Here is a 55404-nt window from a genome sequence, read left to right on the forward strand (position 1 = left end):
GAGACTGTCTTTGATATGACAAACTGGTGGAATGGCGGCAGCGCAGGAATCGAAGCGTATGTCGTTGACGAGAACGCCGGCATCCAGAGCCCGGCCACCATACATTACTAGGGCCTGCCCCCTCCTCGCCCGCCAGCGATTGCGCACGCTGGAGCAGCAGCGGGCCGACGCCTAGGCTTGGACCTCCGGACTTGGTTCGCCATCCCTGGTAGCAATCAATGCCTTTGGCGTCAGCGGGATCAAAAGCAGGATCAGTGCGTACACCACGGTAGTCGCGATCACGCAATATGTGAAACCGTGCGTTGGGCTGCTGTTATAGATCCATGAGCCCAGGAGATCGCCGGCACGCGCCGAGAGCGCGAGAACGCCATCCACCAGCATCATCAAGGTTCCTTGCAGGCCCGGCGGACAGGACCGCATCGCGAGATCGAAGTATGCTGCCGTGGCGACACCGCCCATCAGCCCTATCGGTGCCGCCAATACCAGGGCAAGATTGGCTGAGTGGATGAATGCCAGCGGAACCATCTGCGGCACTGCGACGATCGTTCCCCACCACAGCAGCTTGTTCAGCGATACCTTCTTGCACAGAAAGCCATACAGCAGAAATGTCGGGACGAACGCGGCGGCAAAGATCCCGTTGTAGTACGAGTAAACGGAATCCGATGCATGCAGCTCATTGCTCAGGTAGAACTGCAGCGGCGTGGCCGCTCCTGGCGCAAAGTTCCACAGAAAGCAGATGAGAACCGCTGGATAAACAGCCTTATGTCTCACCAGCCGCCTGACATTGCCAACGAGATCCGTGCCCCTGGCTTGCGGCTTCTCGTAGATATGGCCGAAGACCGAAACGGGCTTCCAGAGCGCCAGCACCGCAATCAAAAAGGCGAACATCGCCATCAGCAGGAAGGCTTCTTTTGCGGCGAGATGATCGGAGATGTACCCGGAGGCGAACGCTCCCGCAACGACCGGGACGGAGCCGACCACGTTCAACAGGGCACTCAGGCGCCCGGACATGAGCTTCTCCTGGCCCACCAGGGCGATCAACCCCTGATAGGCCGCGGCGATGAACCGGGACGACAGCATTGCCAGCAGCATCCCGATGACCAGCCCCGCGTATGAGAAACCTGAATACGCCATCCAGATGAATGCCACCGCGGTCGCCGGGGCGAAAATCAGGAAGAAGCCACGATCGCGCAATCCCAGCGGATTCCATTGGTCGCGCGCGAGGCCAAAAACGAACGCAAGGTAGACTGGTATGCCCGTCACCAGCCGGAATGTCGAGATCTCCGTCGCCGTCGCATGCAGCTGGTTCTTGAGCAGGTACGACGTCTGTATATCGACCAGGTAACCGGCCGGCGTTGCCAGAGCGATGAACAGGGTCAGCCAACCGAAATACAGCAGGGTCCGGTCGCTGCCCTCGGAACCATCATGACCAGAAGCGGCCGGCATTTTCGTCGCTCAGCGTTGCACGTATCGGGGCCAGGCGAATCCGCTCGGCGATGCATTCGGTATCAGGGCCGTATGTGACGCCGGAGAGGCGTCGGACGCGTTCGACTGCGGTTTCCCGCAGTGCGGGCTGGCCCATGAAAGGCAGATGGCTGTTGGCGTTACGCATCGAGCCAGCCTTGTCGGTCATCCTGTCAACCCCGATGCCGGGAATGCTCTGCAAGCGAGTGACTGCCATGATCTCATCCCTTCTCCCTGTCAACTCCATTGAAATGGGAAAGCGAGCCAGGGGCAAGTGACATTGCGCATGGGAGGAACGTTTGCTGACGCACATTGGCCGTGGCAATCCTCATTCCTGGCGATGACTTCCGATCGTGGGCCGCCTAAAATTCCCACACATCAAATAAGCGGGCAGCCCATGCCCCGCCCGTCCGGCATCGTGGCCGGCTCGCTTTGGAGCTGCCGCATGCCTCACACCCGGATAGCATCGCCACGTCGGCGCTCTCACTGACGGAGCAGAAAATCATGAAACCAGAACCATTTGCGGTGACTCCGGAAGCGTATGGACGCGCGCTCAACGTGGTGGGAGAAAGGATCACGGTGCTGGCATCCAAGACCGCCACGCAAGGCTATGAGGTGTTTCTGCAGCAGGGCGAAGAAGGCAGTGGCCCACCGCCGCATAGCCATGACTGGGACGAATCGTTCTTCATTACCAAGGGGACGGTCGAGATCGGCTATGGCGATCAAGCGATCACTGCTGCCGCTGGCACCTTTGTCCATGTGCCAGCGGGCACGGTGCATTACTTCCGTTTCGGCTTCGGCGGCGGCGAAATGATTTCAGTCACCAGCCACGGCGGAAACGCATCGCACCTGTTCACGCGGCTCGATGAGGAAATTCCGCCAGGCGCGCCGGACATGGAAAAGCTCCTGGCGGTGGCGCAAGAGTGTGGCATCACGATTTCAGGGTGAGTGCTGGCCCGGACACACGCCTTCGCTTCGGCCACTGCTTCGGCTGAGTTTCTTCCTTCTGCGTGTTTCGTCGCAACAGGCTACGCCGCCACGGCCTTGCGCTCCCTGCCTGATTTCGCTCCCGGCTGGGCATTCGGCCCTGCCGCGCCCTGCAGCAGCCAGCAACTCAACTGCACCGAGCGCGCCATCAGCCTGCGCCGTCCGGCGGCATCGGCTTCGATGTAGTCGACGCATTGATGGAAAAGGTAGGAAACGACGTACGCGCAGACGTCGTCAATGACCGGGCGTGAGAGCTTGGGACACAGCCCCAGCCGCTCGATGTCTTCCGCCATCTCGGCGGCGATGTCATCCAGCACCGTGCGAATGGCAACGCGAAGCGCGGGCTGCGGGCCCGTGATCCCGCACACACCAACGATGAATGCATCCGGGTGATGCTGCGCGTACAGGAACAGCGCTTCGCACGCACGCGTGGCCACTTCACCCGGGTTGTCGCGGGCAGCGGCCCATCGGACCGCGCGCAGCATCGGCCGCAGTTCGGCGCTTACCTCGGCCATGGCGGTGATGGCCAGGTCTTCCATGTCGCTGAAATGCCGGTAGAACGTGTTGGGGTTCAGGCCGGCCTCGCGCGCGATCTCGCGCAGCTTGAGTGCCGCAAAGCTGCGCTTGGCTGCGGCCAGCCGCAACGCGGCGTCGATCAGGCGGCGTTTGCCGTCGGCAATGGCTTCCATGAATGCGGTTTAGTAGCAGGACTCGGTTTTTGCCCGACATGCTTCGTTGACAGCATGTCTACGGTTGTCTACGCTTGCGCCGGTAGACAGATGTCTACGTTAAATGAAACGGCCGCACGTGGCAAATCGCGTGTCAGCGCCAGTTCAGGAGACACCGCCCCGCCATGCCGCCGCCCATTGAGCTATCCAGCCCCGACCAGGCCTCCGACGCGCCGCATCAAACCCCTGCCCGCTCCATCCATGCAACCATCCCCGAACCCATCCCGCGCGACCCGGGTTGGCCGCTGGTGGGCAACCTGCTGCAGATCACACCCGGTGCGCTGGGCCAGCACCTGCTGGCGCGCAGCCGGCACCATGATGGCATCTTCGAGCTGAATTTCGCCGGCCGGCGCGTGCCGTTCGTGACGTCGGTGGCACTGGCCTCCGAGTTGTGCGATGCCGCGCAGTTCCGCAAGTACATCGGCCCGCCGCTGTCCTACCTGCGCGGCATGGCCGGCGACGGGCTGTTCACCGCACGCTCCGACGAGGCCAACTGGGGCAAGGCGCACCGCATCCTGATGCCGGCGTTCAGCCAGCGCGCGATGAAGGGCTACTTCGACGTCATGCTGCGCGTGGCCAACCGGCTGGTGGACAAATGGGACCAGCAAGGCCCGGATGCCGATATCGCGGTCGCTGACGACATGACGCGGCTGACGCTCGATACCATCGCGCTGTCCGGCTTCGGCTATGACTTTGATTCGTTCGCCAGCGCGGAACTGCACCCCTTCATCGAGGCCATGGTGGGCGCGCTGGAAGAGGCGATGTCCAAGCTGACGCGCTTTGCCCTGCAAGACCGCTTCATGCATGCGGCGCACCAGAAGTTCGACCAGGACACCCGCTTCATGCGCGACCTTGTGGACGACGTGATCCGGCGGCGGCGCGCGGGCGACGCGGCGGAACGCCCGGGCGGCACGGCCAACGACCTGCTCGGCCTGATGCTGGAAGCGCGGGATCCGGACACCGACCAGCGGCTGGACGACGAGAACATCCGCAACCAGGTGATCACGTTCCTGATTGCGGGCCACGAGACCACCAGCGGCCTGCTCACCTTCGCGCTGTATGAACTGCTGCGCAACCCGGGCGTGATGGCACAGGCCTACGCGGAGGTGGACGCCGTGCTGCCCGGCGACGCGGCGCCGGTCTACGCCGACCTGGCGCGGCTGCCGGTACTGGACCGCGTGCTGAAGGAAACGTTGCGCCTGTGGCCCACCGCGCCTGCCTTCGCCGTGGCGCCGTTTGAAGACACGCTGCTGGGCGGCCGCTACCTGATCCGCAAGGACAGGCGCCTGTCGGTGGTGCTGACCGCGCTGCACCGCGACCCCAAGGTGTGGGCCGACCCGGAACGCTTTGACATCGATCGCTTCCTGCCTGAGCAGGAGGCAAAGCTGCCGCGCCACGCCTACATGCCTTTCGGCAACGGGGAACGTGCCTGCATCGGCCGCCAGTTTGCGCTGACCGAGGCCAAGCTGGCACTGGCGCTGATGCTGCGCAATTTCCAGTTCACCGACGCGCACGACTACCAGTTCCGCATCAAGGAAACACTGACGATCAAGCCCGACGGATTCACGGTGCGTGCGCGCCGGCGCCGGCCGCATGAGCGCATCGCTGCGGCGCCGCTCGCCGGGACCGCGCAAGCGCCGCGGGCGGGCCCCGATGTGCAGGGCGGCGGCAGGACACTTGCCGTGCTGTGCGGGTCCAGCCTTGGCACCGCGCGCGAACTGGCTGAGCAGGTGCATGCCGGCGCGCTGGCGGCGGGCTTTGATGCGACGCTGCGCGACCTGGACGACGTGGCCGACGCGCTCCCGACCACCGGCCTGGCCGTCATCATCGCCGCCACCTATAACGGCCGCGCGCCGGACTCGGCAAGGCGGCTCGAAGCGCTGCTCGACAGCGGCGCCGCCAGCGGCTACCGGGCAGAAGCGCTGAGCGTGGCCGTGCTGGGCTGCGGCAACTCGCAATGGCCGACGTACCAGGCCTTCCCGCGCCGCGTCTATGAATTCTTCACCAATGCCGGCGCCAGTCCGCTGCTGCCGCGTGGCGAAGCCGACGGCAACGGCGACTTCGACCAGGCCGCGGAACGGTGGCTGGCCTTGCTGTGGCAAGCCTTGCAGGCCGGTGACGGCGTGGGCGGGCCGGCCCACGGGACGCCGCCGGTCCGGGTGCAGGTGAAAGACGTCGCCGAGATCCGCGCGTCCACGCTGCCGGCAAACACCGAGGCCTTCACGGTCCTGGCCAACGCCGAGCTGGTGAACGATCCGTCCGGCATGTGGGATTTCTCGCGCGAGGCGCCGCGGACTTCCACGCGCGATATCCGCCTCAGGCTGCCCGACGGCGTGCGCTACGCCACAGGCGATCACCTCGCCGTCTATCCGCAGAACCAGCCCGGGATGGTCGCGGCCCTGTGCGAGCGGATCGGCATCGACCCGGACGCCATCGTCACGTTGTCCGCCTCCGGCGGGGCCGCGCGCGGCCTGCCGCTGGGCGAGGCCCTGTCCGTGCGCCAGTTGCTGACCCATTTTGTGGAGCTGCAGGACGTGGTGTCGCGCCATACCCTGCGCCTGCTGTCGCAGTCTTCGCGCTGCCCGGTCACGCGCCAGGCCCTGCGGCAGCTGGCCTCGGACGACGCCGGGAGCGGGTACGCCGCCCAGGTGGCGCCGCGCCGGCTCGGGCTGGCCGACGTGCTGGACCGCTTTCCCGCCATCGAGGTGGATCTGGCCGGCCTGCTGGCTTGCACCGTGCCAATGCGGCCGAGGTTCTATTCGATCGCCTCATCGCCGCTGGTCTCGCCCGACGTGGCGACCATCACCGTCGGCACGGTCTGGTCACCGGCGCTGTCGGGCCGCGGACTCTTCCGCGGCGTGGCTTCCACCTGGCTGCAGGGCCTGGCGCCAGGCGCCATGGTGGCGGGTGCCATCCGCACCCCCAATCCCACCTTCGCGCCCGCGGCGGACCCGGCCACGCCCATGATCCTGATCGGCCCCGGCACGGGCATTGCGCCGTTCCGCGGCTTTCTTGAGGAGCGGGCCGCGCAACAAGCAGCCGGGCAGCCGATGGCCCCGGTGCAGCTGTACTACGGCTGCCGCCACCCCGCGCACGACTGGCTCTACCGCAACGACGTGGAGCGCTGGCAGGCACAGGGCGTGGTGCAGGTCCACCTGGCCTGTTCAGTCGTGGGTGGCGAGCCGCGCTACGTGCAGGACCTGCTGTGGCAGCGCCGTGCCGATGTCTGGGCCCGGCTGAACCAGGGCGCGATCATCTACGTGTGCGGCGACGGCCGCCACATGGCGCCCGCGGTCAGGCAGGTGCTGATTCAGATCGGCGCAGAGCAAGGGGGGATGACGCCAGAGGCGGCTTCGGACTGGCTGGCGGACCTGGTCAGCGCGGGACGCTATCGGCAGGACGTGTTCAACTGAAGGCAGGCACCGGCTCGCCGGCGCCCGCTTACACCTTCCTGACGAACTCCGATTTCAGGCTCATGGCACCAAAGCCGTCGATCTTGCAGTCGATATCGTGGTCACCGTCGACCAGGCGGATGTTCTTCACCTTGGTACCCATCTTGACCACGCCGGCCGACCCCTTCAGCTTCAGGTCCTTGATGACGGTGACGGTGTCCCCGTCCTGCAGGACATTGCCTGCCGCATCGCGATAAACCCTGGCCTCCGGTTCGGCCGGCGCCGCTGCCTGCGCCGACCATTCATGCGCGCATTCCGGGCAGATGTAGAGGCCTCCGTCTTCATAGGTGAATTCGGAATGACATTTTGGGCAGGGAGGCAAAGCGCTCATGGGGACTCTCAGGTGTCTGGCCAGGGCCATAAAGGACCGGAAGTATACCGCCCCCGCCTATGGCAACGCATCGGGCGGCAGCACGCTCCATCCCGAAACGCTGCCGGACGTCGTCAGGCGCTGGCTCCTGAGGACGCCGTTCTCGTCGAACTCGAAGAAAACCGTCGACGACCGGATCGCGCCGCCGGCGAACAGCGGGCCAATGAACGGGATAAAGCTCTCAGGGTGCGGCCTGGAGGCCGCAAACGAATAGATCAGGATGGTCGACCCGTTGACCAGGGTGGTCTGCGACGAGGGCTTCCCCAGCTGGGCGGTAACGTCGTCGAGGGTGGAGAAACCGAGCAGGAAGTTCGCCATCTGCTCCTGTTTCACCTCGACGCCCGTCGATACGCAGGCGGCCAGCATGACGCAAGTCACAATCAATGCGTGAGCAGGCTTCATATCGTCACCGCCATACTATTTGCGCCGTGGCCGGGACGCGCTGAAGGCGCCCGGCGCGCCATGCAGAAAGCATACAACTTTGCTGAATGATTCGCCGAGGCCCGCGCAAGGCGGGCCGCCCCCTACTCCGGCACGAAATGTATCGACCGCAGCAACTCCGCCTGCCGCTCATGGGCGGCGCGCGCATCCCTGGACAGGGCCTCGCTGCTGAGCGGCTGCCCGGCGTCCATGCCCATGGCCTCCACGCGCTCGCGGTAGCCGGGCTGCTGCACGATGGCCAGCGTGGCGTTGCGGATCTTTTCCTGCACCGCCGCCGGCACGTCCGGCGGCAGCCACACCCCCATCCAGCCGGGCTCCGTCATCGCCGGGAAGCCGACTTCGGCGAAGGTCGGCACATCCGGCAGCGCGGGGATGCGCTTGGGATACGCCACGGCATAGGCCTTGAGCTTGCCGGACTTGATCAGCGGCAGCGACGTGGCCAGGCCGTCGAACATCAGCGGCACATGGCCGCCCATCACGTCCTGCAGCGCGGGCGGCGATCCCTTGTAGCCGACATGCTTCATATCCACGCCGGCCAGGCGGTTGAACTGGACGCCGATGGTCTGGCCGCGCATGCCGGCGGCATAAGAGGCATAGTCGATCTGCCCGGGCTTGCTCTTGATGTAGGCAAGCAGTTCGCTGAAGTTCTTCGCCGGCAGCTTGGGGTTGCCCACCAGCACCAGCCCCGTACGGGCCACCTGGGCAACAGGTTTCAGGTCCTTGAAAGGATCGAACGAGACCTTCAGCGCCAGCGGCGTTTCGGAAACGATGCCGCCCTGGATCAGCAGCAGCGTATGTCCGTCATGCGGTGCGGAAAGCAGTGTGTTGACCGCGATCGCGCCGGCGCCGCCCGGCTTCTGCTCGACGATCACCGGCTTGCCCAGCGACTGCGTCAGCCCCTCGGCCAGCAGGCGCCCGAGGATATCGGCGGTGCCGCCGGCGGGGCCGCCGACCACGATCCTGACCACCTTGGTCGGCCACGCCTGAGCCTGGGCGGTCGATGGGAGCGCAGCCGGCAGCGCCACCGACAGCGCCAGGCCGAGCATGCATGACAGCGACGCCCTGCGGCGCGCCGACGGTTGTGCTTGATTCATGGTTGTCTCCGAATGTTCGAGGGTTGTTCAGGGCAGCAGCCGGCTTCATCGTGAGCCGGTGATCTGCCACCCCTGCCCTTCTGCTGGCGCATCGCCAGTGCCGACCGACCCGGGTCAGGCGGCCTTGCGCAGGAAGCCCTGATTGCCGCCATTGCGGTTCGGCGCGAAGCCGTTGGCCTCCAGCGTCTCTTCGACCGTGTCGTAGAACACGCCGATCTTCTGGATGTCGCGCGCTTCCTGGGCCGTTGCCACCTTGCGGCCGAATTCGCCCGCGATGCGCACCAGCTGCTCGATCTGCTTCACCGTGCTCATCTTGGCCGTGCGCGACTGGTTCCAGAGGCAGTCCTCGGTTCCGCACCGCACATGCAGGCCCAGGGCAATCCCCATCATGTTCACAGGCAGCACGTTGCGCACGGAGCTTTCGACGGTCAGCACCGCGCCATCCGGCACGGCGCGGACGATGTTGGCGAGGTTGAAGACGCTCGGCGCATCCATGCCGCCGCTGATCGCCACCCAGTTCATGACCAGCGGGCCCTTGTACACGCCGCGCCGGATCAGCCGCTCAACGGATTCGAAGCTATTGATGTTGTAGCACTGGAATGCGCTCTGGATGCCGGCAGCGGACAGGCGGCGGATGTGCTCTTCGACCCAGCCAGGCTGGGCGGGAACCGTCATCTCCTTGTACGCGTTGAAGATCGCGGGGTTCTCGCGCGAGGTGCCCTTGAAATCCGCGAGCTCCGCGTGCTCCGTCACGTTCATCTGCGACGTGTTCACCGTGACGGTCACCTGGTCCGGAACGGGGTCGAGTTCGGCAAGCATGTGGCGCGTGTCGTCGGAAAGCCACTTGGCGGCATCCCCTTCGTTTTCCGGCGCGAAGCTGATCGAACCGCCCACCTGGATGACCATCTCCGGCACCGCCTTGCGCACCCCGGCGATCAGCTCGTTGAACTTGGACAGACGCTTCGAGCCCTTGCCGTCGAGTTCGCGCACATGCAGGTGCAGCACAGTCGCGCCGGCGTTGTAGCAATCCACGGCCTTCTGGATCTGGTCTTCCATCGTCACGGGGATGTCTTCCGGGAAATCGGAGGGCAGCCAGCCCGGTGCATACGGTGCCGCGGTGATGATCAGCGGCTGCTGGTTTTCAGGGAACAGGGATCCATCGAGGTAGTGCACGGCATGTCTCCATTGATAAAGGCACGTGGCCTGGCGGCGGCTGGTGCGCCTCAGAACGGCTTGTCGCCGATGATGGCGGCGCGCTCCATCTTGCGCGGCGCCGGCCAGTAGTCCTGCACCGCGTAGTGCTGGGTGCAGCGGTTGTCCCAGATGGCCACACTGTTGGGCTGCCAGCGGAAACGCACCTGGTATTCGGGAATCGCCGCCTGGCTGATCAGGTAGTTCAGCAGATGGCTGGCGCCCGGGGTCTTGTCCTGTCCGTAGCGCACGTTCTCGGGCGTATGGAAGTTGGCGAAATGCGTGGAGAAGCCGCAGACGTAGAGCGCCTTCTCGCCGGTTTCCGGATGCGTGCGCACCACCGGGTGCTCGACCATGGGGTACTGCGCGGCAAGGCTGGCGCGCTTTTCCGGGCTCATCGCCGCGCCGAACGAATGCTCGATGCTGTGCTTGGCGCGCAGGCCGGCGATGCGCTGCTTGATTTCCTCGGGCAGGTGCTCGTAGGCCGCCGCCATGTTGACCCAGATGGTGTCGCCGCCGACCGGCGGGCATTCGATGCAGCGCAGCACGCAGCCCATGGGCGGGGTTTCGCGCCAGCTGCCATCGGTGTGGTAGCTGTTCTCGTAGTTCTCGCGCTTGTCGCTGCGATAGATCTGGACCAGCCCTGGATGATCGGGATCGCTGCCGGCGACGGGATGGTCTTCCAGTTCGCCGAAGCGGCGCGCGAACGCCACGTGGTCCGCGCGGGAGATTTCCTGGTCGCGCAGGAACAGCACCTTGTGCGTGAGCAGCAGGGACTTGATCTCGGCAAACAGCGCGTCGTCGCGCGCGGCATCGGCCAGGCTGACGCCGCTGACTTCGGCGCCGATATTGCAGGTAAGCGGTTGGGCTCGCATGGGGACGCTCCTTTACAGCACAAAGATCGAAGACCCGGTGGTCTTGCGTGATTCCAGGTCGCGGTGGGCCTGCACGGCATCCTGCAGCGCATAGCGCTGGTTGATTTCGATGCGGATACGGCCAGCGGCAACGTGGCCGAACACCTCGGCAGCCAGTTCGGCCTTTTCGGCGGGGTCCGCAATGTAGTCGGCCAGCGCCGGACGGGTCAGGTAGACCGAACCCTTCCTCGCCAGCAGCTGCGGATCAAACGGCGGGATGGTGCCGGAGGCCGTGCCGACGCAGACCATCAACCCGCGCCGCTTCAGCGAGTCCAGCGAGGCCATGAAGGTGCTCTTGCCCACGCTGTCGAAGACCACGGACACGCCCGCGCCATCGGTCAGCTCCCGCACCCGCTTTGCCACGTCCTCATGGCTGTAGTTGATGATGTGGTCGCAGCCATGGGCGCGCGCCACCTCTGCCTTGGCCTCGGTCGAGACGGTGCCGATCACGGTCAGGCCGAGCAGCCTGGCCCATTGCGAGACGATCAGTCCCACGCCGCCGGCAGCCGCGTGCAGCAGGATGGCTTCGCCACCCTGGAACGGGTAGATGCGGCGCATCAGGTAGGCGGAGGTCAGGCCGCGCATGGTCATCGCCGCCGCGGTCTCGAAGCTGATCGCTTCCGGCAGGCGGATCAGCGGTGCGGCGGGCACCAGGCGCTCGGTGCTGTACGCACCCAGGGTGTTGATAAAGCCGGTGTATGTGACGCGATCGCCCTCCGCGACATGGGTCACGCCCGGCCCCACCGCCTGCACCACGCCGGCTGCCTCCACGCCCATGCCGCCGGGCAGCGGCACCGGGTAGGTGCCGTTGCGGAAGTAGGTGTCGGCATAGTTCAGCCCGACGGCGGCGTGGCGGATCCGTACCTCGCCCGGGCCCGGGTCGCCTACCTCGGCGTCCTCATAGCGGAGGACTTCGGGCCCTCCGGTCTCGTACATGCGAATGGCTTTTGCCAAGGCTGTCTCCTGATTGTCGTGTCCTGCCCGCGCCGCTATCATTGGCGCGACGGTAACGATTGTCAGACAGCCATGGCGCGGCACCCTTGACCGATCGCGCCAGGATTTGACATTTGATGACGGACACGACCGACGCCCCCACCCACTCTCGCGGCAGCCTTATGACCGTCCTTGTTCGCAGCGCTTCCCTGACCAAATACCTGGAGATTGCCCGGGGCGCGGGCCTGGATCCGGTGCGCATGGTGGCCCAGGCCGGCCTGGACCAGGCCTGCCTGTACACCCCGGACCTGCGCATCCCGGAAGCGCGCCTGGCCGAAGTGCTGGAGGCCTCGGCCCGGGTCACCGCCTGCCATTCGCTTGGCCTGATGGTGGGGGAATCGTGGCGCCTGTCAGACTTCGGCCCGGTCAGCCTGCTGCTGCAGCACCAGCCCACGCTGCGCCACGCGCTGGCGGAGATCGAGCGCTACCGCCACTGGCTCAGCGACTCCATCTCCATCCTGGTCACGGAGTACCCCGAGATCACGGTGCTGCATGTGACGTTGCAGACCGGCCGGCACCAGCCCGGCAGGCAGGCCGTGGAGCTGACCGTTGCCGCCCTGTACAGCCTGATCCGCGCCATCCTGGGCGCGTCCTGGAAGCCGCACAGCGTGCACTTCGCCCATGCGGCGCCGGCCGACCTGCAAATCCACAGGCGCCTGTTCGGGCAACACATTGAGTTCGGTTCGGAGTTCGACGGGCTGGTGCTCGCCAGCGGCGACCTGGATCGCATCAACCCGCTGGCCGATGCCAGCCTGGCCGGGTATGCCAGGGGCTTCCTCGACCTGCAGCCGGGGGCCGGCAAGCCTTCGATCGCTGCCGAGGTCCGGCGCACCCTGCAACAGCTGTTGCCGCGCGGGCGCGGCGCGGTGGAACAGGTCGCGCAAAGCCTTGGCATCAGTCCGCGCACGCTGCAGCGCCAGCTGGAGCAGGATGGAGACACCTTCTCCGCACTGGTCAATGAGGTGCGCCGCGAGCTTGCGCAACGCTACCTGCAGGATCCGCAGCGGCCGCTGGCCCGGGTCGCCACGCTGCTGGGGTTCTCGGAACCCAGCGCATTCTCGCGCTGGTTCGCGGCACAGTTCGGCAAGTCGCCGACACGCTGGCGCCAGGACGGCGCCTGAGACGGGCTGCCTACTTCAGGTACTTCATCGTGGCGACGCCGGTTGCCACCAGCAGCTCCCCATCCAGCCACACCTCTGCGCGCGAGAAGAAGATCGAGCGCCCGCGCCGGTCGACCATGCCCTTTGCGGTCAGCAGCTTGCCCGTGCCGTTGCTCAGGAAGTTCGAGGTCAGCGACAGCGTGACCGCATGGCGCGCGGCCTCGCCCGGCGCCGAGTAAAGGCCCGAATAGCCAGTGGCGGCGTCGAGCAGGGTGCAGATGGTGCCGCCATGCACCACCCGGCTGCGGTTGAGCATATTGGGCGCGAGCGGGAGCTCAAGTTCCACATAGTCGTCGCGCCACCGGGTGATCCTGACACCGATGCTCTCCAGTGCCGGATTGTCCAGGCAGAACTCATCATCGCCCTCACCTTGAGGTTTCACCGCATCCATTGCTTGGGTTTCCATTTCGCTGATCGTTTCGCTGATACCGGTGTGGCGCGCGTTGCGCGCGCTGGCCCGGAACCCCGTTTCTGCTTGATTTATGGCTTTTCGTAAATCTCTATTTCACGAAGCGAATCTTTTGCCAGCATGAATAAGCCCCCCCTGGGGGTTATTCACTTGCCGCGCCTGCGCCGCCTTTGACTCGGTATTGAGAACGACCTAGGCTAAGTAGGCTTACCCTGCACCTTGGCCACGCGCCAAGGGCAAGTGATGTACCGGCGACGTTGCGACGTCCTGCAAAACCAGGAGGGCTCCCCATGAACATGCGGCCAGATCCGACATTTCACGCCTCGCCGGAACTCGCGATCAGCGCACCAGCGGAATCATTTGCTTATACGGTGCTGCTAAGCCCCGACGCCTCGCAGCCAGACGCGCTCGCGGTGATCGACGCCAAACCCGGCTCGCCCACCTACAGCCAGGTGGTGCATACCGTGCCGATGACCAACAAGGGCGACGAGTTGCACCATTTCGGCTGGAATGCGTGCTCGTCGTCGTTGTCGCCGCTGACCGGCCACGCGTTTCTCGAACGGCGCTACCTGATCATTCCGGGCATGCGCTCTTCGCGCCTGTATATCATCGACACCAAGCCGCACCCGACCCAGGCACGGATCCACAAGATCGTTGAGCCGGACGAGATCTTCCGCAAGACCGGCTACTCCAGGCCCCATACCGTGCACTGCGGGCCGGAGGGCATCTACGTCAGCACGCTCGGGGGCGGTGGCCCGGATGGCACGGACGGCGCGCCCGGCATCTTCATCATGGACTGCGAGACCTTCGACGTGCTCGGCCGCTGGGAAATCGACCGCGGCGAACAGGAGAAGCACTACGACTTCTGGTGGAACCTGCCGCGCGACTACATGGTGTCGAGCGAATGGGCCCTGCCGCCGCAGTTCGAGAACGGTCTGGTGCCCGAGGACCTGCTGGGCAACCGCTACGGGCACAAGCTGCATTTCTGGGACCTGCGGGCGCGCCGCAACGTGCAGACCATCGACCTGGGCGCCAACCACCAGATGGCGCTGGAAGTCAGGCCTGCGCATGATCCGATCCGGGAATACGGCTTTGTTGGCGTGGTGGTCGATACCACCAACCTGGAGGGCTCGATCTGGACCTGGTGGCGCGAAGGCGGCAAGTTCCACGCCGAGAAGACCGCAACCATCCCCCCCGAAGCCGCCGATGCAAGCCTGCTGCCGCCGCTGCTGCAGGGCTTCGGTGCCGTGCCGCCGCTGGTGACCGATATCGATCTGTCCCTCGACGACAAGTTCCTCTACGTGTCCTGCTGGGGCACCGGCGAAATGCGGCAGTACGACGTGACCGATCCGCGCAAGCCCAGGCTTTCTGGGTCGGTCCATATCGGCGGCATCGTCCGGCGCACGCCGCATCCCAACGGCAAGCCATTCGCCGGCGGCCCGCAGATGGTCGAGATCAGCCGCGACGGCAAGCGCGTCTACTGGACCAACTCGCTCTACTCCACCTGGGACAACCAGTTCTACCCAGACGGCATCCCCGGCACGCAAGTCATGGCGCATGCCGGCCCGGACGGCGGGCTGACGCTGGCCGATGACTACTGGGTCGAGTTTCCGGAAGGCTACCGCGCGCACCAGATCCGGCTGGAAGGCGGCGACTGCTCGACCGACTCGTTTTGCTATCCCTCGGTCAAGGCTTGACCGGTCACGCCTGGGAACAGATCGGTCTCTGGTCGGCAGTGCTGGCCAGCGGCCTCTATCACGGCATCAACCCGGCCATGGGCTGGCCGCTGGCGGTATCGAACGGCTTGCTGGCGCATAGCAGCCGCGCCCTCCTTGCCGCGCTCGGGTACCTGGCTTTCGGGCATGCGCTTGCGGTATTGGCGGTGACGCTGCCTTTCGGCATGCTGGCGGCCCTGGTCGCCTGGCAAGCGCAGATCCGCATCGGCGCCAGCGTGCTGCTGATCGGCTGCGGCATCGTGCTGCTGCTCAGGCGAGGCCACCCGCGCGCACTGGTGCGCATCGCGCCATCGCGGCTGGCGCTATGGTCGTTCGCGGTGGCGATCGCGCATGGCGCCGGCCTGATGCTGGTGCCGATCTATCTTGGCCTCTGCCGTGCCGAGACGGACCTGGGGCACCAGGCCGCCGCCACGCTCGCCAGCGCCAACCTGGGCATGGCGCTGCTGGTTTCCGTCATCCACACCCTGGCCATGTTCGCCGTGGGCGGCGCCATGGCGTGGCTGGTCTACCGCTACCTGGGACTGAAGTTCGTATCGCGGAGCTGGTTCAACCTGGAGGCGGTCTGGGCCGCCAGCCTCATCCTGGTGGGGATGCTGGCGCTGGCGCTTGAGGCCTTTGGATAGGCGCTGGACTCAACCGGCCAGCCGCGCCGCCAGCCGCCCTCGCGTGATCGCGGCGATCTGTGCCAGCGCTTCGTCAAGCTCCTGCTGCGTGCTGCGGCCGAGCCGGCGTTCGAACGCGGCGAAGATGCCTTCGCGGGTGTAGTGGCGCACGCAGATGATGAACGGGAAGCCATGGCGCGCCTGGTAGTCCGCGTTAAGCTGGTCCAGCGCGGCCTCTTGCTGCGCCGACATCGCGTCCAGGCCGGCGCTCTTCTGCTCGGCGTTGGAATCGGCGGTCATCGTGCCCGCGCGGATATTGCGTGCCGACAGCTGCGGGTGCAGGTTCAGGAAATCGCGCTGGCGCGGTTCGTCAAGCTTGCGCACCACGTCCATCATGGCGCCATGCAGCGCCGTTGCCGATGCGAACGGCCGCTGCGCCCAGGCGCCCTCGGCAGCCTGCGGAAAGTGTTCGAACACGCTGCCGAAGGCATCGGCAAAGGCCGCTTCGTCCAGGGCGTTGACCGACGCCAGGTCGAGTGGTTGAGACATGGATGCTTCTCCCGTAGGGATCCCGCGCATGGGGAATCATTGGATACGGGGCCGAGTATAGGAACGGCCCGCCGCAGCGGCGAGAGCCCGCGCCCTATAGATCCCATAACAGAAACCGATACCGCTAGCGGCGCATATCGCGCAGGTCGCGCAGCTCCTGCGAGGCGGCGGTCAGCATGCCGCGCAGCCAGACGTGCGCGGCCGAGCGGTGGCGCGACGGGTGCCACAGCTGGTAGAAGCGCATGAACGGGAACTCGATCGGCGGCTCCAGCACCGCAAGCGGCACATGCTGCGCATGGTAGTTGGCGAAATGGCGCGCGGTGGTCAGGATCAGGTCGGTGCCCGGGATCAGGCTGGGCGCCAGGTTGAAGTAGGGACAGCTGACGCGGTTGTCCCGGTGCACGCGCATGGTGCTCAGGCCGGCATCGACCAGGCCGCGCTGGTCGCGCGAATATGGCGTGGGCACGATATGCGAGGCGCCCAGGTAGGCCTGGGCCGTAAACTTGCCGGGCTGCGCATGCACGCTGTCCTGCGCCACCACGCACACCACCTCGTCTTCCAGCAGCACCGACAGATGCAGGTGCTCAGGCGGGTTGGGCCAGTTGCCGATCACGATGTCGACCGTACCCGCCGACAGCGCCTGCTCGTAATCGAAGGTGGCCCCCAGCGGCAGCGCCGACAGCCGCGCGTGCGGCGCCGCACGCCGCACCGCGCGCACCACGTGCGCGAAGAACGGCGGCGCCAGGTAATCAGGCATGGCCACCACGAAGCTCTGCTCGGTGGTGGCGGGATCGAAGCGCTCGTCCGAGACCAGCAGGTTGTCCAGCGCGCTGAGCGCGGCCTGGGCATTGCGCGCCAGCTGCAGCGCGCGCTCGGTCGGCACCATCACGTTCTTCTCGCGCGTGAGCAGCGGGTCGTTGAAGATCGCGCGCAGGCGCTTGAGCGCGGCGCTGATGGCCGGCTGCGACTGGTTCAGGCGGATCGCGGTGCGCGACACGCTCTGCTCGGCGATCAGGATGCACAGCACGCGCAGCAGGTAGGTATCGAACGGGTCGTCGGCGCGAATCATGTTGGGTCCGTGGCAGCAAAAGTGGAGGCCTGGCGGGTGCGGCCGCCGCCGCTCCGGGCGGCAACGCCATGCCAGGCAATGGCGACTTTGTAGCGTGTCGCGCACCGCACGGCAACCGGTACAACCCGCACGAGCCTGCCCGATGCGCGTGCGCGCACCCCGGAAAACGGCCCGCCTAGGGTAATCCATAGGTCCGCCCGGCCCCGGCCGGAGCACCCGCAAACCCGCGCCACACAAGGGATTGCAGCCCATATCGGTGCTGCTATGGGGCCTATACCAGCCCCCTCGTTTCGCATTGGCGGGCCATTCATATACTTGCTCCCAACCCGGCGGACGGCATGCACCGCCGCCAAGCAAGACCTGGCAGAACACGACAAGACAGGAGACATCATGTCGATCACGAAACAAGGCATCCCGGTATTCGCCGGCACCGCCGACGACGCCGAGGACAGCGTCTACCGCAAGGTAACCTGGCGCCTGCTGCCCTTCCTTGGGGTGCTGTGGGTACTGGCCTGGCTGGACCGGGTCAACATCGGCTTCGCCAAGCTGCAGATGCTGGACGCGCTGCAGTTCAGCGAGGCCGTGTACGGGCTGGGCGCGGGCATCTTCTTCCTTGGCTACTTCTTCTTCGAGGTGCCGTCGAACATGCTGCTGCAGAAGATCGGCGCCAAGAAGACGATCATGCGCATCACCATCTGCTGGGGCGTGATCTGCATGCTGCAGAGCTTTGTCACCACGCCCACGCAGTTCTACATCCTGCGCTTCCTGCTGGGCGCGTTCGAAGCCGGCTTCTACCCGGGCGTGATCCTGTACCTGACCTACTGGTATCCGTCGCAGCGCCGCGCGCGCGCCTTCGGCACCTTCATGTCCGCGTCGGCCATCGCCGGCGTGCTGGGCGGGCCGCTGGCCGGCTGGATCATGACCGGCATGGCTGGCGTGAGCGGCATGCACGGCTGGCAGTGGCTGTTCATCCTGGAAGGCATCCCGTCAGTGCTGGCCGGCATCTTTGCCTGGTTCTACATGACCGACAAGCCGGAGCAGGCGCGCTGGCTCTCCGACGACGAGAAGCGCGTGCTGCAGGACGCCCTCAAGCGCGACAACGCCGCCCTGGGCGAGCGCGGCCACGACTGGCGCACGCTCTTCACCAACCCCAAGGTGTGGCTGCTGATCGCGATCTACTTCTGCCTGCTGTGCGCCAACTCGACGCTGACCTTCTGGATCCCGACCGTCATCAAGGACGTGGGCTTCACCACGCCAATGGCGGTGGGCTGGATCGCGGCCGTGGCCTACCTGTGCGGCGCCGCCGGCATGATCCTCAACGGCGCGCATTCCGACCGCCGCAATGAAGTGCGCTGGCACTTCAGCGGCTCGGCGCTGGTCGGTGGCGGTGCCATGGCGGTGCTGGCCGTGCTGCTGGGCGCGCAGGTGCTGTCGCCGGTGATCGCACTGCTCGCCATGACTGCCGCGCTGGTCGGCACCATGAGCGCCATCCCCGTGTTCTGGCAGCTGCCTAACCGCTACCTGGCAGGCAGCGCCGCCGCGGTGGGCGTGGCCCTGATCAACTCGGTGGCCAACCTGGCCGGCTTTGGCGCGCCTTATGTGATGGGGCTGATCAAGAACACCACCGGCAAGCTCACCTCCGGCCTGTACCTGGTGGCGGTGATCGAGGTGCTGGCCGCGGTGCTGGTGCTGGCCGGCATCCGCAAGCTGGGCAAGCACGGCAAGCAAGGGGCCTGACATGGACAACCATAGCTTCGATCCCACCCGCCGGCGCTTCGCGCTGCAATCGATGACGCTGGGCGGCGGCGCGCTGCTGGCTGGCGCCAGCTGGGGCGCAACGCCCGATGCGGCGGCCCCCAACCAGACCGCTGCACCGGTGCAGCAAGGCGGCCTGAGCCCGCGCCTGACGCTGCACGCGCTGGACACCTATAACGGCACGCCCGCGGCCGGCATGCGCGTGGAGATGTTCCGCATCGACAATGGCCAGCGCACGCCGCTGCAGACCGTCACGCTGGCCGCCAACGGCCGCAGCGAACCGCCGCTGCTGATCGGCGACAGCTACCGCACCGGCACCTATGAGCTGATCCTGCACGCGGACGAGTACTTTGCCGCGCGCAAGGCCAGCCTGCCGCAACCGTCGTTCCTGTCGAAGATCCCGCTGCGCCTGCGCGTCACCGACGCCAGCCAGCGCATCCACCTGCCCGTGCTGTTCGGGCCGTGGAGCTACAACTACTACCGCGGCAGCTGACGCCGCGGCCCAACCCGGAGACCAACGCATCATGGCAGGCATCAGCACACATGTGCTCGACGTATCCCTGGGCCGCCCCGTGGCCGGCATGCAGGTGGAACTGTTCGACGTTGCCACCCAGCCCCCGCGGCTGATCGCGCGCACCCGCACCAACCACGACGGCCGCACCGACACGCCGATGCTGCCGCCGGCGCAGGCGCGCACCGGCGAGTTCGAATTGCGCTTCTGGGTAGCGGACTACTTCCGCACCCCCGACGTGTTCGCCGATATTGTTCCCGTGCGCTTTACCATCGCGGACGCCGCGCAGCACTACCATGTGCCGTTGCTGTGTTCGCCGTGGAGCTTCGGGACTTATCGGGGCAGCTGAAGGCAGCAGCAGGTCGCCCGCGCTGCAAAGCGCGGCGACTGTTGACGACCTCGCCGCCGCCCCCTCCTAGCGCGGCTTGCGCACTTCCGTTTCCCCGGGCAACAGCACATCACCGTCGCTGGTCCGGGGTATCATCAGCGGCACCGGCTTCCCGGTCCGCTTCTCCACCATCAGCGAGCGCCGCTCGCCGCGCGCAAACAGATGTTGTTCGCCCCATTGGCGCAAGGCCAATACGATGGGGAACAGGCTCTCTCCCTTCTTCGTCAGCACATACTCGTGATACGCGCTGCCATCGGAAGCCGGCTGCGTCGTCAGGATGCCGGCTTCCACCAGCCGGCGCAGGCGGTCGGACAGGATGTTGCGCGCGACCGCCAGGCTGCGCTGGAAGTCGCTGAAGCGGCGCATGCCGTCGAAGGCATCGCGCACGATCATCAGCGACCAGCGCTCGCCGACCAGTTCCAGGGTACGAGCAACGGGGCAGGTTTCATCGCTCGGGACTTTGCGGGTGGCCATGTCTTGGTTGCCTTGGGGCTGTGCAGCCCGTCAATGTAGTTGCATTTTAAAACCAGTACGCTTACGCTTCAACTGGTTTTGTTTTGCAACCACATGGACTGGTATGAAAACCTCCCCCGCTACGCCGGTGACGGCACCGCCTCCGACTTGCCCTGCGACACCGTGTGCGAACCTGCCGCGCGGCGCGGTGCTGCTGTTCGCCTGCGCCAGCGGCCTGAGCGTCGCCAATGTCTATTACGCCCAGCCGCTGCTGGATGCGCTGATGGCGGATTTCTCCATCAGCGCCGGGGCCATCGGCGGAGTGGTCACCGCCACCCAGCTTGGCTGTGCCCTGGCGCTGCTGTTGCTGGTGCCGCTGGGCGACCTGGTGCAACGCCGCCGCCTGCTGCTGGCACAGGTGCTTGCCCTGGCCGGCGCGCTGGCTGCCGTGGCGCTGGCGCCGTCCGTTACGGTGCTGCTGGCGGGGATGCTCCTGACCGGCTTGCTCGGCACCGCCATGACCCAGGGATTGATCGCCTATGCGGCCGCGGCGGCAGGACCGCATGAGCGCGGGCACGTGGTCGGCACCGCGCAGAGCGGTGTCTTTATCGGACTGCTGCTGGCGCGTGTCGTGGCCGGCGGCGTCAGCGACGTGGCCGGGTGGCGCAACGTCTATGTCTGCGCCGCAGCGGCGATGCTGGTGCTTGCATGGCTGCTATGGCGCACGCTGCCAGTGGTGGCCAGCGCCGGCCAGCGCATGCGATACGCCAGCCTGGTCGCATCGATGTTCCTGCTGCTGCGCCGCGACCGGGTCTTGCAGATCCGGGGCACGATCGCGCTGCTGATGTTCGCGGCGTTCAACATCTTGTGGAGCGCGCTGGTATTGCCGCTGAGCGCTCCGCCCTATGGGCTCTCGCATACGGCCATCGGCGCCTTCGGGCTGGTTGGCGCGGTGGGCGCCCTGGCGGCTGCGCGTGCGGGGCGCTGGGCGGACCAGGGCTTCGGGCAGCGCACCACGCTCGCGGCACTGGTGCTGCTGGTGGCGGCCTGGCTGCCGCTGTCATGGCTGGAGACCTCGCTGTGGCCGCTGGCCATCGGCATCGTGCTGCTCGACCTGGGCGGCCAGGCCATCCACGTCACCAACCAGAGCATGATCTTCCGCACCGATGCCGCGGCGCACAGCCGGCTGGTCGGCGCGTACATGCTGTTCTACGCGGCGGGCAGCGGGCTGGGCGCGATTGCCACCACGGCGGTCTATGATGCTGCCGGCTGGCGGGGCGTGTGCGCGCTGGGCGCCGTGGTCAGCTTGCTGGCACTGGTGTTCTGGGCCGCTACCCGGCGCTTCATGCCGGCGCAAGCACCTGAGGTGTAGGGGCAGGCCTGCAGGAGGCGTTCTGCGCATCAACGCCCCCCCTCTACGTCACTCGGGCTCGATTCCCGCTGCCTTGATCACCTTGGCCCATTTCAGGGTCTCGCTGCGGACAAAGGCGGCCAGTTCCTCGGACGTCGATGGCGCAGGCTGACCTCCGGTGCGGGCAAAGTAGTCGGTGGCAGCCGGCCCGGTCAGGCCGTTCCGCATCAGTTCGCTCATGCGGTCCACCACGGGCTTCGGCGTCCCGGCCGGGAAGAAGGCCGCCGACCATGCCACCATCTCATAGCCGGGCAGGCCGCTCTCAGCCATCGTGGGGACATCCTTGAGTACCGGATTGCGCTGCGCAGTGGTCACCGCGACCGCGCGCAGCTTGCCGCCCTGGATCAGCGTCATGGCCGGAGAAATATCGGAGATCATGAAATCGATCTGGTGCCCCATCAGGTCGGTCAGGGCCAGCGGCACCCCTTTGTAGGGCACATGCAGCGCCTGCACGCCGGCCAGCATCTTGTAGAGTTCGCTGGCGATGCGGGTCGACGAACTGCCGCTGGCAAACGTCAGCGTCCCATTTCTTGCCTTGGCCAGCGCCGTCAGGTCTGCCAGCGTGCGTACCGGACTGTCGGGCGGCACCACCAATACCAGCCCGCTCTTGGCGATCAGCGATGCCGGGGCGAAATCCTTGATCGGGTCATAAGGAAGCTTCTTGAACAAGGACGCATTGGCAGCATGCGTGGTGTTGGTCGTCACCAGCATGGTGTAGCCGTCGCCGGTTGCGCCGGCCACGGCCTTGGCGGCAATGAAGCCGTTGGCGCCCGGACGGTTGTCCACCACCACGGGCTTGCCTGTCTGCGCGGTGATCCGCTCGGCGACAAAGCGCGCACTGCTGTCGGTGCCGCTGCCCGCGGGAAACGGCACGATGACGCGGACTGGCTTGTCCGGATATTGGCTGGCGTCCACGGCCTGCGCCGTCGCGGCTGTGGCCGCGGCCAGCGGCAACAGCAGCCCGATGGCCACTTTACGCATGCATGGATGAATCATGGTCTGTCTCCTCGTGCCTTTGGCATCTGTTCATTGTCTGGGCCCTGCGCGGGTCGGATTCAGGGCACCGCGTCGTGCGCCCGCACCAGGATGGCCTCGCACAGGCCACCTTGCGCCGCAAAGCTGAAAGTGCCGCCCTCCGGCACAAAGACCCAGTCCCCCGACGTCGCGGTGAACTGCTGGTCGTTGATCTCGCCGCTGACCGAACCCGACTGCAGGAACAGCACCTGCTCAGTCGCCGCCACCGAGTGCGCTTCGGCACCGCCCGTGGCTTCGAGCTCCAGTGCGCGAATATCCAGATGCCGAGCGCCGACCGTGTCGCGCGTAATCACGGGCCTGGCACGGACGCGATGGTAGTGAGGCAGGCTTTGGGCCGCCTCATGCATCGGCACCTCGCGCAAGCTGTCCGCCTGCGCGCTGCAGCGGGGATCATCCGCTGCGCTGGCCACCACGGCCGCGTTCGGGTTTTCGCTGTACGGTGGGGCGTACACCACCATGACCTGCACCGGCTCGTCGCTGACGACCTCGAAGCGGTGGAATACGCCCATCGGATTGAAACCCCAGTCGCCCGCACGCAGGGTGCGCGCCCTGCCGGCGACCTCGCCGATGCCCTCGCCCGCCAGCAGGTAGGACGCCTGCTCCAGGTTCGGATGCGCATGGGGCAAGGCGCCATGGCCGCGAGAAATCGTGCCCAACAGCACTTCGATGCGCCGCGCGCCGACCGTCTCCCTGCCGATCACGCGCTGGTTGGCGGTTCCGGTATGGTTGGCCGGGGAATAGGCGGGCACATCGGCGGCGCGTCGTACGAATTGCGATGTCATGCGTTGTCTCCTGGTTAGTCGTCTTGCCGGGCAGCAGCTTTCGGCACGGCCAGTTCGGGGTAGCGCTCGGTAAGCTGCGCGGGCATCTCCACGTCGAGGATGAAGCGGTCGCCGCGGTACCAGAAGCGGCCCGCCGTGAGCACGTTGCCGTCGATATCCAGCGTGGTACGGACAATGCGCGCGACCGGTGCCGCGAAGGCATAGTCCAGGTCGCGCGCCAGCATGGCGTCGGCCGGCTCAACGGTCATGGTCTGGCGCATCGTGCCAAGCCGGTCGCCCAGCTGCTCCCGCAGCAAGTGGGCAATCTTGTGATGCTTCTCAGCGCCGCGCGGGAACCTGGCGAACACCGCGTCGGCCACATACAGCTCGATCAGGCAGAACGGCATCCCGTCATGCACGTGCAGCTTGCGCAGCATCACGTAGCGGTCCATCGGCGCGCCGCAGGTGGCAAGGCCGGGCGGCAGGGTCATGTTCTTGCGCTTTTCCAGGATGCGGATCTCGAGGCCGCTGGCGCCAACCGAGACATCGTTGATGGCCGAGCGCATGCCTTCGCCCGGGCCGGCCGGCACCATGATGACGTGCGTGCCGCGCCCGCGCTGGCTGCTGATCAGCCCTTCCTCGGTCAGCAAGGCAAAGGCCTGCCGCACGGTGACCTTGGCAAGGCCGTACGCCTGCGCCAGGTGCTCGACCGTGGGCAGCTGGAACCCGATCGGATACTCGCCGGCGACGATCTTGTGGCGCAGCACGCTTGCCAGTTGCCGGTAGCGGGTCACGCCGCCGGCGTTATCGTCGGCCAGCGCGATGCCGTCATTGGCTGCGACCTTGGCGCTGGCGCGTGTCATGACAGCAGGCTCCGCGGCACGCGCACCGGCATCGTCAGCAGGATCTGCGCCATCCCCTTGCCTAGCGGGTCATTGCGCAGCGATGCCATGCCGCCGCCATCGAGCGCCGCCTCGCAGACAAAGTTCATCGCGTCGAAACCCGGCAGGTCATAGCGCGAGACCGGCCCCAGCACCAGGTGGCCCAGCCAGTCGGCCACGCGCGCCGCCGTGACCTCGGCGCGCAGCAGCGGGAGGTATTCCGGCCGGCGCGCAATCAGGCCGATATTGGAGATATCGCCCTTGTCGCCGCTGCGCCCGTAGGCAAGCCGGACCAGGGGGACTTCAATGCTGTCGCCACCGGCAGGGATGGCGGCAGCCTGCGCCGCGGCGGGGGCGGCGGCGTCCGTCGCTGCGTGCCCGGCCGGGATGGAGACGGCAGTCCACACGCCATCCATGACCACCGTCGGCGACAGCGCACCCTTGTCCAGCAGGAAGGCGTATTGCCGGATCGATGGCGACGGGCTGGCGCGTCCGCCGCCCGATCCCGTGGTGCCGGGCGACCAGCTCGTGCCGGCCGCCGCGATTTCGCGGGCGAATAGTTCAAGCGCCGCCTTCTCGGGATGCGTGACCGCAAGCCGCATGATGGCCTCGCGGGTATGGCGCGCCGCAGCGTGCGGCCCGAAGCAGGATTCGGCTCCCAGCACTTCGACCCGGGTGCGGGTGTAGTCGCCCCAGCCGTTTTCCGCGAAGAGCCTGCGCGTGCGGGCCAGGATGGCCTCGGCCGTGCGCTCGGCCTTGGCCGCCGCGTCAATGCCGACGATGGTCAGCTGAGCATTGCAGCGGAAGCCTTCCATATAGGTGGCACTGACCTTGTAGCAGTTGCCCGGCGCACGCCCACGGGCGCCGCGCACCTCGACCAGGTCCGGCCCGGCCTGGCGCAGCGCCACCTGCGTGAAATCGCAGGTCACGTCCGGCAACAGATAGGCCGAAGGGTCGCCGATCTCGTACAGCACCTGCTCGCCCACCGTGGCAGTTGTGACCAGTCCGCCGGTAGCGGGTGGCTTGCCCACCAGGAAGCTGCCGTCCGCCCGGCACTCCACCACCGGATAGCCGATGTTCGGCCAGTCCGGCACCTGCTCCCAGTCGGTATGCAGCCCGCCTGTCGCCTGGCAGCCGCACTCGATGATGTGGCCGGCCAGGCTGCCCTGCGCCAGCCGGTCATAATCGTGCGCCTGCCAGCCGAATTCGTGCATCAGCACGCCCAGGGTCACCGCGCTGTCCACGCAGCGGCCGGTAATGACGATCTGCGCGCCCTGGTCCAGCGCCTTGCAGACCGGCAGCGCGCCGAGATAGGCATTGGCGCTGACCAGCTTGTCCGGCAGCGGCAAGCCCTTCTGCATGTCGGTGATGCCTGCCTCGCGCAGCGATGCCACCAGCGGCATGACATCATCGCCCTCGACCACGGCGATGCGCACCGCAATGCCCTGCTCGGCGGCGATCGCCGCCAGCGCCTGCGCGCAGCCCTGCGGATTGATGCCGCCGGCATTGCTGACCACGCGGATGTTGCACTCAACGATCTCCCGCAACAAGGTCTTCATCGTCACCGTGACGAAGTCGGTGGCGTAGCCAAGCTCCGGCTTGCGCAGGCGAGCCGCGGCCAGCACGGACATGGTCAGCTCCGCAAGGTAGTCGAACACCAGGTAGTCGATCCCGCCATGGCGCACCAGTTGCGGCGCGCCCACGCTGCTGTCGCCCCAGAATCCGCAAGCGCCGCCGATGCGCACTGTCTTGTCATGCATGGTCCTGTCTCCTTGCCTTTCTCTTACTTGCCGGTCCAGTTCGGCTTGCGCTTTTCGCGGAAGGCGAGCTGGCCCTCGCGCGCGTCCTCGGTCATGGCGAACAGGCCGATCTGGCTTTCCGTGAACGCCATCGACTGCTCGAAGGACATCGCATCGATATGCTTGAGGGTATAGAGCCCGCGCCGGATCGCAGCGGGCGCCTTGTCGAGCAGCCGGCCCAGCAGCCAGTCAAGCTTGCCGTCCAGGTCCGTACTGACGTGGTTGACCAGCCCTGCCGCCAGCGCTTCCTGCGCGGTCAGCGGCTCGCCGCAGAGGCACAGCTCATTGAGCACGCGCCGCGGCACCAGATGCTGCAGCACGCTCAGCACCTGCGCCGGGAACACCCCCACCTTGACCTCGGGCAGGCCGAACACAGCCCGCTCGCTGGCCACCGCCATGTCGCACATGGCCATCAGCCCCATGCCGCCAGCCATGCAGGCGCCATTGACGCGCGCGATCAGCGGCACGTTGGAGCGCCGCGCGCAGCGCAGCAGGTCGGCAAGCCGCTGGCTCGGCTCCGAATAGTCGAACGCAAAGGACTTGCCGCTCTGCAGGTCGGCGCCCGCGCAAAAGGCCTGGTCTCCGGCACCGGTGATGACCACGGCGCGGATGGCGTCGTCGTGGTTGGCACGGTCGATCCCCGCGTGCAACCCGTCCAGTACCGCCGGATTGATCGCGTTGCGGCGCTCGGGCCGATTGATGGTCAGCCAGAGGACCGCGCCGCGGACTTCGCACAGGAGTTCTTCATTCATGTTCAGGCCTCGCTTGCCGTGCCAGCCGTATGCACCGATGCCTGGCGCGGTTCGCGCGATGCGCCGGATGCCATCAGGCTGTCGATGTCGGCCTCGTTGTAGCCGGCCTCGCGCAGCACTTCGCGGCTATGCTCGCCCAGGGCCGGGGCATGGCGGCGCTGCGATGGCGGCGTCCCGTGCCATTCGCTGGGCACCGACATTTCGCGGATGCGGCCCACCGCCGGGTGGTCGGATTCGCTGAAGAAGCCGATGTCATTCAGGTGCGGATCATCGAGCAGCGATTCAAAGGTGTGCATCGGGAACACCGGGATATCCGCCTCCTTCAGCAGCACTTGCCATTCCTCCGTGGTCCGCCTGGCCAGTTCGTCGCTGACCATGCCGTAGAGCTCGGTGATGTGCGCCGTCCGGGTAGTGATGTCGGCGAAGCGCGGGTCGGTGTCGTACAGGCCGGGCTTGCCGATCACCTTCAGGAAGGCACGCCAGTGATGGTCGTGATAGATCAGGCAGCAGACATGGCCGTCGCGGGTCCGGTAAGGCCGGCGCTCGGGAGACAGCAGGCGTGGATAACCGAATCCGCCCTTGGCTGGCACGAAGGTCTCGCCATAGAGATGGTCGCCCATCACGTAAGGCACCATGGTTTCGAACATCGGCACATCGACGCGCTGGCCGCGGCCGGAGGTCGCCCGCGCGTAGAGCGCGGCGCAGATCACGCCGAAGGCATAGAGTCCGACGGAACGGTCGGCAATGGTCAGCGGAAGATAGCGCGGAATGTCGCCGGTGCCCATGGCAACCGCCTGGGGCAGCCCGGTGGCGGCCTGGATCAGGTCGTCGAACGCCGCTTGCGGGGCATAGCGTCCGCGCTGCGAGAAGCCGAACATGCCGACATAGACCAGGCGCGGATTGATCTGCGCCAGCGTCTCGTAGTCCAGCCCGAGCCGTTGCATCGCCTGGGGCCGGACGTTGTACGCCAGCACGTCCGCATCCGCCACCAGGCGCAGCAGCGCCTCGCGCCCCTGCGGCGACTTCAGGTCCAGCACGATGCTGCGCTTGTTGCGGTTCAGCCCGAGGAAAAGCGGCCCCATCTTCTCATTGCCGCAGGGCCCGATGCCACGGGTGCTATCGCCCGCGGGCGGCTCCACCTTGATCACATCCGCGCCGAGGTCGCCGAGCATCTGCGTGGCCGAGGGGCCCATGAACACCGCCGTGATGTCCACGACCTTGACGCCAGCGAGTGCTCCAGTCCGTGTCTCCATCCTTGCTCCTGCCTTGTTTCTATAGTTCTATTAATAGGACTATATGACAAGCAGACCGGGTACGCAAGGACCACGGGCAGACGTGAAGATGCATGGCAGGAAACAAGAAAGCCGTAGAATCCCGGCTGACAACTTCCCTCAAGACCGTGAAAGCACTTTCCCGCCTGAACCTGCAGCAGGCCGCCCTGCTCTGCGCCACCCTGCTGACATCCGTTTCGATCCATGCCGCGCCCCCTGCCCAGCCTGACGCAGCCGGCAACACCGCTGCGCCGCTGGGACTGGAGCTGGGCAAGGCCAGGTGCTCTCGCCTTGCGCCGCCGCAGAATCACGCCAGGACCGGCAAGTCCGAGTGGGCCGGTGGCGACGCCGTCGAGCTCAGGCACCTGGAGCGCTTCCACCTGCAGGGCCTGACGCGCGTGATCCTGAACTGCGATGCGCAGGACACCGTGGCGCTGATCACGATGACGTTCGAGCGCCCGGCGCTGGATGAGGTGCGCAAGAAGCTCGACGAGCGCTATGCGTCCCTGCGCAAGACCGAAGGCGCGGCGGAGAATGGCTATGCCGAGTGGTCCGCCGCCAATGGCAGCCTGGAGTTGCTCTATGGGCGCGACAGCAAGCACTTCACGGTGGCGTACTGGGCCAGGGGCGCGAAGGCGAAGTACTTCTCATATAGCGGCACTGACAACAAGAAGCCCGCCGCGGCCACGCCTGCCAGCCAGCCTCAACCGGCGCCGCTGTGACCGCGGGCGGCTCGCCCCTAAAACCCCACTGCCTGTCCGTCGCGCCGCGAGTCCGAGGCCGCGATATAGCCGTCCGGCGCCTTGTAGATGAGTTGCGCCGACCCGAACTCCAGGCTGTCGCGCGGCGCCACCTCGACGCGATGGCCCATGCCGCGCAGCGTGGCGACCACATCCGGCGGCAGATGCGCCTCGACATTGACCACCGGCCCGTGCTCAACGCGGAAGCGCGGGGCATCGCTCATGGCCTGCGGATTCTGGCCGAAGGCGGCAAGCCGCGCCATCATCTGGACATGGCCCTGCGCCTGCATCGAGCCACCCATCACGCCGAACGACATCACCGGTGCGCCGTTACGCGTAACGAAGCCCGGGATGATGGTGTGCATCGGCTGCTTGCCCGGCGCCACGCAGTTGGCGTGGCCGGGCTTGAGGTTGAAGCCCGCGCCGCGGTTATGCAGCGCGATGCCGGTGCCGGGCACCACCACGCCGGAGCCAAAGCCGCGGTAGTTTGACTGGATATACGACACCATCGAACCCGCGGCATCCGCGCTGGACAGGTAGACGGTACCGCCGCTCTTCGGGATGCCAGCGGTAGGTGTGCCGGCGCGTTTCATGTCGATCAGCGCCGCGCGCTCGGCAAGATAGGCCGGATCCAGGAAGGCGGCGGGCGCGTGCTGCATGGTGGACGGGTCCGACACGTGGCGGTGCAGGTCGGCGAAGGCCAGCTTCATCGCCTCGATACTGACGTGATAGAAGCCGGCGCTGTCGCAGCCCATGCCTTCCACGTCGAAGCGGTCCAGGATGCCAAGGCCGATCAGCGCGGCGATGCCCTGGCCGTTCGGGGGAATTTCATGGAGCGTGTAGCCGCGGAACTGCTGCGCCATCGGCTGGACCCAGGCGGCGCGATGTGCGGCCAGGTCGTCGGCACGGATGGCGCCTCCGGTTTCCTCGGCGAACGCGACGATGCGCGCGGCGAGTTCACCCGTGTAGAAGCTCTCGCCATCGCTCTCGGCAATGCGCTGCAGCGTGGCGGCCTGCTCCGGGAAGCGCCAGCGCTCGCCCGCCTGCGGTGCCCTGCCGTCGCGCAGGAACGCCTTGGCAAAGCCAGGCTGGCCGGCCAGCACCGGCACCTGCGCGGCCCATTGCCGTGCGATCTGCGGCGACACCAGGAAGCCCTGTTCAGCGTACTCGATGGCCGGCGCGAACAGCCGCGCGAACGGCAGCTTGCCGAAGCGGGCCGACAGCGCCTTCCAGCCCGCGACCTGGCCCGGCACGGTGACCGTATCCCAGCCCACCTGGGGCATGCTGTCGTGCCCGGCGAAATGATCCAGGGTCCAACGCGCCGGCGCCCGGCCGCTGGAGTTGAGCCCGTACAGCTGCCCCTCGTGCCAGACCAGCGCGAACATGTCCCCGCCAATGCCGTTCATCACCGGCTCCACCACGGTCAGCGCAATCGCACTGGCAATGGCGCTGTCGATGGCATTGCCGCCTTCGTACAGCATGCGCAGCCCCGCCTGCGCGGCGAGGGGCTGGCTGGTGCTGACCGCGTTGGCGGCCAGCAGCGGCATCTTTTGCGACGGGTAGGGAAAGGTCCAGTCGAAAGGCAACATCGGGAACTCCATTCAGAACAGGTAAAGGGGCGCGCGGGCGGCGCCCCAGGGTTGCTGCACGCGGCTTATTGCAGGGTCACGCCGGACTGCTTGACCAGCTTTTCGGTGCGCGGGATCTCCGCGCTGACCATCGCGCTGAAATCGCCGACGCTGCCGCCGCGCGGCTCGGCGCCGGTGGCAGCCAGGCGTTCACGGAACTCCGGCGCCTTGAGCAGCTTGTTGATCGAGACATTGAGCTTGCTGACCACGTCGGCCGGCGTGCCCTTGGGCGCGACAATGCCGTACCACGGCGCGATATCGAAGCCGGCATAACCCTGCTCGGCAATCGTCGGAATCTCCGGCGCGTTGGGCGAGCGCTTTGCGGTGGACATGCCGAGCGCGCGCAGCTTGCCGGCCTTCACATACGGCAGGCCGGTCATGATGGTGTCGAAATACATCGACACCTGGCCCGACAGCAGCGCCGGGATCGCTTCGCCGGCGCCCTTGTACGGCACATGGACGATATCGATGCCGGCCGCGGCCTTCAGCATCTCGCCGGCGATATGCGAGGTGGTGCCGGCACCGAACGAGGCATAGGTCAGCTTGCCCGGATTGGCCTTGGCATACGCGACCATCTCGGGCAGCGTCTTGAACGGCAGCGAGGGGTTGGACAACAGGATATTCGGCGTGACCGCGACCACTGCCACCTTCTCGAACGCATCCGGGTCATAGCTGAGCTTCTTGTACAGGAACCGGTTGGTCACCATCGACGCCGGCCCGGACATCAGCAGCGTATAGCCATCGGCCGGCGCGCGCGCGGCCGCCTCGCTGCCGATCATCGCGGCGGCGCCCGGGCGGTTTTCAACCACGAAGGTCTGGCCGTATTCCTTGCCGAGGCCAAGGCCGATCTGCCGCGAGATCAGGTCTGTGGCCGAGCCGGCCTGGAACGGCACGACAATACGCACCGGCTGGCTGGGCCAGTCGCGGGCGCCTTGCGCAAGTGCCAGTGAAGAGGCCGCCAGCATGGCGACTGCAAGCAGGCTGCGGATAGCAGTGGAACGCATCTTTGTACCCTCATCGATAGAAGAAATGGCATCCGCTGACAGCAACGGATGGCACTTCCCAGTCCGCAATATGCGTGCCATTGGCGTTGGGCCGATCGCGGCGCGCGTCCTGTCCGCCCCCTTCCGTTTCCTGGAAGTTTGCGCAGGTCTTGCACCGGAGTCGCCCACCTGGCACCGGCATTCGCCGGACTGTCTTGTCTCCGTGGGGCCAGCGCACTGCGTGGGTGCGCCGTGCCCCGCCCTGGTGGTGGGGTGTTCCTCACCCCATTGTTGTTATTCGACTTCCATGCAGAGGTACTTCGTCTCCAGATACTCGTCGATGCCATGGCGTGAGCCTTCCCGGCCCAGCCCCGATTGCTTGACGCCGCCGAACGGCGCCACCTCATTGGAGATCAGCCCGGTATTGATGCCGACCATGCCGTACTCGAGCCCCTGCGCCACGCGCCAGATCTTCGCCATGTCGCGCGAGAAGAAGTAAGCGGCCAACCCGGATTCGGTATCGTTGGCCATCGCCACCACTTCTGCTTCGCTGGTGAAGCGGAACAGCGGTGCCAGCGGGCCGAAGGTCTCCTCGCGCGCGACCCGCATCGATGCAGTCGCATTGGCCAGCACCGTGGGCGCGAAGAAGGTGCCGCCCAGCGCATGGCGCTGGCCGCCCGTCAGCACCGTGGCGCCTTGCGCGAGCGCGTCGGCGATATGCGCTTCGACCTTGGCCACCGCGTCGGCGTCGATGAGCGGGCCTTGCGTGACCCCGCTGTCGACGCCATGGCCCGGCCGCAACTGCTCGACCGCGCTGACCAGCCGGCGCGCGACCTCGTCGTAGACGCGGTCGTGCACATAGATGCGGTTGGCGCAGACACAGGTCTGGCCGCTGTTGCGGAACTTGGAGGCAAGGATGCCCTCGACCGCGCGATCCAGGTCCGCGTCATCGAAGATGATCAGCGGCGCATTGCCACCCAGTTCCAGCGAGAGCTTCTTCACGGTGCCTGCGCACTGCGCCATCAGCAGCTTGCCGATCGCGGTCGAGCCGGTAAAGCTGAGCTTGCGCACCACCGGGCTGGCGCACAGCACGCCGCCGATCTGCACGGCGTCGCCGGTCACCACCTGCAGCACGCCACGCGGCACGCCGGCCTGTTCGCCCAGCACGGCCAGCGCCAGCGCCGTGAGCGGCGTCTGTTCGGCCGGCTTGACGATGATGGTGCAGCCGGCGGCGAGCGCCGGGCCGACCTTGCGCGTGATCATCGCCGCGGGGAAGTTCCACGGCGTAATGGCCGCGCACACGCCCACCGGTTCGCGCAGCACCAGCATCTTCTGGCTGCTGCGCGGGCTGGCCAGCACCTCGCCATCGACCCGCTTGGCTTCCTCGCCAAACCACTCGAGAAAGCTCGCGGCATAGGCCACCTCGCCACGCGCCTCGGGCAGGGGCTTGCCTTGCTCTGCGGTCATCAGCCGGGCCAGGTCTTCCTGGTGCGCCAGCATCAGGTCGGCCCAGCGGCGCAGCACGGCGGCACGCGCCTTGCCCGTCTGTGCGCGCCACGCCGGCAGCGCGCGCTCGGCGGCGCGCACCGCCTGTTCGGCTTCGGCCGCGCCGGCCAGGGGCACCGAGCCGATCCGTTCACCGGTTGCCGGGTTGCAGACGGCGAGCTCTGCGCCGCTTTGCGCCCCGGTCCATTCCCCGTCGATCAGGCAATGGCTGCGCAACAGCGCGGTATGTTGGAGTTCCATGTGTTCCCCTTATTCGGCCAGCGCCTGGGTCAGCACCGCCAGCGCCGCGTCGAACTGCGCCTGCGGGATGGTGAGCGGATAGAGGAAGCGGATGACATTGCCGTAGGTGCCGCAGGTCAGCAGCACCAGGCCGGCTTCCAGCGCACGCGTCTGCACGCGCTTGGCATGCTCGGCGCTGGGCTGGCCTGTGGCGGGATCGCAGAATTCGGCGGCAACCATCGAACCCAGCCCGCGCACCTCGGCCATTGCGGGGCAGTGCTTGCGCTGCGCCAGCAGGTGCTCGCGCAACTGCTGGCCCAGGCTGGCAGAGCGCTCGCACAGCTTTTCTTCCTCGATGACGTCGATGACCGCGTGCGCCGCCGCCACCGCCAGCGGATTACCGGCATAGGTGCCGCCGAGGCCGCCGGGCAGCGGCGCATCCATGATCGCGGCCCGGCCGCTGACCGCCGACAGCGGCATGCCGCCGGCCAGGCTCTTGGCCATGGTGATCAGGTCCGGCTCCACGTCATGGTGCGACATCGCGAACATCTTGCCGGTACGGCCAAAGCCGGTCTGCACTTCATCGGCGATCAGCACGATGCCGTGCTGATCGCATACGGCCCGCAGCCCCCGCATGAAATCGGCCGGCGCCGCCTGGAAGCCGCCTTCGCCCTGCACCGGCTCAACGATGATCGCGGCCACGCGGGCCGGATCGATATCGGTCTTGAACAGGCCTTCAAGCGCCTGCAGCGCCCGCTCAGTGCTGACGCCATGCAGCGCGCTGGGGAACGGAGCGTGGTAGATGTCGGAGGGGAACGGGCCAAACCCGATCTTGTACGGCGCCACCTTGCCGGTCAGCGCCATGCCCAGCAGCGTGCGTCCATGGAAGGCGCCCGAGAAGGCGATCACGCCGGGGCGGCCGGTATGCGCACGGGCGATCTTGATGGCATTCTCCACGGCCTCTGCGCCGGTGGTGAACAGGGCCGTCTTGTTCAGGCCCTGGATCGGCACCAGCGCGTTGATGCGCTCGGCCAGCGTGACATAGCCCTGGTAGGGCACGATCTGGTAGGCGGTATGCGTGAAACGCTCCAGCTGCGCGGCGATGGCCTGCATCACGCGCGGGTGGCGATGGCCCGTGTTGAGCACGGCGATGCCGGCGGCGAAGTCCGTGTAGGCACGGCCTTCCACGTCCCACAGCGTGGCGTTCTCGGCGCGGTCGGCGTAGAAATCGCACATCACGCCCACTCCGCGCGGCGTCGCGAGGGTACGGCGTTGGTTCAGTTCGAGGTTTTTCATGGTCATTGTGCGGTAAGGACTGTCGGCACCGGCCGACTCGCGAAACGGGCACCGCTGGCAGGGGCCCAGCGATGCCAGCCATTTCAACCGGCCTTGGCCCTATAATCCAGTACCGCTTTCGCAATTCCGATGGTGCCAATTTGAAATCGATCTGCGGCGACCAGCTGCTCCAGCGCCTGGGCCCCGAAGGCACGGCGGCACTGGGCAAACCGCTCAACCGCGGCCTCTACGAATGCATCCGCGGCGCGATACAGGACGGCAGCCTTGCGCCGGCCACCCGCTTGCCGCCGCAACGCGACCTGGCCGCCGAACTGGGGCTGTCTCGCAATACGGTGATGTTTGCCTACGACCAGCTGCTGGCCGAGGGCTACCTGTACGCACGCACCGGCAGCGGCACCTTCGTTGCCGCCACCGCGCCGGAGCGCTACCTGAACGCCGCCGCGGTGCCGGCGACCGAGGTCGGGCCGCAGGCCATGCCCGGGCTGTCGCCGCGCGGACAGCGGCTGCTGGCCAATGCCTCGGCCTCGCCAACGCAATGGGGCGCATTCATGCCGGGCGTTCCCGACGTCACGCGCTTCCCGCATCGCCGCTATGCACAGATCTCGGCCCGCGTGTGGCGCAACCCGCACCCGGAGTGGCTGAGCTACAGCCATGGCGGCGGGCTGCCGGCGCTGCGCGAAGCCCTGGCGGCGCATCTGCGGGTAGCGCGCTCGGTGCGCTGCGATCCGGACCAGGTGCTGATCACCGAGGGCATACACCAGGCCATCGACCTGGTGGTGAGGATGCTGGGCTCGCCCGGCGACCAGGCGTGGGTGGAGGAACCCAGCTATTGGGGAATCCGCGGCGTGCTGCAGGTCAGCGATATCGGCATGGTGCCGAAGCTGGTGGACGACGAGGGCCTGACGCTGCCCAACACGGAGGCCGGCGGGGAGATGCCCGCGCCGCGCTTTATCTTCGTCACGCCCTCGCACCAGTACCCGCTTGGCGCCGTGATGAGCCTGAAGCGCCGGCGCGCGCTGCTGGAGTACGCCCGCCAGCGCGGCAGCTGGATCGTGGAGGACGACTACGACAGCGAGTTCCGCTTTTCCGGGCAGCCGATCCCGTCGTTGCAGGGCATGGAACCGGATGCGCCGGTGATCTATATCGGCACCTTCAGCAAGACCCTCTATCCGGGCTTGCGCATGGGCTACCTGGTGTTGCCGCGCAGCCTGGCCGGCGCCTTCCAGACCGCGCACGCCGAGCTATACCGGGCCGGCCACCTGATGACGCAGGCAACCGTCGCCGAATTCATGCAGGCCGGCGACTATGCCGCCCACATCCGCCGCATGCGGCCGCTGTATGCCCGACGGCGCGCCATCCTGGCCGCGTTGATCGAGCGCTATCTCGGCCCCGGCGCGCTGCATGAGCACGGCAGCAATGCCGGCCTTCACCTGGTGCTGCGCCTGCCCGACGATGCCGACGACGTGGCCATCACCGCCGCCGCCCGCGCGCGCGGCATCATGGTGCGGCCGCTGTCGCGCTATTTCATCGGCGATGCCGTGCAGCGAGGCCTGCTGCTGGGGTATGCCTGCGTGCCGGAGGAGGACATCGCGCCGGCCTTCGACAGGCTGCTCGGCTGCCTGCCGCGCGGCGGCATGCGCGCCCCGCAGCGTTGAACCGTGCCGAGAGACAAGCCCCGCCGTCCTGAAGGCGGCTTCATCCTGAAATAACGGAAGATGCAATGAATCAACTGTTGGTCCGCAATGTCCGGCTCGCAGCCGGGAACCAGGTCGATATCCTGATCGCAGACGGCCAGTTTGCGCGCATCGGCGCCGGGCTTGAGGCGCCGGCCGGATGCCAGGTCGAGGACGGCGCCGGCGCGCTGGCGCTTCCCGGCCTGGTCGAGGCGCACACCCACCTGGACAAGACCCTGTGGGGCATGCCCTGGTATCGTAATGAGGTCGGCCCCAACCTGACCGACCGCATCGACAACGAGCGCCGCTGGCGCGCCGCCACCGGCCACGATGCCCGCACGCAATCGCTGGCGCTGGCGCGCGCCTTCCTTGCGGCGGGCACCACGCGGCTGCGCACCCACGTCGATATCGACACCGACGCGGGCCTGCGCCATCTGCAAGGAGTACTTGCCACGCGCGACCAGCTGTCCGCGCAGATGGACATGCAGATCGTCGCGTTCCCGCAGTCGGGCGTGCTGGGGCGCCCCGGCACGGAAGCGCTGCTGGATGCGGCGCTGCGCGATGGCGCCGACATCCTCGGCGGGCTGGACCCGTGCGCCATCGAAGGCGACCCGGTGCGCGCACTGGATGTCCTGTTCGGCCTCGCGCAGCGCCATGGCCGCCCGCTCGACATCCATCTGCACGAGCCCGGCACCATGGGCGCCTATTCCCTCGACCTGATCCTGCAACGCACGGCCACGCTGGGCATGCGCGGCATGGTCACGGTCAGCCATGCGTTCTGCCTGGGCGACATTGCCGATCGCGAGCGCGACGCGCTGCTGCGGCGCATCGCCGACCTTGGGGTTGTCATCGTCACCACCGCACCGCCGTCGCGCCCGGTGCCGCCGGTCGCCGCGTGCCGCGCGGCAGGCGTCAGGATTGCCGGCGGCAACGACGGCATCCGCGATACCTGGACCCCATACGGCTCGCCCGACATGCTGGAGCGGGCCATGCTGATCGGCCTGCGCAACAACTTCCGCCGCGATGACGAACTCGCGCTTGCGCTCGATTGCGTGACGCACGCGGCCGCCGGCGCATGCGGCTTCCAGCGCTATGGCCTGGCGCCGGGCGACCGGGCGGACCTGGTGCTGGTCGCCGCGCAAACAGTGGCCGAGGCGGTCGTGGCAAGGCCGGTGCGGCAACTGGTGGTGTCGGCCGGCCGGGTCGTGGCACGCAACGGCGCGCTGGCATGAACGCATCCGTCAAATAGACTAGCTGCAGGGCGGCGTTGAGATCGTGCACTTGCGTTGCGCGGTAGTCGCTTGCAAAGCACATTGGCCGTCGGGCCCGGGTGACAAGCGGGCCACAACCACACGGAGGTGGTAGTCGATGAAGCCTCGTCACGATCCACAGCAATGGCGCCGCTTCTATATCCTTGATGAGAAGAACCGGCCAGTGCAGGTAGCCGACCACGACGAATGGTCGCGCTGGATGGCGGACAACGACCTGGTATTCCGCCGCACCCTGCTGGAGCAGTCCGGCGGCACGGTGACGACCCGCTTCCGGGGCGTGTCGGAGGCCGCGCCGACGGACACCCCCTTGTTCATCACGCGCGTGACCGGGCAGGCCGAGCAGGACAATGAAAGCTTTGGCGCGCAGACGCTTGACGCGGCGCTGGAACAGCATGAGCGGATCGTGCAGAAGCTGCTGCGCCAGCTGACCGGGCGGTGACCGGCAGCCGGACCAGTGCGCCCTTGCCTGAGCCTTAGCGTCGGTCGCACCGCGAGTGAACATGCGCCCCCTGCTGGAAGCCCGCCTCGTCAACGATGCCTTTGGCGATCCGGGGCTGTTCGTAGACTTCCTGGACGAACGGCGCGCGCTGCTGTTCGACCTGGGCGACATCGCCCGGCTGATGCCGCGCGAGCTGATGCGCCTGTCGCATGTATTTGTCACGCATGCGCACATGGATCATTTCTCTGGCTTCGACAAGCTGCTGCGTGTGCTGCTCGGGCGCAAGCCGCGCCTCGTGCTGGTCGGCGGGCCAGGATTCCTGGCACAGGTCGAGCACAAGCTGCTTGCCTATACCTGGAACGTGGTGCATCGCTACGCCACCGAGCTGGTCATCGAAGTGGCCGAACTTGGACTGGACGGGCAGATGCGGCACGCCTGCTTTTCCAGCCGGCACGGCTTTGCCAGGGAGGCCGAAGCGTGTGTCGAGAGGGCCGGCGATATCGTGCATGACGAAGCGACGTTCCGGGTGCGCGCCTGCTTTGTCGATCACGGGATTCCATGCCTGGCCTACCTGGTGGAGGAAAAGGCCCGGCTCGGCGTCAACAAGGAGCGCCTGGCTGCATCGGGCCTGACCACCGGCGCCTGGCTGCGCGAACTCAAGCATGCGGTCCTGACCGGCGCGGCCGCAGATTCCCCGATCCTTGTGCAATGGCGGGACAGGAGCGGCGACCATGCATCGGCGCGAACGGTCGGCGAGCTGAGCCGGCTGATCCTGGATACCGAGCCCGGCCTGCGCATCGGCTACGTGACCGACCTGCGCTATACGAGCGCGAACGTGCAAGCATTGTCGCAACTGATGCAAGGCGTCGACCAGCTCTTCATCGAGAGCGTGTTCCTGGATGTCGACCGGGCACACGGCCTGCGCAAGAACCACCTGACCGCCGCCCAGGCCGGGCGGATTGCGCGCAGCATAGGCGCACGCGCGGTGACGCCGTTCCATTTTTCGCCACGCTATCAAGGGCGCGCCGATGAACTGGCTGCCGAGGTACGGGACGCCTGGGGCACGGAGTCCTTTGCAGAACAGGTACCGCCGGCGGTCTAGATCTTGATCTGCGTGCCAATCTCGATCACGCGATTTGCCGGTATGTTGAAGTAATCAGCAGCATTGCCGGCGTTCCTGCTCATCGTGGCAAACAGACGTTCACGCCATGACGCCATGCCACTGGGACCACCGGCTGCAGCGACGATGGCCTCGCGACTCAGGAAAAACGAGGTGTCCATGATGTCAAACTCCAGGCCAGCCGCCGGAGGCAGAGCGCCGAGCGCCTGCGCGACATCGGGCCGGTTCATGAAGCCGAAGCGCAGCGTTATCCTGTAGCAGGCGTGTCCGAGCGGCTCAACGGCTGCGCACTCGGTCGCCGGCACCGATGGCACATCCTTCATTCTCACGGTAAGAAACACGACGCGCTCGTGTAGCACCCTGTTATGGTTGAGGTTATGCATCAACGCGTGTGGCACCACATCCGGTGTCGGGGTGAGGAACACCGCCGTGCCGGGCACGCGCGGTGGTGGTGCGAGAAACAGCGAATCCAGGAACGACTTGAGGGGCACGTCGGTACTTTGGAGCCGCTCCAACAGCGCTTGCCGGCCGCGAACCCATGTCAGCATCACGACGAATATCCCAGCCCCGACAACGAGCGGGAACCAGCCCCCTTCGGCAACTTTCAACAGGCTGGAGGAAACGAAAGCCATATCCACCGCAATAAAGAAGCCGGTTGCGACAAGGCTTAGCAGCAGGTTGTAGCGCCAACCGTAGTGGATCACAAAGAAGGTGAGAAGCGTCGTCACCAACATCGTGCCGGTGACCGCGACCCCGTACGCCGAAGCGAGATTGGACGAAGATCCGAATCCGAGCACGGCAACCAGAACCGCAACAAGCAACATCCCGTTGAGAGTCGGTATGTAGATCTGACCGATCGCTCGCTCCGATGTGTGCACCACGTTCATGCGTGGCAGATAGCCCAGCTGGATTCCCTGTTTCGTCAGCGAGTAGGCACCCGAAATCGTCGCCTGCGACGCGATCACTGTTGCCGCTGTCGCGAGTGCAACCATCGGATAAAGGGCCCACGACGGATACAGCAGGTAGAAGGGGTTCTCGATTGCTTTTGCATTCACAATGATCAGCGCGCCCTGCCCCAGGTAGTTGAGCGCAAGCGCCGGGAAGACCAGCCCGAACCAGGCCAGGCGAATCGGGGCACTGCCGAAATGCCCCATATCGGCGTAGAGCGCTTCGGCACCGGTGAACGCGAGCAGCACCGCCCCAAGCACCGCGAACGAGGCGAACCCGTGCTGCGTGACGAAGCCGAGCGCGTGCAGCGGGCTGAGCGCGCCCAGGATTGCGGGATACCGGGCGATGCCGTGGATGCCCGCGGCGGCCAGGGCGAGAAACCACACGATCGTGACAGGCCCGAACAGCGCGCCGATGGCGGCGGTGCCATGCCGCTGGAACAGGAACAGCGCGATCAACACACCCACGGATGCCGGCAAGACATAAGGCTGCAGCGCGGTAGTGCCCACCTCGATGCCTTCGAGCGCCGAGAGCACCGACATGGCAGGTGTCAGCACGGCATCGCCATAGAAGAGCGCCGCGCCGAACAGGCCCACCAGCAGGATCGGCGTCGGCGAGCGACCGACCTTTTTCACGGACGACAGGGCGAGCGCGAGCAGTGCCATGATGCCACCTTCGCCCCTGTTGTTTGCCCGCATGATGAGGATCACATACTTGAGCGAAACCACCAACATCAGCGCCCAGAGGATCGCGGAGATACCGCCAAGTATGTTCTCGGTTACGAGCGGGATCCCGTGGGCTGGATTGAAGGTCTCCTTGACCGCATAAAGGGGGCTGGTGCCGATATCGCCGTAGACCACGCCCAACGCAGCAAGCGTGAGCTCTGCACGGGATTGCTGCGGATGCGACGCGTCTGGCGTTTCACCGTTCATGGCATGGGAATCCACCGCTGCTCCTCGATTTTCGAACGGATGGTCCGCCTGCTCAGGGCAATCACGTGAGGGCGCCCCCGCCGAGAGCCCTTCTGTCCGGCCCCGCCTTGCGGCAGCGAGAGACGTATTCGACCCATGCCCGCCGCATGCAAAATGCCGCCAAACCTGTCGTTGGCCCAGCCTTGCTACAATTCTGGTTCACAGAACGGCAAATATCATGGGCTTTGAACAACTCGCAGCACTAAGGGATCAACTGGCAAACAAGGCAAAGGCCGAATCCAAGGCAAAGGCCGAATCACGGGCGGAAGGCAAGCGCCGGCGCCCTGCGCCGGCTGCCGCGCAGGCTGCGGCACCCGCGAAGCCGCCCGTCGATCCTGTGGTGCATTCCATTGCCCGGCTGCAGAAGCACTTCCCCAAGGCGTTTCCGAAGAACCCGGCGCCCAAGGTGCCGCTGAAGGTCGGCACGTTCGAGGATCTGGCCCAGCATGCGGGCAAGCTGGCCCTGACCGAGGCGGAGCTGCGTGAAGCGATCCGCACCTGGTGCAGCGGCGCACGCTATTGGTCGTGCATGGTGGAAGGCGCCAAGCGGCTGGACCTGGAGGGCAATGAGGCCGGCGTCGTCAGCCTGGCGGATGCCAAGCGGGCCCAGCAGCTGAAGGCCCGCCGCGGTGCGGGCACCCGGCCGCGGAAAGCCAAGCCCGCCACGCCCGCTGCCACGCCTGACACCCCTGCCGCGCCCGACGCCACGCCTGACAGCCCCGACACGCCTGCCACGCCCTGATCCCCACCGTCGGATCTGCAGCGGCGCTTACGCCAGCACCGCGCGCGCGATCACCGTCCGCTGGATTTCCGACGAGCCTTCATAGATGCGCAGGATCCGCGCATCGCGCACCAGGCGCTCCAGCGGCATTTCGCGCGTGAAGCCGTAGCCGCCGTGGATCTGCAGCGCGGCGTCGGTGACAAAGCCGACCATCTCCGAGGCATAGAGCTTGGCCATCGATGCCTGCTCGGTGAAGGGCTCTCCGTCCCGGCGCCGCACCGCCGCCTGCAGGGTCAGCAGCCAGGCCGCCTCCAGCCGCGTGCGCATGTCGGCAAACATCCATTGCAGGCCTTGCTTGCGCGCCAGCGGCTCGCCGCCGACCTGGCGCTGCCTGGCCCAGTCCGCCGCGCACGCCAGCGCTGCCTCGGCAATGCCCAGGCTGGTGGCAGCCACGTCCAGGCGGCTGTTGTCCAGCACCTTCATCGCGGTACGGAAGCCCGTGCCTTCCGGCCCCAGCCGGTTGGCGGCGGGAACGAAGCAGTCCAGCGCCACCTCATGGGCCGGCGCCCCGCGAATTCCCATCAGTTTCTCGGCGGGCGCGATCTGCACGCCCTCGCTGTGCCGGTCCACCACGAAGGCGCTGATGCCGCGCGTGCCGGCGGCGGGATCGGTCTTGGCGTAGACGACGATCAAGTCCGCAGCGTCCGCATTGGAGATGAAGTGCTTGACCCCGCGCAGGCGGTAGCCGTCGCCCTCCGGGGTGGCGCGCGTGGCCATGTCCGCCGGGTTGGAGCCGGCGCGCGGCTCGGTCAGCGCAAAGGCGCCCAGCTTGCCGCCGGCGGCCGCATCCGGCAGGTAGCGCTCGCGCAGGCTGTCGTCGCCGCCGATCAGGATGGAATCGGTAGCCAGGTAGTGCGCGCCGATCATCGACGAGGTCGAGGCGCAGGCCTTGGCAACCTCCGCCAACGACAGGATCAGTGCCACCGGCGAAGTCTCGGTCCCGCCCCAGCGCTCCGGCAGGTTCATCCCCATCAGGCCGAGCTCGGCAAGTTGCGGCACATAGCACGTGGTGGAGGCTTCGGCCCGGTCCACCTCGGCCGCCTTCGGGGCCAGTTCGCTTTGCGCGAAGCGTCCGATGGCATCGGCAATCTCAAGATCGCCCGGCTCTACGCCCAGTCGTTTATGCATGTTGTTTCTCCTTGCTGAACACTTGCGGATGCGCCGTGGCAGCGTTGGCCAGCTCGGCCAGGATGGCTTCGGTGTGCTGCCCCAGCGCCGGCGCGGGCGTCACGCGATTGGCGCCGTAGCCGGAGAACTTCACCGGCTGCGAGGGCAACCGCACGGTGCCGCCCTCCGGCCCGGGCACTTCGGCAAGCAGGCCGCGGTGGGCGGCATGGTCGCTCTCCAGGGCTTCCTTGACGTTGCGGATAGGCGCGACAGGGATGCCCGCCTCGCTCAGCAGGCGGTTCACCTCGGCCACGGAACGGCTGGCCGACCAGGCTTCGAGACCGGCGCGCAGATCGCTCTCGAAGCGGCAGCGCGTCTCGTCGTCGGCAAAGCGCGGGTCCTGCGCCATCTCCGGCCGGCCGATGGCATTGGCCAGCGCCTGGAACAGCTTGTTGTTCAGCACCGCCACCACATAGAAGCCGTCCGCGGCGCGGTACACGCCGAACGGCGCGGACGAGGGATGGCGGTTGCCGACGCGCAGCGGCGCCAGGCCGGTCGCGGCATAGCGCGCGACCAGGGTGGCGCTCAGGCTCAGGGTGGCGTCGAACATCGAGACATCGACATGCGTGCCCCGCCCGGTCTTCTCGCGCGCCAGCAGCGCGGCCAGCACGCCCCATGAGGCGAACAGGCCGCTGACCGCATCGGAGACGGCCTCGCCCAGCATGGTCGGGGTGCCGTCCGGGGCGCCGGTGGCATCCATCAGCCCGCACATTGCCTGCAGGATGATGTCGTAGGCCGGACGGTGCGATTCCGGCCCGGTCTGGCCGAAGCCCGACACGCTGGCGTAGACCACCGGCGGATTCAGCGCACGCAGCGCCTCATAGCCGATGCCCAGCTTGTCCGCGACACCCGGGCGGAAGTTCTCGACCACCACGTCGGCCCGGGCGCAGAGCGAGCGCGCCAGCTCCAGGCCCGCTGCCGTCTTCAGGTCGATCACGATGCTCTGCTTGTTGCGGTTCATGGCAGAGAACAGACCGCTCTTGCCATCGACGAAGGGACCGACCGCGCGGTAGTCATCGCCGCCAGGCGGTTCGATCTTGATCACCTCTGCGCCAAGGTCGCCGAGCAGCGCCGTGCAGTAAGGGCCCGCCAGCACGCGCGAGAAATCGATCACGCGGATGCCGGCAAGCGGCAGGTCGGAATGAGTCACGTCTTGGCCTCCAGGCTTGCAAACCCGCGGGCTTGCGTTTCAGTGACACCGATTCTGCGCAGCGCAGGCTATCAAGTAAAATATTGAATTCGACTAGCACCTATAGGATTTTCTGATGCGCGTCTCCTTGCGGCTGTTGCGCTACTTCGCCGCGGCGGCCGAAACCGGCAGCACCACGGCGGCTGCGCGGCTGCTGAACGTCTCGCAGCCCTCCATCTCCGTTGCCATCCGCGAACTGGAGACGCTGTTCGAGGAAGCCTTGTTCGCCCGTGATGTCGGCGCAAGGATGACCCTGACCCGCTTCGGCGTGCGCAAGCTGGCGGAAGCGCGCCACATCCTCGGGGCAGCAACGGCATTTGAAGTGGACAAGAGCGGCGATGCCGCCGCGGGCGAGGTGCAGATCGGCGTCTTCCGCACGCTGGCGCCGGTCTATCTGCCGGTGGTGCTGCGCCTGGCACGCGAGCGCTATCCCAAACTCTCGGTACGCTTTGTCGAAGGGGATCTCGCACAACTGGAAGACTGGCTGCACGGCGGGCAGATCGAGCTGGCGCTGACTTACGACGTAGGCATGCCCGAAGACATCGAGCGCGAACTGCTGGCAGAGCTGCGGCCCTACGGCCTGCTGCCCGCGGGCTCGCGGCTGGCCAGGCGCAAAGGCAGCCTGTCGCTGCACGAACTGGCGCAGGAACCGCTGATCCTGATCGACCTGCCGCACAGCCGTGAATTCCTGATGGCGCCGTTCTGGCAATTCGGGCTGCAGCCCGAGGTGCGCTACCGCGCGACTTCGCTGGAACTGGCGCGCGGCATGGTGGCGAACGGACTGGGCGCGGCGCTGCTGATCACGCAGGCGCCGGCGTCGTCCCAGATCACCGCCGTCGTGGAAAAGCCGATACGGGAAGATACCGTGCGCCAGCCGCTGGTGATCGCGCGCACGGCCCGCGCGACGCGCACCCGCGCGTCAGAGTTGCTGGCCGAGTGCGTGCGCGCGGCTGTGGAAGAAGCGAAGATCCGGCGCGCTTGACGGCGCGCGGCGTCCATTCAGCAGAGCCGGTCCGCGAACCAGTCCGCCACCAGTGCAGTCCGCTCGGCCGCGTGGTTGTAGATCGTATGCTCGCCATCCGGCCAGATTCGGAGCGTCACGTCGTCCGTGAGCGCCGCGTCCAGGAACGGCTGCTGGTCTTCCAGCTTCACCAACGGATCCTCGCCGCCATGCAGCACGAGCAGCGGGCAAGCGATCCTGTCGCGGTGCGAGTGAAAGCGCATGCGTTCGAAATTGGCCTGGATGGCTGCCTGGTTCGTGCTGCCCAGCATGGCGGCTGCCTGCTCCTCGAACGTCCGGAACGGCAGCAGTGTGGGAGCTGCGAGGGCACCGTTGATGCAGCACGCCCGGATCCTGTCGTCCGTCGCTGCCGTGGCTGCCGCCCAGAGCCCGCCCACGCTGTTCCCCCAGATGCCGGGGACGCCAAGCGATGCATCCTCGGCTATCCGTGACACAAAGCACCGGTAGGCCGCGGGAATATCCACGTCGACATGAATGCCGTGGACCAGCCGGGTTTCGCCCTGCCCCGGGCCTTCCGCCATCAGCGTGGCGAGACCGCGTTCCGCCAGGGCCCGCGCCAGCGGCAGGTATGCCACCCCCCAGCCGCTCTGCCCGCCAAAGAGCAGCACGGTGCCGCGCGCGTGGCCGGCTGGCGGGCGCATCAGCCACCCTGTCAGGCGACCATTTGCGAATGAAAGCTCAACGCGCTCGAGGCCTTGTGCGGACCAGTGGCAAAGCTGGTGCGTCGCAGCCACCAGGCGACTGTACAAGCCGAGTTTGCGTGGCGCGTCGTGATTGAAGGCCATCTGCGCAAAGACCAGGTCGGCAATCGCCATGGACTGGGCCTGGGCGGCTGTCACCAGGTGGCCGGCCCTGGCAGCATGCTCGGCGCGCTCCAGCTGAGCATCGGCGAGCGACTCGGCCACGCGATCCCAGTCCTCTCCCCGGCTGGTGGCGTCGAACAGCCGGACGGCGTCGGCATAGTCCATGCCGCAATCCAGCAAGCGTGTGACCGGCATCGCCCGCCGGAACGCAAGCGCTGCCGAAGAAACCGTTGTCGTCATCATGGCTCCCGCGCTCACGAAACAGCCGCTGCGCTGGTCCCGGCCAGCATGCTGGATTGCGCCGCACCGCGCCAGTGCAGCTTCTGGCGCAGGGAATCGACCAGGCCGGGCAGATGCGCCAGGTCGGAAACGCCGCCGAAGACAGCAAAGTCCGGCCGGCTGATGTAAGCCTGCATGCCATGCGCGCGCATGAACGCTGCCTGCGCGCCATTGAGTTCCACCACTGCCCCGGGTATCGACGCCGCGTCGGACAGCACGACGATATGGCAGCCGAGTTGCTCAAGGAAACCGAGCTGGCCCTCATCGAGGTAGCGCAACGGATCGTCAAGAGCGATCAGCAGGAAGCCATGACCGACCACGTCATCGAGGCGCCCTTCGACTTCCCCCTTGCGCACGCGTCCCTGCGGAGCGGGCGTGCCGATCGCGGGCAACAGGCTGCCATCCACCTCGGCATGCACGATGCCGGCTTCGAGCCTCGGAAACGGCGGCATCGGGGGGATCGACCGGGCCCGGAATGCGGCGTCGCGCTCGGCAACCTTTTGCGGATCGTCTTCGTTGGCAACCTTGCCAAGGAATCTCGCCATCTCCATGATCTTGCTGACGTGGGGCCTGCGCTCTTCTTCATACGTATCCAGCAGACCCGGCGCGCTTCGGCCACTGAGCACCAGGTCCAGCTTCCAGGCCAGGTTGATGCCGTCTCGCATGCCCGAACACGCGCCTTGCCCCATATAGGGCATCATCGTATGCGCGGCATCGCCGGCCAGGAAGATCCGCCCGTCGCGCCACCGGTGCGCCATGCGGGTTTCGAACGTGTAGACGACATGGCGCAACAGGCGCATGTCTTCCGGGCCCAGGCCATGCTGCTCCTTCAGCCAGCGCCAGCCGACGGCCTCGTCCTCCCAGTAGGCAGTATCCTCGCCAGGCAGCACCCGCAGTTCGAAGCGAGTCCGCCGGGTGCCGATCGGCATGTACATATGGGCCCGCGCCGGGTCGCAATAGATGGTCGTGAGCGAGAACTTCTCGCCAAGGTCCCGCTTGTTCTCCGAGTCAAGGTTCAACCAGCGCTCGTTCTGCCCGAAGTCGTCGCGTTCGATGCACAGACTGCGGCGGACAAAGCTGTTCGCCCCGTCGGCGCCAATGACGTACTTTGCGATGAACTCGCGCGACGGTGTCGTCCATTGCGAGTCCTGCGCGCCGCGCCAGAGGTGCGCGGAGATCCTGACGCCATCCTCGTCCTGCCTGAGCGTCTCTGCCTCCCAGCCGCGAAGGATCTCGACCCCGGGAAAGCTTGCCGCGCGCTGATGAATGGCGTCTTCGATATCGGGCTGGTAAATCGAGATATGGGCCGGGAAGCCGCACGCGTGCCCGGTCCAGTCCAGTTCAATGAGGAGCTCATCGTCGGCGTTGCGATACTGATACGGACCCAGCCCACAGGCATCGCGCAGGGCCTGGTCAACGTCTCCGCACGCCTGGACGATCCGTGCCGTCTCGCCATCGATATGGGTCAGGCGCGGCAGGCCATAAGGCGTGGGCCAGCGTTCAATGACAACCACCTTGTAGCCAGCCTCGCCCAGCAGCGAGGCCGCGACGAGTCCGGTCGGGCCATATCCGATCACGGCTACGTCGAAGATTTCTGCGGCCGGCTCGGGTGTTTGCTTCGGATTGATGCTCATGCTTTGTCTCCATCTATATTGGTTTTGGGGGCCGCTGTCCCGTGGCAGCTCGGCGAGTTGCGCATTACGGACGCGTTCCGTCGAATGCGTCCTGCAGCAGCGCACGCAAGTCCTCCCGGGAAATCGGGCGCGGATTCCAGTAGGGATTGGCGCTGGCGATCTCCGCGGCGCGGTCCAGGTCTGCGTGCGCCATGCCGAGTTCACGCAGCGACGTCGGCGCCCCGAGCTTGCTCGCCAGGTCATGGACGCCGCGCGCGGCATTGTCAGTGCCCAGCGCGCGGGCGATCCGCTGCATTGCCTGCGGCGCAAAGTCCGCGTTGAACGCCAGTGCGTGTGGCAGCACCACCGTGTGGGTCTGGGCGTGCGGCAGGTTGAAGCTGCCACCGAGGGTGTGGCAAAGCTTGTGGTGCAGTGCCATGCCGACGTTGCTCAGGACCATTCCGCACAGCCACGCACCATAGAGCGCCTGGCCGCGGGCCACAATATCGGCGGCGTCGCGATGGATGCCAGGCAAGCCTTGGCCCAGGGCACGGATACCTTCTTCAGCGATCAGGCTGGTGATCGGATTGGCATTGCTGGCGTAGAGTCCCTCGGCGGCATGCGCGATGGCGTTGATGCCGCTGGTCACGGACAGGTCGACCGGCAGGGTCAGGGTCAGTTCCGGGTCGTAGATCACCGCCCGTGGCAGCACCCGCATATCGCTGCCGGTACGCTTGACCCCGCCCTCGGTAACGCCGTAGATCGGAGTCATCTCGCTGCCGGCATAGGTGGTGGGGATCGCCAGGATGGGAATGCTGCTTTCCAGGGCAATCGCCTTCCCGAGCCCGATCGTCGAACCGCCGCCAAACGCGATGGCACAGTCGGCATTGCAGGCCAGGGCAAGCTCGCGTGCTTCCCGGGCCGTGTCGATCGGCACATGCATGACTGCACGGTCGAACAGGCATGCCGCGCGCTGGCCAAGGGATGCCATGATTGCCTGCGCCCCATCGCGCTGCTCGGGCGTGCACAAGACCAGCGCGCGCTGCGCGCCGAGCAAGCCGATCTCGCGCTCCAGGTGCTGCAGGCTACCCGCGCCAAATACGACTCTGGCAGGCGCTGCCTGGTAGACGAATTCCAGTGCTGTTTCCATATTGCATCCCTCAATCAATGGTGTAGTCGACCTGGTGGCGGGCGATGCGCAGCCCTGCCAGCTGCTCGCGGACGCGAAGGTGCTCCGGGTGATCGGCGTAGGCCTTGAGCGCCGCGAGCGATTCGAACTCGGCAAGCAGCACCGTGTCGCACGCGTAGTCAACGCGGCTCACATCGATGCCGACCTCCACGTGGCGCAGACCTGGAATGCGGCCGGGCAAGGCCTCGAAGGCCGCCTTGATGCGTTGCTGGGCATCAGCCCGTTCATGCGCCGTCTCACCCTTCACCTTCCACATGACGATGTGCCTGATCATTTCCGTTGGTGCGCGCGGCTCAGGACAAAATCAAAATCGAGGGTGTAGTAAGGGTCCTTGAGCAAGCTGCCATCAGGCGCGATGCCCGGCGGGTGCTGCACCCAGTCAGCCACCAGCGTCGAGCGCACGCCGAACACGGCGTCGGAGTCGAGGTAGCGGTCACCGTCGCGAAAGACATGGGTGATCAGCGTCTCGCAACCCGGTGCACTGATCATGAAGTGCAGATGGGCAGGCCGCCAGGGATGGCGGCCAAGCGCCTCCAGCAGCGCGCCGACCGGACCGTCATGCGGAATCGGATAAGGTTCGGCAAGGATCGAGCGAAACGAAAACCTGCCGTCTTCGCCGGTTCGCAAACGCCCGCGCGCACGGTGGGTATGCTCGCCGTCAGGGCCCGGAATCTGCACGTCATAGTGGCCATGCTGGTCCGCCTGCCAGACTTCGATGGTGGCGTCCGGAATGGCCGTCCCTTCCCGGTCCCGCACCTGCCCGCGCACAAAGCAAGGCTCGCCTTGCGCGCCATTCGAGATATCTGCGCCGCTGTCGTACGCGGGACTGTCTTCCACGTAGAACGGGCCAAATACAGTGGATTCAGTGCAGCCCGCCGGTTTCACATTGTTCTGTGCCGTCACCAGCATCGACAGGCCAAGCACATCGGATAGCAGGATGAATTCCTGGCGCTTGTCATCGGTGATGTGGCCCACCAAAGTCAGAAAGCGAATGGCCGCGAACCATTCTTCCTCGCTCAGCTTCACATCACGCGCGAACGCATGCAAATGCTGGACGAGACTGGTCATCACGGTGCGCAGGCGCGCATCGCGGCAGTTCGCCATCGACGCAAGCACCGCCTGCGTGATCGTGTCTTCATTGAGGTTTCGCATTCCGGGTGTCTCCGCATGTTTTCTGCTTCTCGCTTGCTGCTAACATTAATTCCTTCCTCCACAGGTAAAAAGAGGTGGAAGCGAAGTAGTGTTCTCCTCTAGCCGGAAGAATTGATGGACAAGTGGACGCAGATTGAGTTTTTTGTGCAGGTTGCGGAACTCGGCAGCCTCACAAAGGCGGCGGAGCAACTCGGCATGTCGAGTGCGGCAGCCACCCGCTGCCTCAATGCGCTGGAAGAGCGCCTGGGAGCGCGCCTGGTCGAGCGCACCACGCGCCGGCTCTGGCTCACGGATGCCGGCCGTGAGTATCACCGGCGCTGTGCCGCGATGCTGGCTGAAATGGCCGAAGCCGAGGCCGCCATCAACGAGGCCACGCTCAATCCAACCGGCGTTCTTCGCGTGACCGCATCGGCATCCTTCGCGATGATCCATCTCGCGCCGGCATTGCCGGCATTTCGGGCGTGCTATCCGAACCTGGCGGTCCAGATCATTGCGGCCAATCGCTACCCTGACTTTATCGAGGCCGGGATCGATGTGGCCATCCGGACACGCGAACATGAGGGGGATTCAGGGATTACGGTGCGAAAACTGGCCGAGACGCGCCGCGTACTGGCGGCGTCGCCTGGCTACCTTGCCGAGCGCGGCATGCCAGATGCACCAGATACCTTGCGGCAGCATCAGATGCTCATTTACAACCTTGCCAATGATCCCTACCTGCTTCACTTCCGGCGAGGCGACGAAACGGCAACCGTACCTGTGACCAGCGTGCTCGACTCCAATGAAGGCCAGGTGATCCGCGCAGCGGCCCTGGCGGGCCATGGCATCCTGGTACAGCCGCTCTACATCATCTACGAAGACATCGTTGCCGGCCGGCTGGTGCCGGTCCTGCCGGATTGGCAACTGCCCAAGCTGACGATCAACGTCGCGTATCAGTGCCGCCGCCACCAGCCGGCCAGGATTCGCGTCTTCATCGACTTCCTGTTCGAACGATTCGAGCGGCTTGGACTCGCGAGAAAGTGGGAGATGACCGCCAGGTAGTGCGGCTTGCTGACTGTGATAGCGTGGAGCCTTCCGACTTTCCGCCACCCATGAACGATTTCGACGCCGACGCCCTCAAGCGGCTGGTCACAGTCACCATGCCCTTTGGCAAGCACAAAGGCACGGTGATCGCCGACCTGCCAGGCAACTACCTGAACTGGTTCGCGCGCGAGGGCTTCCCGCCGGGGCAGATCGGCGCGCTGCTGGCGCTGATGCATGAGCTGGACCACAACGGCCTGTCGCATCTGCTCAGGCCGTTGCGCGGGCGCACCTAGCGCCGTCAGAGCCGAGGCTCAGGTCACCGGTGCCGGGTTGAACAGCACCAGCGCATTGCGGATCTTCCAGTGCTCGGCCCACGACTTCTTGCCGCTGGCCACGGCCAGGAGCGTGTGGAACAGCTCCCAGCCCACTTCCTCGATGGTGGCCTCGCCGGTGGCGATGCGGCCGGCGTTGACATCCATCAGGTCATGCCAGCGCCGTGCCAGGTCGTTGCGGGTGGACACCTTGATCACCGGCACCTCGGCCAGCCCGTACGGCGTGCCGCGCCCGGTGGTGAACACGTGCAGGTTCATGCCGGCGGCCAGCTGCAGCGTGCCGCAGACAAAATCGCCCGCGGGCGTCGCGGCGTAGATCAGCCCCTTCTGCGTGACCTTCTCGCCGGGGCCGCTGACGCCGTGGATCGGGCCGGTGCCCGACTTGACGATCGAGCCCATCGCCTTTTCCACGATATTCGACAGGCCGCCCTTCTTGTTGCCCGGCGTGGTGTTTGCGCTGCGGTCGACCTTGCCCTGCTCCAGGTAGCGGTCGTACCAGGCCATCTGCCGCACCAGCGCCTCGGCCACCTCGGGGGTGGCCGCGCGCGCGGTCAGTTGGTCGATGCCGTCGCGCACCTCGGTCACTTCGGAGAACATCACCGTGGCCCCGGCGCGCACCAGCAGGTCGGTGGCAAAGCCCACCGCGGGGTTGGCGGTGACGCCGGAGAAGGCATCGCTGCCGCCGCACTGCACGCCGACCACCAGGTCTGACGCCGGACAGGTCTCGCGCCGGCGCGCGTTCAGGCGGGCCAGATGCTTCTCTGCCGTGGCCATGATCGAATCGATCATCGAGGCAAAGCCCACGTGCTGCTCGTCCTGCAGGCAGACCACGTCGGGCTCGCCCTCCTGCTGGATCGGGATGGTGCCGGCGCCGATCAGGCGCGCCGGCTGCAGCTTCTCGCAACCCAGGCTGACGATCATCACCTCGCCGCCGAAATTGGGGTTCAGCGCGATATTGCGGATGGTGCGGATCGGGATGCCGGCATCGGGCGCGTCGATTGCCACGCCGCAGCCGTAGGTATGCTCAAGGCCCACCACGTCGTCGACATTGGGATACTTCGGCAGCAGTTCTTCCTTGATGCGCCGCACGGCAAACTCCACCACGCCCTCCACGCACTGCACCGTAGTGGTGATGCCCAGGAGATTGCGTGTGCCAACCGAGCCGTCCGCATTGCGGTAGCCCTCGAAGGTATAGCCTTCCAGCGGTAGCAGCGGCGCCACGCGCGTGCCGACCGGCAGGTCGTGCAGTTCCGGCGCGGCCGGCATGCGGATCACGCGCTCATTGACCCAGCTGCCGCGCGGCAGGTCTTTCAGAGCATAGCCGATCACCACGTTGTAGCGGATCACCGCGTCGCCCTCGCGCAGGTCAGTCAGCGCCACCTTGTGGCCCTGGGGTACGCCCTCGGCCAGCACCAGGCCGCAGGGGAATTCCATTCCCGCCGGCAGGCCGCCGTCGTTGGCCACGATCGCGACGTTGTCGTTCGCGTGCATCGTGATGTACAGCGGGCGAGCCGCCTGTCCACCTGCTGTCGGGGTCACTGTCATGTCATCTCCAGCCGGGTGCGCGTTGCGCACTTTTAGTGTTACGTTGTCTGACAACATGCTATCCGTTTATGCTGGTCTATGGCCCCGGGAATTCCCTACCCTCTACTATTTTGGGCGGAAATAAGCAGCTTCCCCAACCTAGTTGTACGATAACACATCATGAACCGGCATTGCCCGCCTCTATAAGGATGCCGCCCCGCCGTAATCCTGCTGCACCGCAAAATGACCATTCCCCGCAATATGGCCTATAAGGGATGCAACCGGTTTCATGCCACGAGAACCGGACAGGAGACCTTCCCGCGTGGCCACGCGCATCGCGCAACCACGCCGCACCGATACCCCATACACCGGCCGCTCCCTCGGCCACGCACACGACAGGAGGCATGACTCATGCGCTGGAAGCAACGTCCGCAAGGTTCCAACTGGGGTGACTTCGGCCCCGACGACCAGCTCGGCCGCATCAACCTGATCGGCCCGGAACAAGTCGTCAAGGGCGCGCGCGAGGTGCAGGCCGGCATCAGCTTCTGCCTGTCGCTGCCGCTGGACTACCCCGGCGGCAACAAGCTCAACCCGCGCCGGCATCCGCCGGTGCTGCGGCCTACCCTGCGCGACGACATCCCCTATTTGAACTTCCCGCTGGCCAAGGTCGATCCCACCGCCACCGACGTCATCAGCGACGACCAGGTGCTGCTGTGCCTGCAATACAGCACGCAATGGGATGCGCTGGCGCACGTGGGGGCGCTGTTCGATGCCGACGGCGACGGCCGCCCGGAGCGCGTGTACTACAACGGCTACCGCGCCAACGAGCATATCGTCGGCCCGGTGGACTATGCCGAGGACGACAACTTCGCCGCGCACCCTTGCGGCCACGACCACAGTGCCGCGCAGGCGCTGGGCATCGAGAACTTCGCGGTCAAGGGGATGCAGGGCCGCGGCGTGCTGGTGGACCTGGCGCATACCTTCGGCATGGACTTCCGCAATGTCGGCTACGACGACCTGATGCACGCGCTGGATGCCGGCAATGTGGAAGTCGAACGCGGCGACATGCTGCTGCTGCGCACCGGCTTTGCCGAGGTGGTGCTGTCGATGCAGCGCAAACCCGATGAAGCCGTGCTGCACCACAGCTGCTGCGCGCTGGACGGCCGCGACGAGCGCCTGCTGAACTGGATCACCGATGCCGGCATCGCCGCGCTGATCGCCGACAACTACGCGGTGGAACGCTACCCCGCCCGCCCCGCGCCCGACGGCGACAAGAGCCACCCGCTGCTGCCGCTGCACCACCATTGCCTGTTCAAGCTGGGCCTACCGCTGGGCGAGCTGTGGTACCTGCGCGAGCTGGCGGACTGGTTGCGCGCCAACGGCCGCACCCGCTTCCAGCTCACCGCCCCGCCGTTGCGCCTGCCCGGCGCGGTGGGGTCGCCGGTGACGCCGATCGCCACGGTATAAGCCAACAACAATAAACCAGGGAGACACCATGAACCATCGCCACGCGCTCCGCCGCATTGCCGCCAGCGCCCTCGCCTTCGCCGCGGCGCTTGCCTGCGGCACCGCCCAGGCCCAGCCCAGGGCCGCCGTCTCTGACGATGTCGTCAAGCTCGGCATGCTGCTCGACATGAGCGGCCTGTATGCCGACGTCACCGGCCGCGGCAGCGCCACCGCCGCGCAGATGGCCATCGACGATTTCGGCGGCAAGGTGCTGGGCAAGAAGATCGAGCTGGTGGTGGTCGATCACCAGAACAAGGCCGACATCGCCGCCAACAAGGCGCGCGAATGGTTCGACACTGCCAATGTCGACGCCATCCTCGACGTGGCCGCGTCTGCGCCGGCGCTGGCGGTGCTTGAGGTTGCACGACAGAAGAACCGCATCGTGGTGTTCTCCGGCCCGGGCACCGAGCGCATCACCAACGACCTGTGCACGCCGGTGTCAGTGCACTACGCCTACGACACCTACGCGCTGGCCAACACCACCGCGCGCGCGATGGTGCAGCGCGGCGGCAAGTCCTGGTTCTTCCTGACGGCGGACTACGCCTTCGGCCACACGCTGCAGGACTCGGCCACCGCGGTCGTCAACGAGACCGGCGGCAAGGTGCTGGGCGCCGCGCGCCACCCGCTGGCCACCAGCGACTTTGCCTCTTACCTGCTGCAGGCGCAGGCCAGCAAGGCACAGGTGGTGGGCCTGGCCAATGCCGGCGGCGATACCGTCAACGCGATCAAGGCCGCCTCCGAATTCGGCCTGACCCGCAACAACACGCAGCGCATGGCGGGCCTGCTCCTCTATATCAACGACATCCACGCCATCGGCCTGAAGACGGCCTCCGGGCTGGTGCTGACCGAAGCTTTCTA

Annotated in this window: 53 protein-coding genes (2 of these 53 running past the window's edge); 21 read left to right on the forward strand and 32 right to left on the reverse strand. The window is 66.6% G+C overall.

Annotation, left to right across the window (positions count from 1 at the left end; genetic code table 11):
* A protein-coding gene (locus AC1Q6V_RS14020; protein WP_010809738.1) for a cyanophycinase crosses the window boundary here: on the forward strand, positions 1 to 111 show its 3' end. It extends 1110 nt beyond the left edge of the window; the window shows 111 of its 1221 coding nt (coding positions 1111-1221); its start codon lies beyond the left edge, outside the window; the stop codon is at positions 109 to 111.
* Between the two features lie 60 nt (positions 112 to 171).
* On the opposite strand, the gene AC1Q6V_RS14025 is transcribed toward AC1Q6V_RS14020, so the two are convergent.
* Together AC1Q6V_RS14025 and AC1Q6V_RS14030 are read right to left on the reverse strand one after the other, a co-directional pair.
* Complete coding sequence (locus AC1Q6V_RS14025; protein WP_010809737.1) at positions 172 to 1446, reverse strand: MFS transporter; 1275 nt, start codon at positions 1444 to 1446, stop codon at positions 172 to 174.
* Positions 1424 to 1681 carry a hypothetical protein gene (locus AC1Q6V_RS14030; RefSeq protein WP_136227857.1) on the reverse strand — a complete coding sequence of 86 codons (258 nt, stop codon included), beginning with the start codon at positions 1679 to 1681 and terminating at the stop codon, positions 1424 to 1426. Before AC1Q6V_RS14030 ends, AC1Q6V_RS14025 begins: the two co-directional genes overlap by 23 nt.
* Positions 1682 to 1968: 287 nt before the next feature.
* On the opposite strand from AC1Q6V_RS14030, the gene AC1Q6V_RS14035 reads away from it, so the two are divergent.
* A complete protein-coding gene (locus AC1Q6V_RS14035; RefSeq protein ID WP_010809735.1) occupies positions 1969 to 2412 on the forward strand; it encodes a cupin domain-containing protein in 444 nt (147 codons plus the stop codon).
* A gap of 80 nt (positions 2413 to 2492) precedes the next feature.
* Here AC1Q6V_RS14035 and AC1Q6V_RS14040 read toward each other — a convergent pair whose 3' ends face one another.
* Positions 2493 to 3140, reverse strand: coding sequence for a TetR family transcriptional regulator (locus AC1Q6V_RS14040; RefSeq protein ID WP_010809734.1), 648 nt, complete (start codon positions 3138 to 3140; stop codon positions 2493 to 2495).
* 164 nt (positions 3141 to 3304) lie between these two features.
* On the opposite strand from AC1Q6V_RS14040, the gene AC1Q6V_RS14045 reads away from it, so the two are divergent.
* On the forward strand, positions 3305 to 6592 hold the full coding sequence (locus tag AC1Q6V_RS14045; protein ID WP_454750576.1) for a bifunctional cytochrome P450/NADPH--P450 reductase: 3288 nt from the start codon (positions 3305 to 3307) through the stop codon (positions 6590 to 6592).
* A 28-nt stretch (positions 6593 to 6620) separates the two neighbouring features.
* Here the strand turns inward: AC1Q6V_RS14045 and AC1Q6V_RS14050 are convergent, their stop codons facing one another.
* The 6 genes from AC1Q6V_RS14050 to AC1Q6V_RS14075 form a co-directional block, all read right to left on the reverse strand.
* Entirely contained in the window at positions 6621 to 6962 is a 342-nt protein-coding gene (locus tag AC1Q6V_RS14050; RefSeq protein ID WP_010809729.1) for a zinc ribbon domain-containing protein YjdM, read from the reverse strand.
* Positions 6963 to 7019: 57 nt separating this feature from the next.
* Complete coding sequence (locus AC1Q6V_RS14055) at positions 7020 to 7403, reverse strand: hypothetical protein (protein ID WP_010809728.1); 384 nt, start codon at positions 7401 to 7403, stop codon at positions 7020 to 7022.
* A 122-nt stretch (positions 7404 to 7525) separates the two neighbouring features.
* Positions 7526 to 8536, reverse strand: a complete 1011-nt coding sequence (locus AC1Q6V_RS14060) for a Bug family tripartite tricarboxylate transporter substrate binding protein (protein WP_010809727.1) — start codon at positions 8534 to 8536, stop codon at positions 7526 to 7528.
* A gap of 114 nt (positions 8537 to 8650) precedes the next feature.
* Entirely contained in the window at positions 8651 to 9709 is a 1059-nt protein-coding gene (locus AC1Q6V_RS14065) for a beta-keto acid cleavage family enzyme (protein WP_010809726.1), read from the reverse strand.
* 50 nt (positions 9710 to 9759) lie between these two features.
* Positions 9760 to 10602: a TauD/TfdA dioxygenase family protein gene (locus AC1Q6V_RS14070; protein WP_010809725.1), complete on the reverse strand. Its 843-nt coding sequence runs from the start codon at positions 10600 to 10602 to the stop codon at positions 9760 to 9762.
* 12 nt (positions 10603 to 10614) lie between these two features.
* Entirely contained in the window at positions 10615 to 11595 is a 981-nt protein-coding gene (locus tag AC1Q6V_RS14075; protein ID WP_010809724.1) for a quinone oxidoreductase family protein, read from the reverse strand.
* 161 nt (positions 11596 to 11756) lie between these two features.
* Here AC1Q6V_RS14075 and AC1Q6V_RS14080 point away from each other — a divergent pair, with 161 nt between their 5' ends.
* Positions 11757 to 12755 (forward strand): AraC family transcriptional regulator, encoded by a 999-nt coding sequence (locus AC1Q6V_RS14080; RefSeq protein WP_439669904.1) that lies wholly within the window; start codon positions 11757 to 11759, stop codon positions 12753 to 12755.
* Positions 12756 to 12765: 10 nt separating this feature from the next.
* On the opposite strand, the gene AC1Q6V_RS14085 is transcribed toward AC1Q6V_RS14080, so the two are convergent.
* Positions 12766 to 13185, reverse strand: a complete 420-nt coding sequence (locus tag AC1Q6V_RS14085) for a PaaI family thioesterase (protein ID WP_011616948.1) — start codon at positions 13183 to 13185, stop codon at positions 12766 to 12768.
* A gap of 308 nt (positions 13186 to 13493) precedes the next feature.
* Here AC1Q6V_RS14085 and AC1Q6V_RS14090 point away from each other — a divergent pair, with 308 nt between their 5' ends.
* Both AC1Q6V_RS14090 and AC1Q6V_RS14095 read left to right on the forward strand, forming a co-directional pair.
* Positions 13494 to 14900, forward strand: coding sequence for a selenium-binding protein SBP56-related protein (locus tag AC1Q6V_RS14090; protein ID WP_010809721.1), 1407 nt, complete (start codon positions 13494 to 13496; stop codon positions 14898 to 14900).
* Positions 14897 to 15562 carry a hypothetical protein gene (locus AC1Q6V_RS14095; RefSeq protein ID WP_010809720.1) on the forward strand — a complete coding sequence of 222 codons (666 nt, stop codon included), beginning with the start codon at positions 14897 to 14899 and terminating at the stop codon, positions 15560 to 15562. Before AC1Q6V_RS14090 ends, AC1Q6V_RS14095 begins: the two co-directional genes overlap by 4 nt.
* Before the next feature lie 9 nt (positions 15563 to 15571).
* Here the strand turns inward: AC1Q6V_RS14095 and uraD are convergent, their stop codons facing one another.
* Together uraD and AC1Q6V_RS14105 are read right to left on the reverse strand one after the other, a co-directional pair.
* Positions 15572 to 16090 carry a 2-oxo-4-hydroxy-4-carboxy-5-ureidoimidazoline decarboxylase gene (uraD, locus tag AC1Q6V_RS14100; protein WP_010809719.1) on the reverse strand — a complete coding sequence of 173 codons (519 nt, stop codon included), beginning with the start codon at positions 16088 to 16090 and terminating at the stop codon, positions 15572 to 15574.
* Positions 16091 to 16214: 124 nt separating this feature from the next.
* Complete coding sequence (locus AC1Q6V_RS14105) at positions 16215 to 17159, reverse strand: LysR family transcriptional regulator (protein WP_011616945.1); 945 nt, start codon at positions 17157 to 17159, stop codon at positions 16215 to 16217.
* 390 nt (positions 17160 to 17549) lie between these two features.
* Here AC1Q6V_RS14105 and AC1Q6V_RS14110 point away from each other — a divergent pair, with 390 nt between their 5' ends.
* Genes AC1Q6V_RS14110 through uraH (AC1Q6V_RS14120) form a run of 3 tightly spaced genes read left to right on the forward strand, consistent with a single transcriptional unit; the run spans position 17550 to position 19774 of the window.
* Positions 17550 to 18896: an MFS transporter gene (locus AC1Q6V_RS14110; RefSeq protein WP_010809717.1), complete on the forward strand. Its 1347-nt coding sequence runs from the start codon at positions 17550 to 17552 to the stop codon at positions 18894 to 18896.
* 1 nt (position 18897) lies between these two features.
* Entirely contained in the window at positions 18898 to 19407 is a 510-nt protein-coding gene (gene uraH / locus AC1Q6V_RS14115) for a hydroxyisourate hydrolase (protein WP_010809716.1), read from the forward strand.
* Between the two features lie 31 nt (positions 19408 to 19438).
* Positions 19439 to 19774 carry a hydroxyisourate hydrolase gene (uraH, locus tag AC1Q6V_RS14120; protein ID WP_011616942.1) on the forward strand — a complete coding sequence of 112 codons (336 nt, stop codon included), beginning with the start codon at positions 19439 to 19441 and terminating at the stop codon, positions 19772 to 19774.
* Between the two features lie 66 nt (positions 19775 to 19840).
* Here uraH (AC1Q6V_RS14120) and AC1Q6V_RS14125 read toward each other — a convergent pair whose 3' ends face one another.
* On the reverse strand, positions 19841 to 20287 hold the full coding sequence (locus AC1Q6V_RS14125) for a winged helix-turn-helix transcriptional regulator (RefSeq protein WP_454750577.1): 447 nt from the start codon (positions 20285 to 20287) through the stop codon (positions 19841 to 19843).
* A 103-nt stretch (positions 20288 to 20390) separates the two neighbouring features.
* Between AC1Q6V_RS14125 and AC1Q6V_RS14130 the strand changes: the two genes are divergently transcribed.
* Positions 20391 to 21638: an MFS transporter gene (locus AC1Q6V_RS14130; protein ID WP_454750578.1), complete on the forward strand. Its 1248-nt coding sequence runs from the start codon at positions 20391 to 20393 to the stop codon at positions 21636 to 21638.
* Positions 21639 to 21686: 48 nt separating this feature from the next.
* Here the strand turns inward: AC1Q6V_RS14130 and AC1Q6V_RS14135 are convergent, their stop codons facing one another.
* From AC1Q6V_RS14135 to AC1Q6V_RS14160, 6 genes are read right to left on the reverse strand one after another with little or no spacing between them, the layout of a single operon-like run.
* The gene (locus AC1Q6V_RS14135) at positions 21687 to 22673 is read right to left on the reverse strand and encodes a Bug family tripartite tricarboxylate transporter substrate binding protein (protein WP_454750579.1); all 987 of its coding nucleotides are present in this window, start codon (positions 22671 to 22673) and stop codon (positions 21687 to 21689) included.
* 59 nt (positions 22674 to 22732) lie between these two features.
* The gene (locus tag AC1Q6V_RS14140) at positions 22733 to 23494 is read right to left on the reverse strand and encodes a cupin domain-containing protein (protein ID WP_454750580.1); all 762 of its coding nucleotides are present in this window, start codon (positions 23492 to 23494) and stop codon (positions 22733 to 22735) included.
* A gap of 14 nt (positions 23495 to 23508) precedes the next feature.
* A complete protein-coding gene (locus AC1Q6V_RS14145; RefSeq protein ID WP_454750581.1) occupies positions 23509 to 24336 on the reverse strand; it encodes a GntR family transcriptional regulator in 828 nt (275 codons plus the stop codon).
* Positions 24333 to 26114: an acyclic terpene utilization AtuA family protein gene (locus AC1Q6V_RS14150; RefSeq protein WP_454750582.1), complete on the reverse strand. Its 1782-nt coding sequence runs from the start codon at positions 26112 to 26114 to the stop codon at positions 24333 to 24335. Before AC1Q6V_RS14150 ends, AC1Q6V_RS14145 begins: the two co-directional genes overlap by 4 nt.
* Positions 26115 to 26137: 23 nt before the next feature.
* Entirely contained in the window at positions 26138 to 26905 is a 768-nt protein-coding gene (locus AC1Q6V_RS14155) for an enoyl-CoA hydratase/isomerase family protein (protein WP_010809708.1), read from the reverse strand.
* Between the two features lie 2 nt (positions 26906 to 26907).
* Positions 26908 to 28158: a CaiB/BaiF CoA transferase family protein gene (locus AC1Q6V_RS14160; RefSeq protein ID WP_454750583.1), complete on the reverse strand. Its 1251-nt coding sequence runs from the start codon at positions 28156 to 28158 to the stop codon at positions 26908 to 26910.
* 146 nt (positions 28159 to 28304) lie between these two features.
* On the opposite strand from AC1Q6V_RS14160, the gene AC1Q6V_RS14165 reads away from it, so the two are divergent.
* The gene (locus tag AC1Q6V_RS14165; RefSeq protein WP_041688048.1) at positions 28305 to 28898 is read left to right on the forward strand and encodes a hypothetical protein; all 594 of its coding nucleotides are present in this window, start codon (positions 28305 to 28307) and stop codon (positions 28896 to 28898) included.
* A 17-nt stretch (positions 28899 to 28915) separates the two neighbouring features.
* Here AC1Q6V_RS14165 and AC1Q6V_RS14170 read toward each other — a convergent pair whose 3' ends face one another.
* From AC1Q6V_RS14170 to AC1Q6V_RS14185, 4 genes are all read right to left on the reverse strand, one after another.
* A complete protein-coding gene (locus AC1Q6V_RS14170) occupies positions 28916 to 30505 on the reverse strand; it encodes a gamma-glutamyltransferase family protein (RefSeq protein WP_439669901.1) in 1590 nt (529 codons plus the stop codon).
* Between the two features lie 65 nt (positions 30506 to 30570).
* Entirely contained in the window at positions 30571 to 31548 is a 978-nt protein-coding gene (locus AC1Q6V_RS14175) for a Bug family tripartite tricarboxylate transporter substrate binding protein (protein ID WP_010809704.1), read from the reverse strand.
* 273 nt (positions 31549 to 31821) lie between these two features.
* Positions 31822 to 33273 (reverse strand): NAD-dependent succinate-semialdehyde dehydrogenase, encoded by a 1452-nt coding sequence (locus AC1Q6V_RS14180; RefSeq protein WP_010809703.1) that lies wholly within the window; start codon positions 33271 to 33273, stop codon positions 31822 to 31824.
* A gap of 9 nt (positions 33274 to 33282) precedes the next feature.
* A complete protein-coding gene (locus tag AC1Q6V_RS14185; RefSeq protein WP_010809702.1) occupies positions 33283 to 34548 on the reverse strand; it encodes a 4-aminobutyrate--2-oxoglutarate transaminase in 1266 nt (421 codons plus the stop codon).
* 140 nt (positions 34549 to 34688) lie between these two features.
* Between AC1Q6V_RS14185 and pdxR the strand changes: the two genes are divergently transcribed.
* The 4 genes from pdxR to AC1Q6V_RS14205 all read left to right on the forward strand — a co-directional run bounded on the left by pdxR (position 34689) and on the right by AC1Q6V_RS14205 (position 39033).
* The gene (pdxR, locus tag AC1Q6V_RS14190) at positions 34689 to 36203 is read left to right on the forward strand and encodes a MocR-like pyridoxine biosynthesis transcription factor PdxR (protein WP_454750594.1); all 1515 of its coding nucleotides are present in this window, start codon (positions 34689 to 34691) and stop codon (positions 36201 to 36203) included.
* Positions 36204 to 36268: 65 nt separating this feature from the next.
* Positions 36269 to 37453 (forward strand): amidohydrolase family protein, encoded by a 1185-nt coding sequence (locus AC1Q6V_RS14195; RefSeq protein ID WP_454750585.1) that lies wholly within the window; start codon positions 36269 to 36271, stop codon positions 37451 to 37453.
* A 136-nt stretch (positions 37454 to 37589) separates the two neighbouring features.
* Complete coding sequence (locus AC1Q6V_RS14200) at positions 37590 to 37931, forward strand: hypothetical protein (protein ID WP_011616930.1); 342 nt, start codon at positions 37590 to 37592, stop codon at positions 37929 to 37931.
* Positions 37932 to 37992: 61 nt separating this feature from the next.
* Positions 37993 to 39033 (forward strand): ribonuclease Z, encoded by a 1041-nt coding sequence (locus AC1Q6V_RS14205; RefSeq protein ID WP_058698541.1) that lies wholly within the window; start codon positions 37993 to 37995, stop codon positions 39031 to 39033.
* Here AC1Q6V_RS14205 and AC1Q6V_RS14210 read toward each other — a convergent pair.
* The gene (locus AC1Q6V_RS14210) at positions 39030 to 40931 is read right to left on the reverse strand and encodes a potassium transporter Kup (protein ID WP_010809697.1); all 1902 of its coding nucleotides are present in this window, start codon (positions 40929 to 40931) and stop codon (positions 39030 to 39032) included. The two genes, AC1Q6V_RS14205 and AC1Q6V_RS14210, sit on opposite strands and share 4 nt — an antisense overlap.
* Positions 40932 to 41148: 217 nt before the next feature.
* Here AC1Q6V_RS14210 and AC1Q6V_RS14215 point away from each other — a divergent pair, with 217 nt between their 5' ends.
* Positions 41149 to 41712, forward strand: a complete 564-nt coding sequence (locus AC1Q6V_RS14215) for a ProQ/FinO family protein (protein WP_011616927.1) — start codon at positions 41149 to 41151, stop codon at positions 41710 to 41712.
* A 27-nt stretch (positions 41713 to 41739) separates the two neighbouring features.
* Here the strand turns inward: AC1Q6V_RS14215 and AC1Q6V_RS14220 are convergent, their stop codons facing one another.
* On the reverse strand, positions 41740 to 42879 hold the full coding sequence (locus tag AC1Q6V_RS14220) for an acyl-CoA dehydrogenase family protein (RefSeq protein ID WP_454750586.1): 1140 nt from the start codon (positions 42877 to 42879) through the stop codon (positions 41740 to 41742).
* The gene (locus tag AC1Q6V_RS14225) at positions 42872 to 44068 is read right to left on the reverse strand and encodes a CaiB/BaiF CoA transferase family protein (protein ID WP_454750587.1); all 1197 of its coding nucleotides are present in this window, start codon (positions 44066 to 44068) and stop codon (positions 42872 to 42874) included. Before AC1Q6V_RS14225 ends, AC1Q6V_RS14220 begins: the two co-directional genes overlap by 8 nt.
* Positions 44069 to 44183: 115 nt before the next feature.
* Here AC1Q6V_RS14225 and AC1Q6V_RS14230 point away from each other — a divergent pair, with 115 nt between their 5' ends.
* Complete coding sequence (locus AC1Q6V_RS14230) at positions 44184 to 45089, forward strand: LysR family transcriptional regulator (RefSeq protein WP_058698544.1); 906 nt, start codon at positions 44184 to 44186, stop codon at positions 45087 to 45089.
* 17 nt (positions 45090 to 45106) lie between these two features.
* On the opposite strand, the gene AC1Q6V_RS14235 is transcribed toward AC1Q6V_RS14230, so the two are convergent.
* The 5 genes from AC1Q6V_RS14235 to AC1Q6V_RS14255 are packed head-to-tail and all read right to left on the reverse strand — an operon-like array spanning position 45107 to position 50164.
* Positions 45107 to 46174 carry an alpha/beta hydrolase family protein gene (locus AC1Q6V_RS14235; protein WP_454750588.1) on the reverse strand — a complete coding sequence of 356 codons (1068 nt, stop codon included), beginning with the start codon at positions 46172 to 46174 and terminating at the stop codon, positions 45107 to 45109.
* 11 nt (positions 46175 to 46185) lie between these two features.
* The gene (gene mhpA / locus AC1Q6V_RS14240; RefSeq protein WP_454750589.1) at positions 46186 to 47949 is read right to left on the reverse strand and encodes a bifunctional 3-(3-hydroxy-phenyl)propionate/3-hydroxycinnamic acid hydroxylase MhpA; all 1764 of its coding nucleotides are present in this window, start codon (positions 47947 to 47949) and stop codon (positions 46186 to 46188) included.
* Positions 47909 to 48973, reverse strand: a complete 1065-nt coding sequence (locus tag AC1Q6V_RS14245; protein WP_454750590.1) for a maleylacetate reductase — start codon at positions 48971 to 48973, stop codon at positions 47909 to 47911. The genes mhpA and AC1Q6V_RS14245 overlap by 41 nt, the downstream gene beginning before the upstream one ends.
* Positions 48974 to 48983: 10 nt before the next feature.
* Complete coding sequence (locus tag AC1Q6V_RS14250) at positions 48984 to 49286, reverse strand: Dabb family protein (RefSeq protein ID WP_010809689.1); 303 nt, start codon at positions 49284 to 49286, stop codon at positions 48984 to 48986.
* On the reverse strand, positions 49283 to 50164 hold the full coding sequence (locus tag AC1Q6V_RS14255) for an intradiol ring-cleavage dioxygenase (protein ID WP_454750591.1): 882 nt from the start codon (positions 50162 to 50164) through the stop codon (positions 49283 to 49285). Before AC1Q6V_RS14255 ends, AC1Q6V_RS14250 begins: the two co-directional genes overlap by 4 nt.
* A 114-nt stretch (positions 50165 to 50278) precedes the next feature.
* Between AC1Q6V_RS14255 and AC1Q6V_RS14260 the strand changes: the two genes are divergently transcribed.
* Together AC1Q6V_RS14260 and AC1Q6V_RS14265 are read left to right on the forward strand one after the other, a co-directional pair.
* Positions 50279 to 51202 (forward strand): LysR family transcriptional regulator, encoded by a 924-nt coding sequence (locus AC1Q6V_RS14260; RefSeq protein WP_058698546.1) that lies wholly within the window; start codon positions 50279 to 50281, stop codon positions 51200 to 51202.
* Positions 51203 to 51252: 50 nt separating this feature from the next.
* The gene (locus AC1Q6V_RS14265; protein ID WP_011616919.1) at positions 51253 to 51477 is read left to right on the forward strand and encodes a DUF3820 family protein; all 225 of its coding nucleotides are present in this window, start codon (positions 51253 to 51255) and stop codon (positions 51475 to 51477) included.
* An 18-nt stretch (positions 51478 to 51495) separates the two neighbouring features.
* On the opposite strand, the gene garD is transcribed toward AC1Q6V_RS14265, so the two are convergent.
* Entirely contained in the window at positions 51496 to 53061 is a 1566-nt protein-coding gene (gene garD / locus AC1Q6V_RS14270; RefSeq protein ID WP_454750592.1) for a galactarate dehydratase, read from the reverse strand.
* Between the two features lie 390 nt (positions 53062 to 53451).
* On the opposite strand from garD, the gene AC1Q6V_RS14275 reads away from it, so the two are divergent.
* Both AC1Q6V_RS14275 and AC1Q6V_RS14280 read left to right on the forward strand, forming a co-directional pair.
* The gene (locus AC1Q6V_RS14275; RefSeq protein WP_010809684.1) at positions 53452 to 54507 is read left to right on the forward strand and encodes a cyclase family protein; all 1056 of its coding nucleotides are present in this window, start codon (positions 53452 to 53454) and stop codon (positions 54505 to 54507) included.
* Positions 54508 to 54535: 28 nt separating this feature from the next.
* Positions 54536 to 55404, forward strand: partial view of an ABC transporter substrate-binding protein gene (locus tag AC1Q6V_RS14280; RefSeq protein WP_010809683.1) — the 5' portion only. Its footprint extends 373 nt past the window's final position; only the first 869 of its 1242 coding nucleotides appear in the window; its start codon is at positions 54536 to 54538; its stop codon lies beyond the right edge, outside the window.

The organism is Cupriavidus sp. GW823-FHT07B10 (assembly GCF_058794355.1).

Excerpts from the sequence above, each read along its gene's own strand:
- AC1Q6V_RS14150 (WP_454750582.1), bottom strand. The coding sequence starts at position 26,114 with ATGCATGACAAGACAGTGCGCATCGGCGGCGCTTGCGGATTCTGGGGC.
- AC1Q6V_RS14125 (WP_454750577.1), bottom strand. The coding sequence starts at position 20,287 with ATGGCCACCCGCAAAGTCCCGAGCGATGAAACCTGCCCCGTTGCTCGT.
- AC1Q6V_RS14090 (WP_010809721.1), top strand. The coding sequence starts at position 13,494 with ATGAACATGCGGCCAGATCCGACATTTCACGCCTCGCCGGAACTCGCG.
- AC1Q6V_RS14175 (WP_010809704.1), bottom strand. The coding sequence starts at position 31,548 with ATGCGTTCCACTGCTATCCGCAGCCTGCTTGCAGTCGCCATGCTGGCG.
- AC1Q6V_RS14170 (WP_439669901.1), bottom strand. The coding sequence starts at position 30,505 with ATGTTGCCTTTCGACTGGACCTTTCCCTACCCGTCGCAAAAGATGCCG.
- AC1Q6V_RS14130 (WP_454750578.1), top strand. The coding sequence starts at position 20,391 with ATGAAAACCTCCCCCGCTACGCCGGTGACGGCACCGCCTCCGACTTGC.
- AC1Q6V_RS14205 (WP_058698541.1), top strand. The coding sequence starts at position 37,993 with ATGCGCCCCCTGCTGGAAGCCCGCCTCGTCAACGATGCCTTTGGCGAT.
- AC1Q6V_RS14160 (WP_454750583.1), bottom strand. The coding sequence starts at position 28,158 with ATGGAGACACGGACTGGAGCACTCGCTGGCGTCAAGGTCGTGGACATC.
- AC1Q6V_RS14245 (WP_454750590.1), bottom strand. The coding sequence starts at position 48,973 with ATGGAAACAGCACTGGAATTCGTCTACCAGGCAGCGCCTGCCAGAGTC.
- AC1Q6V_RS14080 (WP_439669904.1), top strand. The coding sequence starts at position 11,757 with ATGACCGTCCTTGTTCGCAGCGCTTCCCTGACCAAATACCTGGAGATT.
- AC1Q6V_RS14260 (WP_058698546.1), top strand. The coding sequence starts at position 50,279 with ATGGACAAGTGGACGCAGATTGAGTTTTTTGTGCAGGTTGCGGAACTC.
- AC1Q6V_RS14055 (WP_010809728.1), bottom strand. The coding sequence starts at position 7,403 with ATGAAGCCTGCTCACGCATTGATTGTGACTTGCGTCATGCTGGCCGCC.
- AC1Q6V_RS14265 (WP_011616919.1), top strand. The coding sequence starts at position 51,253 with ATGAACGATTTCGACGCCGACGCCCTCAAGCGGCTGGTCACAGTCACC.
- AC1Q6V_RS14105 (WP_011616945.1), bottom strand. The coding sequence starts at position 17,159 with ATGATTCGCGCCGACGACCCGTTCGATACCTACCTGCTGCGCGTGCTG.
- AC1Q6V_RS14220 (WP_454750586.1), bottom strand. The coding sequence starts at position 42,879 with ATGCATAAACGACTGGGCGTAGAGCCGGGCGATCTTGAGATTGCCGAT.
- uraD (WP_010809719.1), bottom strand. The coding sequence starts at position 16,090 with ATGTCTCAACCACTCGACCTGGCGTCGGTCAACGCCCTGGACGAAGCG.
- AC1Q6V_RS14050 (WP_010809729.1), bottom strand. The coding sequence starts at position 6,962 with ATGAGCGCTTTGCCTCCCTGCCCAAAATGTCATTCCGAATTCACCTAT.
- AC1Q6V_RS14155 (WP_010809708.1), bottom strand. The coding sequence starts at position 26,905 with ATGAATGAAGAACTCCTGTGCGAAGTCCGCGGCGCGGTCCTCTGGCTG.
- AC1Q6V_RS14135 (WP_454750579.1), bottom strand. The coding sequence starts at position 22,673 with ATGATTCATCCATGCATGCGTAAAGTGGCCATCGGGCTGCTGTTGCCG.
- AC1Q6V_RS14235 (WP_454750588.1), bottom strand. The coding sequence starts at position 46,174 with ATGATGACGACAACGGTTTCTTCGGCAGCGCTTGCGTTCCGGCGGGCG.
- AC1Q6V_RS14250 (WP_010809689.1), bottom strand. The coding sequence starts at position 49,286 with ATGATCAGGCACATCGTCATGTGGAAGGTGAAGGGTGAGACGGCGCAT.
- AC1Q6V_RS14040 (WP_010809734.1), bottom strand. The coding sequence starts at position 3,140 with ATGGAAGCCATTGCCGACGGCAAACGCCGCCTGATCGACGCCGCGTTG.
- AC1Q6V_RS14140 (WP_454750580.1), bottom strand. The coding sequence starts at position 23,494 with ATGACATCGCAATTCGTACGACGCGCCGCCGATGTGCCCGCCTATTCC.
- uraH (WP_011616942.1), top strand. The coding sequence starts at position 19,439 with ATGGCAGGCATCAGCACACATGTGCTCGACGTATCCCTGGGCCGCCCC.
- AC1Q6V_RS14030 (WP_136227857.1), bottom strand. The coding sequence starts at position 1,681 with ATGGCAGTCACTCGCTTGCAGAGCATTCCCGGCATCGGGGTTGACAGG.
- AC1Q6V_RS14180 (WP_010809703.1), bottom strand. The coding sequence starts at position 33,273 with ATGGAACTCCAACATACCGCGCTGTTGCGCAGCCATTGCCTGATCGAC.
- AC1Q6V_RS14200 (WP_011616930.1), top strand. The coding sequence starts at position 37,590 with ATGAAGCCTCGTCACGATCCACAGCAATGGCGCCGCTTCTATATCCTT.
- AC1Q6V_RS14215 (WP_011616927.1), top strand. The coding sequence starts at position 41,149 with ATGGGCTTTGAACAACTCGCAGCACTAAGGGATCAACTGGCAAACAAG.
- uraH (WP_010809716.1), top strand. The coding sequence starts at position 18,898 with ATGGACAACCATAGCTTCGATCCCACCCGCCGGCGCTTCGCGCTGCAA.
- AC1Q6V_RS14060 (WP_010809727.1), bottom strand. The coding sequence starts at position 8,536 with ATGAATCAAGCACAACCGTCGGCGCGCCGCAGGGCGTCGCTGTCATGC.
- AC1Q6V_RS14045 (WP_454750576.1), top strand. The coding sequence starts at position 3,305 with ATGCCGCCGCCCATTGAGCTATCCAGCCCCGACCAGGCCTCCGACGCG.
- AC1Q6V_RS14275 (WP_010809684.1), top strand. The coding sequence starts at position 53,452 with ATGCGCTGGAAGCAACGTCCGCAAGGTTCCAACTGGGGTGACTTCGGC.
- AC1Q6V_RS14185 (WP_010809702.1), bottom strand. The coding sequence starts at position 34,548 with ATGAAAAACCTCGAACTGAACCAACGCCGTACCCTCGCGACGCCGCGC.
- AC1Q6V_RS14230 (WP_058698544.1), top strand. The coding sequence starts at position 44,184 with ATGCGCGTCTCCTTGCGGCTGTTGCGCTACTTCGCCGCGGCGGCCGAA.
- AC1Q6V_RS14110 (WP_010809717.1), top strand. The coding sequence starts at position 17,550 with ATGTCGATCACGAAACAAGGCATCCCGGTATTCGCCGGCACCGCCGAC.
- AC1Q6V_RS14025 (WP_010809737.1), bottom strand. The coding sequence starts at position 1,446 with ATGCCGGCCGCTTCTGGTCATGATGGTTCCGAGGGCAGCGACCGGACC.
- AC1Q6V_RS14035 (WP_010809735.1), top strand. The coding sequence starts at position 1,969 with ATGAAACCAGAACCATTTGCGGTGACTCCGGAAGCGTATGGACGCGCG.
- AC1Q6V_RS14255 (WP_454750591.1), bottom strand. The coding sequence starts at position 50,164 with ATGCGAAACCTCAATGAAGACACGATCACGCAGGCGGTGCTTGCGTCG.
- AC1Q6V_RS14195 (WP_454750585.1), top strand. The coding sequence starts at position 36,269 with ATGAATCAACTGTTGGTCCGCAATGTCCGGCTCGCAGCCGGGAACCAG.
- garD (WP_454750592.1), bottom strand. The coding sequence starts at position 53,061 with ATGACAGTGACCCCGACAGCAGGTGGACAGGCGGCTCGCCCGCTGTAC.
- AC1Q6V_RS14210 (WP_010809697.1), bottom strand. The coding sequence starts at position 40,931 with ATGAACGGTGAAACGCCAGACGCGTCGCATCCGCAGCAATCCCGTGCA.
- AC1Q6V_RS14070 (WP_010809725.1), bottom strand. The coding sequence starts at position 10,602 with ATGCGAGCCCAACCGCTTACCTGCAATATCGGCGCCGAAGTCAGCGGC.
- AC1Q6V_RS14085 (WP_011616948.1), bottom strand. The coding sequence starts at position 13,185 with ATGGATGCGGTGAAACCTCAAGGTGAGGGCGATGATGAGTTCTGCCTG.
- AC1Q6V_RS14145 (WP_454750581.1), bottom strand. The coding sequence starts at position 24,336 with ATGACACGCGCCAGCGCCAAGGTCGCAGCCAATGACGGCATCGCGCTG.